Raw genomic sequence first — 57,671 nt, forward strand, 5'->3', positions numbered from 1 at the left:
TCTTTAGCAGTACGCCGATTCAAGTGGGTGGGGTGGCGATGCCCGGTACGCCTGCAGCGCCAGTCTTTCCAAACCCTGTCGAACCGCTGGTGGCTATAGCGTTACGCCCGCAAGCGCAAGCCCTGAAGATCGCAGCTCAATCGGCCCAGCCGATTTGCGCCATCTGCGAAAAAGCACAGGACCCTCAAACATGAGCCGCGCTTACTTGCTGCTCGACAGCTGCCAGATCGAGAACCTGAATGCGCGATTGTTTGAGCGCGCACCCGGAGCAGCGCCACACGCTTTGTATCTGATGACGCAGTACGCAGAGCTGGCCGCTTATGGGCCAGTGTTAATAGCTGTTGAAACCGGCAGTCCTTTGGTGCAGGCCTTTGTTCAACAATGGCAGTACAGCGCAGGTATCTGGATTGAGTCCGACGCCGACGAAGCGCAGTTGGTAGCGCACTTGCGCAGTTTGATTCATGCCCGTTTGGAAGGTGGTGTGTGCGTTTTATTTCGATATTACGATCCGCGCATTACCCGCCTGTGGTTGCAGCACTTACCGGCTGGTGAGCGTGATCGGCTGATGGGTCCGATGAACCTGATTCGTTTGCCCGACGGTGTTTTACAGCGTGAAGGCGCAGCATTTCCCGGCGTCTGTTATACGCATACCCCGTGGCTGACACTGTATGTGCAGCAGGTTCAGCGTCTGTCTGAGGCGGCTCGCGAAGCCGTTCTTGTAGGTGTGATTGAGCAGTGTCAGCAGTATTTTCCCGCGTGTATGCAGGGGTTGGATGCGACCGGGCAAAGACTGTGGGCGACCCGATGCTGCTGCAACGCCGAACGTCAAGGCTACAGCGCAATGGATGAAGTGATGCGTTGGGTGAGTCTGTACGCCCACTTTGGCGAAAGCTTTCCTGACGGGTTTGGCCACGGGCGATATCGCGAGATCCTGTCGGCCCGTGAGCAATTGCCAAAAGAACGCTTAGATAACCTGCTGACCGAGTTAAAACGCCAGATTGCCTTGGGAGAGGTCACCTCATGAGTCCTGAGCAGCGGCTGAAAAAACTGGCACAGCTGGAGGCGGCTGACCGGTCTGCCAGCGGCCAGGCACATATCGATATCAACAGTGTCGGCGGGCAATGCCCCGTGCATCAGCCCTTTATTTTTGTGTTGCCCGTGCGTTATGCGTGCAGTGAACAGGCGGCCACTCACCCCGCCAGTCAGCCGGGCATTACGCCAGACAGTCATCCCTTGGCCGCGCGCCTGTTACGCGAAGGGTTTGTGTATGTGTGGCAGGGCCCTCAAGGCTTGCAGCGCTATGCCGTGGCAATCAATGGCAGGCTGCGAGCACAGCCGTTGCACGCCGATGACACGCGGGTTGAGCGGGGTAACCTGTGTGGCGTGGCCGTCAGTAAGCACACGCCGGTCTGCATGCTCTACACCGAATACCCGCTCAATCCAGCGGCTTGCCAACAGCTTTTGGATCCGCAGGTACGCGCCAGACGCATGCGTCAATTTGATATGCGACGGCTAGCCGATGAACTACAGGCTGCGCATTGCGTCCCGCTGCGGGACGCCGATCAGCTTATGGGCGAGTTGCTGCCCCAGACCTATGCGCAGGCGGTGACCCTGGATCATCTGCACAACGGTCAGACGCATCGAGCGCAAGAGCAGCTGTTGGCTCAACGACTGTTTGAAAATCGCTCCGATGACGATATTCAGCACAACATCACGGCCTTGACCCAAGCACAGCGCTGGAACCATGAGCGCATCCAGGTCGCTGCCCGTCACCCTGACATTCGGGCAGAAGGCACGGTGCCCGGTGAGTGGAGTGCCGCGCCTTGGTCCCCTTTCAAGGTGCGTGAACTGCTGGAAGGCACTCACCAGCAAGCTCAAGGTTTATATGCCGTACTGGCGTGCCTGGATGATGACCTTGGGGTGTTGCGCGATATCAATCACGAACAGGAACACGTCGAAAGCCGCCACGAACAATGGCAGCAAGACCATCAGTTGCGTCTGAGTATTGGCGGGTTTGTGCGCAGCCTGATCACTGAAGATGGCGCTGAAATCGCGGGCCAGCTGAGCTATCGCTATCGTGAATACGCCATCGAGTTGACCCCGGAGCAAGGGGAGCTAATGCTCAAGGTCGATCATGAACTTGAAACCCTGTTTCGCGAAGAAGCGCGACTCAATCAACAACGTGGTCGGCTTTACTCGTATTCGGTGGCGAGTACAAAACTGGCGCAAGTGCGTGCCGACATACAGCGTACCGTGGCGCCCGTGCGTGAGTTTATCCCGGCCGAGCTACATACCGAGGTCGAAGCCGTGGTGCGTGACTATCGCGCATCAAAAGTGGCCAACCGTGAAAACCACTTCGTCAGCGAAAAGGTTGCGCAGTACATCGACTTACCCGCGATGAACGAGTGGCTCGACCTACTCGGGCCATTGGGCGCGCCGATACTCGCCAACCTGGCCCAATTGGCCCGTGAAACTGACGGCGTGTGGAACACCCTGATCAAACGCTCCGGCGCAGCCTTACTGTTACTCAGCGGCGAACCGGGTGCGCCTTTGAGTGGCGCGTGGCTGAACATCATGATCGCCGCGCGCATGGGCAGTCAGACCGGCTTGCGCTTTGTCAGCGAAGGAGGGCGTCAGGTGTTGCAATTGGTTGGCAAGGCGGCCGAAGACCTCACCCAGTGGGCGCAGGTGACGGGCAAAGCCATTGGCACCGGGCGCGTGGCCAACATCGTCAACTCACCTGCGGTGCAAAAAAGTGGCGGTGTAATTGCACTGGCGGCACTGCTGCTCAACAGCTGGAACGCGGGCCGCTACCTGAGCGATGCACGGGTGCTGGAAGGGATGGATGAGCAGCGTCAACACGACACGGCATCGGCAACGTTATATGCAACAGCAGCGTTGGTGGCGGTGATTGATGTGCAGGTGAGGAAGGGGTTTTGGGGAGGGAGCGGGGTTGATGGCGTCTCGGCAAAAATCGGGAACCAATCTTTTACTGCATCGGTTTTGACATTGTTTGGAGGCGCTTTGGGGTTTATCTCGTTGTTAGCCTCACTCAAGGAGTACAGAAGCCTTCAGCTTCAATTAGATGATATGCAACATCATCTGGACCCATGGTTGCAATTGCGTCAGGCAGTTGTAAAGGGTCAGGTTATAGCGTTTGGTGCTCAAGCGCTTCTTGGGCTTGTATACACATTCAAAAGTATTGCTGCAGATTATGGTGTGGTAGTGGCAAATGCTAACTACTTGAGATGGATCGGGCCCGTTAATCTATTGCTTGCTGTATTGGGTGTGTTGTATTTGATTGCCTGGTTTATGAAACAGACACCGTTGCAGAATTTTCTCGATTATTGCTGCTGGTCAAAATTAAGAGCCAAGGATTTGTCGGCCATTGCGTTTGATCGTCAAGCAGAAGAGCTGAGTCGGTTGTACCAGATACTATTTGCCCCCCGTCTTAGTTTTAACGGAGAGGCGCGTAAGGAGCCTGCGAATAATCGAATGGGTTTTGTCATTGTGCCTAGGGTGTATTCCTTGACGATCGACTTGCCAGGCGCTGATCCGTCAAATACGTATTTTGATATTTCTATTGTTGGCGATCCTGTTGATATACCTGTGTATCGAAAGTTAGTAAGCACTAATGACTCTGGTAAACCTGTAGTGCCCCCAAGACCCATGCAAGATATTGGCAGGCACTGGATTCAAGCAAGTTCTTGCCAGTGGATACCTTATCAGGAAGGCCAGGGTCTGCGCCTGTCAGGGCCGTTTAACGCCATACCTGATCTTTTTGGCTCCTCCCCCCAAAAAGTTTGGGTACGTGTGTGCTATCACTCATCAATTACCTCTTTACTGAATACGCGAAAATATAATGGGGGGGATCAAGGGCAGGTTTATATCTACACCCCCGACACGGGTTTAATCTCAGGGCGTGAAGAATCGACACCAGAACTTGATAAGGCAATACGCTTATCTTTGAGCGCTGAGCAGAATAGTCAGTATCTACAGCCTGTGAGTACGCGATCATGAATTATCCGCCAGCAGGGACTGTCCATAAAAAAACATTCCATCAAAATGATTATCTGGCACCCCTTGCAATACCCACGGGTGAAATGGCTCAAGATGTACTTGGTAGTGTGTGGCGTAAGAATGATATTTATATCGATGTTGGCGTGTTTGCAATAAGTAATGCGGTGATGGTGTTATGGTTGAATGTGTTGTTATGTATTTTAATTTCATATTTGATTGATGATTGGGATGTGCTCCTGTGGGTAGGTGTGATCTTTATATATCCCGTGTACCTGCTGATAAATGCATTAAGGAGGCCTACTCCGTTACCTGCCCGCTTCAATCGCCAACGTCGAGAAGTTTGCGTGCCCGTCAATGAGCATGACTATTGGATAGTCCCATGGGAAACCGTCATAGCCCAAGCCACGGAGCATCAATCCTTCAGTCAGGCCGGTAAATATTCTATTGGCGGTGGATTAGTTGTCGGATTTAAAAATCCAGATCCTCACGCAGAAGACGAACTCAAATATTGCAGCTTTACGTTTGCCTGCGGCAGCGTTACGGCCTCCAGGCGGGTCTGGGAATGTATGCGCAGTTACATGGAGATCGGACCCGAGGCGATCGAAGATTTTCGTGAAAAAAGTCATCACCCTAAAGGTGTGCTGGCGACCTACTGGGATCAACTGTTGGAGTCTGCACAGCGCAAAGGCTGGCCGATGGCGTTGCTGTGGGAAGGCTTCTTCGGGTTATTTATTTTCAATATCTTGCTGATCATTGCTTTGGAGCGATGGAAGTTAAACCCGCCACCTGATTTGACCTATCCCGACATCATTGAATGGTCGAAACCATTACCCCCACAGCAATGGGCCAAACGTTCGCCTGAGCTTGAAGCCGCGATAGCTCAGCGCGAAGCGGAGCTGGCAGCGCAGAAGAACCTGTAGCCGCTGACGAGTAATGCGAGGCTGCGTCCGGGCGCGCAGCGCTCGCTCAATCCTTCAATGCGGTGCTTGAGATGCACCGCAATCATCGGGTTTATGATCACTTCGCAATCGAACGTTGCCGTAGGCCACGGTTACACAACCTCGGCAATTTTCCGGGGAGCAATCAGGCCGTTTCGCTCGGATCGTGAGGTTTACGTACGGCCCGCACCACGGGGCGCAGCAATTCAGTCGGCGGGGTTTCGCAACTGATTTTGCGGCCCAGCTTGGTTTCGATTGCGGGCAATTGGTACGAGTCGTCTTCACCGGCAAAGCTGATGGACACGCCGTCAGCGCCCGCGCGGCCTGTGCGGCCAATGCGGTGCACGTAATCGTCCGGAACCTCCGGCAGGGTGAAGTTGATCACATGGCTGATGCCGTCGATGTGAATCCCGCGCCCGGCCACGTCGGTGGCAACCAAGACGCGGACTTTTCCTTCGCGGAAGTTTTCCAGGGTCTTGATGCGTTTGTGTTGCGGTACATCGCCCGACAGTTGTGCGGCGTTTATACCGTCGCGTACCAGGCGTTCTTCGATGCGGCGCACTTCGTCTTTACGGTTGGCAAAAACGATGACCCGCTCCCAGCCGTTGTCGTTGACCAGGTTGAACAACAATTTGTATTTGTCAGCACCGGCCACGGCGTAGACATGTTGCTCGACACGGTCGCTGGCGACGTTTTCGGCTTCGATTTCAACAATGGCCGGGTCGGTGGTCCATTGTTTGGCAAGGTTCATCACGTCTTCGGTGAAGGTCGCGGAAAACAGCAGCGTCTGGCGTTCGGCTTTCGGTGGTGTCTGGCGAATGATCTGACGTACTTGCGGGATGAAACCCATGTCCAGCATGCGGTCAGCTTCGTCGAGCACCATCACTTCGACCATGTCCAGGTGCACTTCACCGCGCTGGTTGAAGTCCAGGAGGCGGCCCGGTGTGGCCACCAGAATGTCGCAATGGCGGGCTTCGAGTTGCTTGAGTTGCTTGTCGAAGTCCATCCCGCCAACGAAGGTCATGACGTTGAGGTCGGTGTATTTGGTCAGGTCGGCGGCGTCTTTGGCGATTTGCACCACCAGCTCGCGGGTCGGCGCGATGATCAGTGCACGCGGCTCGCCCATGTAACGCTCTTTGGGCGGCGGGGTTTGCGTCAGTTGGCTGATGATCGAGATCAGGAACGCCGCCGTTTTGCCGGTGCCGGTTTGTGCGCGACCAATCGCGTCACGGCCGCTCAGGGTGTAACCCAATACGCCTGCCTGAATCGGCGTGCAGTACGGGAAACCCAAATCTTGAATAGCGTGCATCAGTTCAGGTGCGAGCTTGAAGTCGTGGAAACGGGTTTTGCCTTCTTGCGGCTCAACCACGAAGTCTTCGAGTTTCCAGGGAATGACCGGTGGCTTGGGTGCCGCCTCGCGTCGCGGTTTGGCGACTTTTGGTTTTTCGCTGCGCGCGGGGTGCTCAACAGGCTGGGCGTCGGGTGTGTTCACCGAGGCTTGAGCGGGAGCAGGGTGGCCAGGCTGTTGCGCGTCGGTTCGCGGGCTGGGACTGCTGGAAGGGGGTGTGCAAGCTGGCGCGAGCGGCTCAGCCTCGCTTTTACCGAATATTTTTTTGAGTGCTTTGAGCACGGTCATCTCATCAGTTGGTTAAGGAGTGTACGCCGGGCAGTGTAATGCAAGTCGCGTGCTCGGCGTAGTGAACGACTGGATGTTTCGGATTTAACTCAGGCGGGCTACGAGCCAGCGACCGATGTCACGGATCTCTTCGGGTAACACTTCGTGCCCCATTGGGTATTCCTGCCATGTAACGGTGACGCCACGTGTTTTCAGATGTTCATACGCCGTACGCCCCATGGAGTTTTGGACTACATCATCGTACTGCCCGTGCAGGCACAAGGCCGGAATACGTTGCTGGCTGGCGGACAGTTCCAGTTCATCACTGAAGGTCGGTGCATAAGTAGAGAGGGCAATTACGCCACCCAATGCGCCTTGCCATTTCAGATAGGCGGTGTGAAACACCACCGCACCGCCTTGAGAGAAGCCCGCCAGAACAATGCGGTTGGCATCAATGCCCGAGGCTTTCTGCGCTTCGATCAAACCGATCACGGTATCGGCGGACTCATTGAGCTCATCTTCACTGATCGAGCGGGCGGGACTCATGGCCTTGATGTCGTACCAGCTGGGCATGGCATAACCGCCATTGATCGTGACTGGACGTGTGGGTGCCTGGGGCAAAACAAAGCGTGTGCTCAGCAACTGTTCTTGCAACGCCTCAGCCACTGGCAAGAAGTCATAACGGTCAGCGCCTAACCCGTGAAGCCAGATAACACAGGCGTCTGCGGGCTTTTGCGGCTCGATTGTCAAAGGTGTGTGCATGGCTGCTCCATCGTTGTGCGTGCGCGCAGTTCGGGTGCGCGGCAACGGTGCGTGATCGTTTAACGTTTGACGAAAATGTGTACTGCTTGAACGTTTTTTCTGAAATGGGAGGGCGAAATCACTGAGGCCGCCAGTGTGGTACGCGCTTTGCTATGTGGTCAGGGCGCTTGTGCGTTCCCTCCGGCGGTAACACTAACAGGCAACTGCCGGCGGGGGGATAGCAAAAAACCTGAGGGTGAAGTTAGACAAGGAATTCAACAGCTCACGTGAGCGCTTCAGTTTGACGGTTTGTGCGATGCATCCATCGCCCAAGACTTAAGCCGCTTGACCTCATAAAAAGCCAACACGGGTCAACAGCGCCTCACAAGGGGGCGGCGGGTCTTGTTCAAACACAACAAAAGCAGCACTGGAGGTTTGAATGAAGCAGTTGAAATCCACCTTGGCCCTGGCCACCGCAGCGGTAGTACTGAGCGTCAGTGGTTTTGCTCATGCAGGGGCGACGCTGGACAGCGTCAAGAAGAAAGGCTTTGTGCAATGTGGCGTGAGCGATGGCTTGCCCGGCTTTTCGGTACCGGATGCCTCGGGCAAGATTTTGGGGATTGATGCGGATGTGTGCCGTGCGGTGGCTGCTGCGGTGTTTGGGGATGCCACCAAAGTCAAATTCAGCCAGTTGAACGCCAAGGAGCGTTTCACCGCCTTGCAATCGGGTGAAGTGGATGTGCTTTCGCGTAACACCACCTGGACCAGTTCCCGTGATGCCGGGATGGGCATGGTGTTTGCCGGTGTGACGTATTACGACGGCGTCGGCTTTTTGGTGAACAACAAACTGGGGGTAAAAAGTGCCAAAGAGCTGGATGGCGCAACCATCTGCATTCAGGCAGGTACTACCACCGAGCTGAACGTTTCGGACTACTTCCGCGCCAATAACCTCAAATACACGCCGATCACTTTCGATACCTCAGATGAAAGCGCCAAGTCGCTGGAAAGCGGGCGTTGTGACGTGCTGACCTCTGACAAATCACAGCTTTACGCCCAACGCAGCAAGCTGGCCAGCCCGAACGATTACGTGGTGTTGCCCGAAACCATTTCCAAAGAACCGCTGGGTCCTGTGGTGCGCAAGGGTGATGAGGACTGGTTCAGTATTGTGAAATGGACCCTGTTCGCCATGCTCAACGCTGAAGAAGCGGGCGTAACCTCGAAAAATGTCAAAGAAGAAGCCAAATCGACCAAGAACCCGGACGTTGCCCGCTTGCTGGGTGCTGATGGTGAATACGGCAAAGACTTGAAGCTGCCCAAAGACTGGGTGGTGCAGATCGTCAGCCAGGTCGGCAACTACGGCGAAGTCTTCGAGAAAAACCTCGGCAAGAGCACTCCGCTGGCCATTGACCGCGGGCTGAATGCCCTGTGGAACAACGGCGGCATCCAATACGCACCGCCTGTGCGCTGATAGCCCTGTCACCCGGCAGGCCAACTGCCGGGTGATGTTGTTTTGATCCATTTTTGTTGGGGCACTTCATGCAGACAAAAGTCAGCGCACCCAAGCCGAGGCTCAGTCTCAGCGATCCACGTGTGCGTGCGTGGTTATTTCAGATCATCACCGTTGGGTTGGTGGTCTTCATGGGCTGGTACTTGTTCAACAACACCCAGACCAACTTACAGCACCGGGGGATTACCTCGGGCTTTGACTTTCTGGAACGCAGTGCCGGGTTTGGCATTGCGCAACATTTGATTGATTACACCGAGTCCGACAGTTACGCCCGGGTCTTTGTGATCGGCCTGCTCAACACCTTGCTGGTGTCGGTGATTGGCGTGGTGCTGGCAACGATTCTGGGTTTCATCATCGGTATCGCGCGTTTGTCGCCGAACTGGATGATCAACAAGCTGGCAACCGTGTACGTTGAAGTGTTTCGCAACATTCCGCCGTTGCTGCAAATCCTGTTCTGGTACTTCGCGGTCTTTTTGACCATGCCGTTGCCGCGCAATAGCCACCATTTTGCCGACATGTTCTACATGAGCAGCCGTGGGCTGAATATGCCGGCCGCGATTGGCACCGAGGCGTTCTGGCCGTTTGTGGCCAGCGTGGTGCTGGCGGTGATCGCGGTGGTGTGGATGGTGCGATGGGCTAACCAGCGCTTCGAAAACACCGGCGTGCCGTTTCATAAGTTCTGGGTCGGGTTGGCGCTACTGCTGGTGATACCAGGATTGTGTGTGCTGATGGTTGGCATTCCTGTGCACTGGGAAATGCCGCAGCTCAAGGGCTTTAACTTTGTCGGCGGTTGGGTACTGATTCCCGAGTTGCTGGCGCTGACCATTGCCTTGACGGTGTACACCGCTGCTTTTATCGCCGAGATCGTGCGTTCGGGGATCAAATCGGTCAGTCATGGCCAGACCGAAGCGGCACGTTCATTGGGCCTCAGACCTGGGCCGACGTTGCGTAAAGTGATCATTGCGCAAGCACTGCGCGTGATCATTCCGCCGCTGACCAGCCAATACCTCAATCTGGTGAAAAACTCGTCGCTGGCGGCGGGCATCGGCTACCCGGAAATGGTCTCGCTGTTTGCCGGTACGGTGCTGAACCAGACCGGGCAAGCGATTGAGGTCATCGCCATCACCATGAGCGTTTACCTGGCAATCAGCATCAGCATTTCGCTGCTCATGAATGTGTACAACACGCGCATCGCGCTGATTGAACGGTGAGGACGCGCTTATGACCACTCATGTTTTTAAACCCGACATGCCGCCGCCGGGCAATCGCATCGGCATCGTGGCTTGGGCACGGGCCAACCTGTTTTCCAGTTGGCTTAATACGCTACTGACGTTGTTCGCCTTTTATCTGATTTGGCTGATCGTGCCCCCGCTACTGAGCTGGACGGTCTTTGACGCCAATTGGGTCGGGACGACGCGTGCCGATTGCACCAAAGACGGCGCGTGCTGGGTGTTTATCCAGCAGCGATTCGGCCAGTTCATGTACGGCTATTACCCGCAGGCGTTGCGCTGGCGCGTAGATGTGACGGTGTGGCTGGCCGTGATCGGTGCCGCACCGCTGTTTATCTCGCGTTTCAAACACAAGGCAGTGTACGGGCTGAGCTTTTTGGTGGTGTACCCGGTTTTGGCCTACAGCCTGCTGCATGGCGGCTATTGGGGGCTGAGCAACGTGGCCACCAGTCAGTGGGGCGGGTTGATGCTGACCTTGGTGATTGCCACGGTGGGTATCGCGGGCGCATTGCCGTTGGGCATTTTGCTGGCGCTGGGGCGACGTTCGGACATGCCGGCCATTCGCGTGGTGTGCGTGACCTTTATCGAGTTCTGGCGCGGGGTGCCGCTGATCACGGTGTTGTTCATGTCTTCGGTGATGCTGCCGCTGTTTCTGCCAGAGGGCATGAACTTCGACAAGCTGCTGCGGGCGTTGATCGGGGTCATTTTGTTCCAGTCGGCGTATGTGGCCGAAGTGGTGCGCGGCGGGTTGCAGGCCATCCCCAAAGGCCAGTACGAAGCGGCCGATGCGATGGGGCTGGGCTACTGGCGCAGCATGGGGCTGGTGATCTTGCCGCAAGCCTTGAAGCTGGTGATCCCCGGCATCGTTAACACCTTTATTGCCCTGTTCAAAGACACAAGCCTGGTGATCATCATCGGCCTGTTCGACTTGCTCAACAGCGTCAAACAAGCGGCCGCCGACCCCAACTGGTTGGGCATGGCGACCGAAGGTTATGTGTTTGCGGCGTTGGTGTTCTGGATTTTCTGTTTTGGTATGTCCCGCTACTCCATGCATTTGGAGCGCAAGCTGGACACGGGCCACAAGCGTTAGGAGTTGTGTGACATGAGTGAAGCCATCAAAAAAACGGCCAGCGCTGAAGGCATTATTCAGATGCTGGGTGTGAACAAGTGGTACGGCCAGTTCCACGTGCTCAAAGATATCAACCTCAACGTGCAACCGGGTGAGCGGATTGTATTGTGCGGCCCGTCTGGCTCGGGCAAATCCACCACGATTCGCTGCCTCAATCGCCTTGAAGAGCATCAGCAGGGGCGCATTGTGGTAGACGGTGTCGAGCTGACCAACGACCTCAAGCAGATCGAAACCGTGCGTCGGGAAGTGGGCATGGTGTTTCAGCACTTCAACTTGTTCCCGCACCTGACCATTTTGCAAAACTGCACCCTGGCGCCGATGTGGGTACGCAAAATGCCCAAGCGACAGGCCGAAGAAATCGCCATGCATTACCTGGAGCGAGTGCGTATCCCCGAGCAGGCGCACAAGTATCCGGGGCAGTTGTCAGGAGGTCAGCAACAACGGGTGGCGATTGCCAGGGCGCTGTGTATGAAGCCCAAGATCATGCTGTTCGACGAACCGACCTCAGCGCTTGACCCGGAAATGGTCAAGGAAGTGCTCGATACCATGATTGGCTTGGCCGAGGACGGCATGACGATGCTCTGCGTGACCCACGAAATGGGCTTTGCCCGCACGGTGGCGAATCGGGTGATCTTCATGGACAAAGGTGAAATCGTTGAGCAGGCAGCGCCGAACGACTTCTTCGACAACCCGCAAAACGACCGGACCAAACTGTTTTTGAACCAAATCCTGCATTAATCCAACCCCTCTGCGTAGGCGTTGGTGCGGGCTGCGGGCTTTTGATCGGGTAAATCGGTTATAAAGCTCGCAGCTGGCGCCCGTTACTGCGTATATGTGGATTGCCCCCTACGCCGTCGTCTGGCTAAGATGTCCGAAAATTCACCCTGTGATTGGATGAAAGGGCGGAACACGTGACAGACGAATCCCCCTGATAAAGCATGCTCGGGTTGACCCCGCCCGCGTTTTATCGGCGCTGCATACTTCCCCGCACCTTGCGCACCGTCTTCAGCCTATTGCGTAAACCCTTGCTACACATCCGTGTCGCCCATCGATGCTTGACCTGCGCATCGATCACTGGAAGGCCGCGGAACAACAAGACCCACAACGGGCGATGGCGCTGTGCCGGACGTTGATCAATGAACCCTGAACCGGAGAAGGCCATGACCCGTCCCCCGTCCCCTGTTAACGACAGCGTTGATCCTGTGCGTCATCTGGATGAGCTGGATGAACTGCTGATTGACGCCGAGGCGGACGATGAAGCCGTTCAGCAAATGCCGCCTGTGATGGTGCGTGCGTGGTTATTGCTGTTGGGCATGGTGCTGGTGGCCTTGAACCTGCGCCCGGCGTTGTCGAGCATGGCGCCGTTGTTGGGCGAAGTGTCCGAGTACTTGGGGTTGTCAGCCGCCCAGGCGGGCTTGCTGACGACCTTGCCGGTGCTGTGTCTGGGGTTGTTTGCGCCGCTGGCACCGATTCTGGCCCGCCGTTTTGGCACCGAACGCGTGGTGCTGGGCATTTTACTGGTGCTGGGCGCGGGCATCGTATTGCGCAGTTATCTGGGGGAGACCGGGCTGTTTGCCGGCAGCATTTTGGCCGGTGCCAGCATTGGCGTTATTGGCGTGTTGCTGCCAGGCATCATCAAGCGCGATTTTGCCGGGCATGCCGGCACCATGACCGGTGTCTACACCATGGCCTTGTGCCTGGGCGCTGCGTTAGCCGCCGGGGCAACCGTGCCGTTGAGCCATTACTTCGATGACAGTTGGCAATTGGGCTTGGGCTTTTGGGCCGTGCCCGCCGTCATTGCAGCGATTTTCTGGTTACCGCAGGCCGGTAAACGCAATGGCGCCCACAACGTCGCCTATCGGGTGCGCGGTTTGTTGCGTGATCCGCTGGCCTGGCAAGTCACGTTGTACATGGGCCTGCAATCGTCGTTGTCGTACATCGTGTTTGGCTGGCTGCCTTCGATCCTCATCGGGCGTGGCCTGACGCCGACTCAAGCGGGGCTGGTGATGTCGGGCTCGGTAATCGTGCAATTGGTTACGGCGCTGACCGCGCCCTGGCTGGCCACGCGGGGCAAGGATCAGCGCTTGGCCATTGTGCTGGTGATGAGCATGACGTTGGCAGGGTTGTTCGGCTGCCTGTATGCACCGCTGGACGGCTTATGGGGTTGGGCGATTGTGCTGGGGTTGGGGCAGGGTGGCACCTTCAGTCTGGCGCTGACCCTTATCGTGCTGCGCTCACGGGACGCACATGTGGCCGCCAACCTGTCAGGCATGGCGCAAGGCATCGGTTATACCGTGGCGTCCATGGGGCCGTTTGCGGTGGGTTTGGTCCATGAGCTGACAGGTGGCTGGAACGCGGTCGGCTGGATTTTTGCCGTGGTGGGCATCGGAGCCATCATTGCCGGGTTGGGCGCCGGGCGTGCGAAGTACGTGAATGTCGTCAGCGAGAAGGTCTGAGACCGTAGTGTTTCTGCTCATTGCAGATTATCGTGCTCAGATTCCAGCCCCGCACGGACCCTGCCATGAGCCAAGCCAATCACGCGTTGATTACCCGCTTCTACCAAGCCTTCCAGCAGCTTGACGCGCAAGCGATGGCGGCGTGTTACACCGATGACGTGCTGTTCAGTGATCCGGTGTTTGGTCAGTTGCGTGGCCAGGACGCGGTTGACATGTGGCGCATGCTCACCTCGCGAGCCAAGGATTTTACGTTGACCTTCGATCAGGTGCAGGCCGACGCGCAGCGCGGCAGTGCACATTGGGTGGCCACTTACGTGTTCAGCCAGACCGGGGCAATTGTGGTGAACGACATTCAGGCGCGCTTCGTGTTTCGTGACGGCAAAATATGCGAACACCATGACCACTTCGACGTGTGGCGTTGGTCGCGTCAGGCGCTGGGTACTAAAGGTGTGCTGCTGGGCTGGACGCCGCTGGTGAAAAACGCAATCCGGGCGCGAGCGGAAAAAGGTCTCAAGGCCTTTCAGGCGCGTGGCTAAGGATTGAAACAGTGACTGCGCCCGTTTTGACGAAACCCTGGTTTGTGTACTTGGTGCGGGCGGCTAACGGCGCGCTGTATTGCGGTATCAGTGATGACCCGGTCAAGCGTTTTGCCAAGCATCAAACGGGCAAGGGTGCGCGTTTTTTTGCCTCCAGCCCTGCGGTGGCCTTGGTCTATATCGAGCGCTGGCCCGATAAAGGCGAAGCGCTGCGCCAGGAACGGCTGATCAAAAAATTGCGCAAAAGCGCCAAAGAGTGCTTGGTACAAAGCCAGGCGGTAGAACCCTGACGCACATCAACCTGTAGTCGCCCACGAGGCACGAGGCTGCGAGCGTGATCGAACGGCTACAGGTTGTGTGGCGATCGGCGAGACGGTTATTTCAACGCTTGCAGGATCGCGTCGGGCTTGAAGTCGCGGATCAGCGTGCCGTTCACGTCCAGTATCGGAATCCCGCGCCCGCCCAATGCTTCATAGGCTTTACGCGCAACGGGATCTTTCTCGATATCAAATTCTGAGTACGGGATGCCTTTCTGGTCGAGAAAGCGTCGTGTGGCTTTGCAGTAACCGCACCAGTCGGTGGCGTACAGCACGACGCGGGCGTTGGCCTGCGTGTGCTGTGAAACCACCCCGGAGGGGTTGAGCACGCGCTCGATCTTGCCCCAGTTCTGAAACACCACCACGACCACCAGCACAAACAGGACTTTTTTCAGGATCCCGTTAAACATTATTTGTTGCGCTTGAGCTGGTCGAGGAGCTGAGTCGGCAAGCCCTTGAGGATCAACGTACCGGCTTCTTCGTCGAATTCCACCTTGGACCCCAGCAGGTGCGCTTCAAAGCTGATCGACAGGCCCTCAGCGCGGCCAGTGAAACGGCGGAACTGGTTAAGGGTGCGTTTGTCAGCCGGGATTTCAGGCGACAGGCCGTAGTCCTTGTTGCGGATGTGATCGTAGAACGCTTTCGGGCGCTCTTCGTCGATCAGCTCCGACAGTTCGGCCAAGCCCATTGGCTCGCCGATTTTGGCCTGGCTGCTGGCGTAGTCGACCAGGGTTTTGGTTTTTTCGCGGGCGGACTCTTCCGGCAGGTCTTCGCTTTCAACGAAGTCGCTGAAGGCTTTGAGCAGGGTACGGGTTTCGCCCGGGCCGTCGACACCCTCCTGGCAACCGATGAAGTCGCGGAAGTACTCCGACACCTTCTTGCCGTTTTTGCCTTTGATGAACGAAATGTACTGCTTGGACTGCTTATTGTTCTGCCACTCGGAAATATTGATCCGGGCTGCGAGGTGCAATTGGCCCAAGTCCAGATGGCGCGAGGGGGTCACGTCCAGCTCGTCGTTCACCGCCACGCCCTCGCTGTGGTGCAGCAAGGCAATGGCCAGATAATCGGTCATGCCTTGTTGGTAGTGCGCAAACAGCACATGGCCACCGGCCGACAGGTTGGATTCCTCCATCAGCTTTTGCAGGTGCTCAACGGCGACGCGGCTGAACGCGGCGAAATCGGTGCCACCGTCCAGATACTCTTTGAGCCAGCCGCTAAACGGATGTGCGCCAGATTCAGCATGGAAAAACCCCCACGCTTTGCCTTGCTTGGCGTTATAGCTTTCGTTGAGGTCGGCGAGCATGTTCTCGATGGCCTGCGACTCGGCCAGTTCAGTGTCGCGGGCGTGGAGGACTGCGGGCGTACCGTCAGGTTTTTTCTCAATCAAGTGGACGATGCAATGACGGATCGGCATGGGCTTCTCGGCGAATAATGAGAGGGTTACGGGCAGGTCCCGCAAAAGCACCAAGTGTAACGCACCTGAGCGTCTGGGCAGCCTTTGCACCGGGGTTTAGGGGGCGAGTGTGCGGCTGAAGGTGTTTTTTTACCGTTTTAACGCGATAAAGCAGACCAAATGGGCAGGTAGAGGCGGATATTTGGCCGTCTCTGTGCTAGTTTTGCCCCGTCTTGCGCCGGGTAACGGCGCAAAGCGCGGATTCAGCATGTGTCAGGTCGAACCAAACCCCGTTTTAGCACTCTACATCCGCGATTCGTCGTGAAAGCAAACGGGCGTGCCAGACCCCAAATATCTGGCTCGATAGCTGACTTTGCACTCTGCAAACCAAATGAATTTGATAGGGAAGGAACATCTCAATGGCTATTACTAAAGACCAACTGATCGCTGATATCGCTGAAGCTATCGACGCGCCAAAAACTACCGCGCGTAACGCTCTGGACCAACTGGCTCAGATCGTTGCTGATCAATTGGAAAATGGCGGCGAAATCACTCTGCCAGGTATTGGCAAACTGAAAGTGACCGAGCGTCCTGCCCGCACTGGCCGTAACCCTTCGACTGGCGCTGCCATCGAAATCGCTGCCAAAAAAGTTATCAAGCTCGTTGTGGCCAAAGGCCTGACTGACGCTGTTAACAAGTAAGACTGCTGTAAAAAAGCCGCACCCGGGAGTGATCCCGGGCGCGGCTTTTTTGTGGGCGCTGTCCCGTCCTGAATAAGGTTTACACCTTCTGGCCTATTTTCAGGACTAGACACGCAAATCCTGTAGCCGCTGACGAGCTGCGCGAGGCTGCGTTCGAGTGCGCAGCACTCGTAAAACCTGAGGCCGCAATCTAACGGGCAGACCGCGACTTAAGGTTTTGCGACGGCTGGGCCGCCGAACGCAGCTCGTCAGCGGCTACGAGGTTTCGCGTACTCACACGATTACTTCCAGTTCTTTTCGCGCCACAGTTGCTGTTGATCTTTGTCATGGAACGTCCAGGCCACAAAGCGGCTTTGCTTGTTGCCCTGGGACATGTCCACGACCTGGCTTTCGCGTGCACCGGCCTTTTTCAGCGCGGTCTGGATTGCTGGCAGGTTGGAGGCTTTTGACACCAACACGCTGAACCACAGCACCTGACGGGCTACCTGCACGCTTTCGCGGATCAGTTGGCTGACAAAGCGCTGTTCGCCGCCTTCGCACCACAACTCGGCCGCCTGGCCACCAAAGTTCAGCACCGGCAATTTGCGTTTCGGATCGGCCTTGCCCAGTGCGCGCCATTTGCGCTCACTGCCGCGCGTGGCTTCGTCCAGCGAGGCGTGGAACGGCGGGTTGCACATGCTCAGGTCGAAGCGTTCGCTGCTGTCGAGTACATCCAGCAGGATTTTCTTCGGATCAGGTTGCAGGCGCAGGCTAATGGCTTTGTTCAGGCTGTTGGACTGTACGATTGCCTTGGCCGCTTTGACTGCGGTCGGGTCAACTTCGGTGCCCAGGAACTGCCAGCGGTATTCGCTGTGGCCGATCAACGGGTAGACGCAGTTGGCGCCCATGCCGATATCCAGCACGCGAACGTTTTGCCCACGCGGGATCTGACCATCGTTCATGGTTGCCAGCAGGTCAGCCAGAAAGTGCACGTAGTCGGCGCGACCCGGAACTGGCGGGCACAGGTAGTCAGCCGGGATGTCCCAGTGAGCAATGCCGTAAAACGCCTTGAGCAGGGCGCGGTTGAACACGCGCACAGCACTCGGGTTGGCGAAGTCGATGCTCTCTTTGCCGTACGGGTTGATGATGACGAACTCGGCAAGCTCAGGGCACACCGAAATCAGCTGCGGGAAGTCATAGCGGCCCTGATGACGGTTGCGCGGGTGCAGGCTGGGCTTGACGCGCGGCTCGACCGGTTTGGCATCGCTGGCAGCCTTGGGCTTGTGGCGTGTGGCTTTGGAGGTGCGGGGGGTAGTCATGTTCAATTCATTCCACAAAAGCAATCGCGGGCAAGCCCTAAAACCGTGTAGGAGCAAGCTTGCTCGCGATGATCTTGATGACCATCGCGAGGCAAGCTCGCTCCTACACAAGAGTAGGTCTTGCCCGCGATCAGGTGCGCAGCTTAATTACAGGCTGGAAATCCGCGCGTGCTGTTCAGCCAATTTGCTCAAGGCTTGTTCGGCCTCGGCCAATTTGGCGCGTTCCTTGTCAATGACTTCGGCCGGAGCCTTGTCTACGAAGGCTGCGTTCGACAGTTTTGCGCCTACGCGGGCCACTTCGCCGTGCAAACGCTGGATTTCCTTGTCCAGTCGCGCCAGCTCTGCATCCTTGTCGATCAGACCGGCCATTGGCACCAGCACTTCCATTTCGCCTACCAGTGCGGTGGCGGACAGAGGGGCCTCGGCGCCGTCTTGCAGTACGGTGATCGCTTCGAGTTTAGCCAGCTTTTTGAGCAGTGCATCGTTCTCGCTCAGACGGCGCTGATCTTCGGCACCGACGTTTTTGAGGTACAGCTGCAAAGGCTTGCCTGGACCGATGTTCATTTCGCCGCGGATGTTGCGGATACCGAGCATCAGGCCCTTGAGCCATTCGATATCGTCTTCGGCGCCCTGGTCGATACGCGACTCGTTCGCCACCGGCCACGGTTGCAGCATGATGGTCTTGCCTTCAACGCCGGCCAGTGGCGCGATGCGCTGCCAGATTTCTTCGGTGATGAATGGCATGAACGGGTGCGCCAGGCGCAGCGCGACTTCCAGCACGCGAACCAGCGTGCGGCGGGTGCCACGCTGACGTTCTACGGGCGCATTCTCGTCCCACAGCACAGGCTTGGACAGCTCCAGATACCAGTCGCAGTACTGGTTCCAGATGAACTCGTACAGGGCTTGCGCCGCGAGGTCGAAACGGAACTGATCAAGGTGACGGGTCACTTCGGCTTCGGTGCGCTGCAACTGCGAGATGATCCAGCGATCGGCCAGCGACAGTTCGTAGGCTTCGCCGTTTTGGCCGCAGTCTTCGCCCTTGTCCAGCACGTAGCGTGCAGCGTTCCAGATCTTGTTGCAGAAGTTGCGATAGCCTTCAACGCGGCCCATGTCGAACTTGATGTCACGACCGGTGGAGGCCAGCGAGCAGAAGGTGAAGCGCAGGGCGTCGGTGCCGTAGCTGGCAATGCCGTCGGCGAATTCGTCGCGGGTCTGCTTTTCGATCTTCTTCAGCAGTTTTGGCTGCATCAGGCCGGTGGTGCGTTTGGCCACCAGGTCTTCGAGTTCGATGCCGTCGATGATGTCCAGCGGGTCCAGCACGTTGCCCTTGGACTTGGACATCTTCTGGCCCTGACCGTCACGTACCAGGCCGTGTACATACACGGTCTTGAACGGAACTTGCGGGGTGCCGTCTTCGTTTTTCACCAAGTGCATGGTGAGCATGATCATCCGGGCAACCCAGAAGAAAATGATGTCGAAGCCGGTGACCAGCACGTCGGTGGAATGGAAGGTTTTCAGCGCTTCGGTTTTTTCCGGCCAGCCCAGGGTGGAGAACGTCCACAGGCCCGAGCTGAACCAGGTGTCGAGCACGTCGTTGTCCTGTTGCAGCGCAACGTCCGGCCCCAGATTGTGCTTGGCGCGCACTTCGGCTTCGTCGCGGCCTACGTAAACCTTGCCCGATTCGTCGTACCAGGCCGGAATGCGGTGGCCCCACCACAGCTGACGGCTGATGCACCAGTCCTGGATGTCACGCATCCACGAGAAGTACATGTTTTCGTACTGTTTAGGCACGAACGCAATGCGGCCATCTTCAACGGCGGCAATGGCCGGCTCTGCCAACGGCTTGGTCGATACGTACCACTGGTCGGTCAGCCACGGCTCGATGATGGTGCCCGAACGGTCGCCTTTCGGCACTTTCAGGGCGTGATCGTCGACGCTGACCAGCAGACCGGCTTCGTCGAAGTCGGCAACGATTTGCTTGCGCGCTTCGAAACGATCCAGGCCGGCGTACTGGGCTGGCAGGGTGCCGTCGATGGTTTCGTTGAGCGTGCCGTCGAGGTTGAACACCTGAGCGGCTGGCAACACTTTTGCGTTTTTGTCGAAGATGTTCAGCAGCGGCAGGTTGTGGCGCTTGCCGACTTCGTAGTCGTTGAAATCGTGGGCCGGGGTGATTTTCACGCAGCCGGTGCCGAATTCTGGGTCGCAGTAGTCATCGGCGATGATCGGGATACGGCGGCCGACCAGTGGCAGCTCGACGAATTTACCGATCAGGGCCTTGTAGCGTTCGTCTTCCGGGTTCACGGCGACGGCAGCGTCACCCAGCATGGTTTCGGGGCGGGTAGTCGCCACCACCAGGTAGTCCAGACCTTCAGCGGTTTTGGCACCGTCAGCCAGTGGGTAGCGCAGGTTCCACAGGAAACCTTTCTCGTCGTGGTTTTCCACTTCAAGGTCGGAAATCGCGGTGTGCAGCTTGGTGTCCCAGTTAACCAGACGCTTGCCACGGTAGATCAGGCCGTCTTCGTGCAGGCGTACGAAGGCTTCCTTCACGGCTTCGGACAGACCGTCGTCCATGGTGAAGCGCTCGCGGCTCCAGTCTACGGACGAGCCGAGGCGGCGGATCTGACGGCTGATGTTGCCACCGGACTGGTCTTTCCATTCCCAGATCTTGTCGAGGAATTTTTCGCGGCCCAGATCGTGGCGGTTCAGACCCTGGGCTTCGATTTGGCGCTCGACCAGCATTTGGGTGGCGATCCCCGCGTGGTCGGTGCCCGGCTGCCACAGCGTGTTGCGACCCTGCATGCGACGGAAACGGATCAGGGCGTCCATGATCGCGTTGTTAAAGCCGTGACCCATGTGCAGGCTGCCGGTGACGTTCGGCGGCGGAATCATGATGGTGTACGGGTCGCCCGCGCCTTGCGGGGCAAAATAGTTTTCTTCTTCCCAGGTTTTGTACCAGGAAGTTTCAATGGCGTGCGGCTGGTAGGTCTTATCCATGCGCGGCGGGACCCTATTGGCATTAATTCAGGAAAGCCGGCAAGTATAGCGGGGCGGGACGCTGAGGGCGAGGTGTGGGTTGCTTTATGTAGCCGCTGGCGCAGGCTGCGATGGAGCGCGTAGCGATGCGGATGTTTTGAAGGCCCTGCGGGCCTTATCGCAGCCTGCGCCAGCGGCTACAGGGTTTGTGTCTGCATCAGCTCTGATGTTGGGCGAGCAGGCGCTCCATGTGCGCATCAAGGCGGCGCTTGATCTCGGTTTCGATGTGCGGGGCGAAGTCGTTGATCACGTCTTGCATGATGATCTGGGCGGCGGTGCGCAGCTCTTTGTCCAGATGAACCAGCAGGGCGTCGGGGGCTTTTTCTGCTTGTGCGGCAGGCGCCATGGCCAGCGGGATTTGCACGGGCGCCGGCGCTGCGGGTGCCGGGGCGATCATGTCGTCGAGCAGCGGAATCTGAATGCCTTCCTCGCCCACCATCTCGGTCAGCAAGGGCGGTTGCAGGCCCTCGTCGCCCAGCAACTGACGAATGGACTCAAGATCATCGAGCAGGTGTGCAGCTTTTTTCGGTGAATTGGGGGTGTCCATCGTGTGCTCAGAGTCGTTGTAACTTGTGGTCTTGCAGAGGATAGCCCTGTTCACGGTAGAAGCGGAAACTCTCCCGTGCGGCCTGTCGAACGGCAGGGTCTTCGACGACCACTTCGGCCACGCGGGCGAAGCGTTTGAAGCATTCGGGGACTTTAAGGTCCAGGTTGATCATTAAGTCCTGATGGCTGGCAGGCGCGTCGGCGATGCCCATCACAATCACGCCATCGGGTTCGTCCTCAACATGGCTGTGAGGCACAAAGCTTTCGCCCTTAAAGCGCCACAGGCGTTCATCCAGCGCTTGGCGTTGGGCTGTGTCCGTGCAGTGCAGGTACACCCGATGCCCCAGGCGCCAGGCTTTGTCGGTGAGTTTGCAGGCGAAGTCCAGCCGCGCGGCGGGATCGGCGCTGGGCAGGATATAAAAGTCGACTTTGGTTTTTTCAGAGGTCATTGCGGTTCCTGAATCGGGGCTGCACCGCCCTCAAGCGGCGCAGCCTGCGATCATCAGCTTCAAGCGTTGGCGCGATCCAGCAGGTATTGCGTCAGCAACGGCACCGGGCGGCCGCTGGCGCCTTTGTCCTTGCCGCCGCTGACCCAGGCGGTGCCTGCGATGTCCAGGTGAGCCCAGTGATAGGCCTTGGCAAAGCGTGACAGGAAGCAGCCTGCAGTGATGGCACCGGCTTTGGGGCCGCCAATGTTGGCCATGTCGGCGAACGGGCTGTCCAGTTGCTCCTGATACTCGTCGAACAGCGGCAGTTGCCAGGCGCGGTCGTCGGCTTGTTTGCCGGCGTCGAGCAGTTGGTTGATCAGTTCGTCGTTGTTACCCATCAGGCCCGAAGTGTGGGCGCCCAGGGCAACCATGCACGCACCGGTCAGGGTCGCGATGTCGATCACTGCCTGCGGTTTGAAGCGCTCGGCGTAGGTCAGGGCATCGCACAGCACCAGACGGCCTTCGGCGTCAGTGTTGAGGATTTCAACGGTTTGCCCGCTCATGGTGGTCACGATGTCACCCGGACGCGCTGCGCCGCCGCTTGGCATGTTTTCAGCGCAGGCCAGAATGCACACCAGGTTGATTGGCAGTTTCAGCTCAAGGACGGCGCGCAGGGTGCCGAACACGCTGGCAGCGCCGCCCATGTCGTACTTCATTTCATCCATGCCGGCGCCCGGCTTGAGGCTGATGCCGCCGGTGTCGAAGGTGATGCCTTTGCCGACCAGCACGAACGGCTTCTCGGATTTTTTACCGCCCGAGTAGTTCATCACGATCAGGCGCGGCGGCTGGTCGCTGCCTTGGCCCACGGCGTAGAACGCGCCCATGCCAAGTTCTTTGATTTTCTTCTCGTCGAGAATCTCGACTTTCAGGCCCTTGAACGCTTTGCCCAGTTCTTTGGCCTGTTCGGCGAGGAACACCGGGTGGCAGATGTTCGGCGGCAGGTTGCCCAGATCGCGGGTGAAGGACATGCCGGCAGCAATCGCCTGCGCGTGAGTCACGGCCAGTTGGACCTCGGCCTGAGCGGCTTTGATGGTCAGCAGGGTGATTTTTTTCAGCGCGCGGGGTTCGGCTTTCTGGCTTTTGAAGCGGTCGAAGGTGTACTCGCCATCGACCAGGGTTTCGGCCAGCAGGCGGGTTTTGCTGTAGCTGTCACGGCCTTTGACCACCAGTTCGTCGAGGGCAAACACGGCGTCGCTGCCGCCCAGACCCTTGAGGACGCCCAGGGCGCCGCTGATGATTTTGCGAAACGGACGGTCGCCCAACTCTTCATCTTTACCGGTGCCCAGCAACAATACGCGCTCAGCCTTGATGTTCGCCAGGTTGTGCAGCAGCAGGCTTTGGCCGGTTTTACCCGCCAGGTCGCCGCGCTTGAGGACTGCGCTGATAGCGCCGCCGGTGAGTTCGTCGATGGCTTTGGCGGTGTGGCTGAGCTTGCGGCCTTCGCCGACGGCGACCACGAGAGTGGCCGTTTTCAACGTTTCTGGGCTAACGCTTTTTACAACCAGTTCCATGTCCGGGTCCCTGAATCAAATGGTCAACGTGCGCCCAAACCCTGGGGTTTGAGTGCTTATGGATGAAACGCTTCACCTGTCTATGCGGGCATGCGTCAAGGCGGGCAGTTTGTACCCCGTCGGTCGCGGCTGACAACCCTCGTGTGGTCTTCAATGAGTGCTTTGTAATCTTGGGTAAGCAAGCGCAGTGACAGGCGAGGGTATTCACAGGATAATGCGCCATCTTTTTAGTCCGCTGCGCTCATCTATGATGAGTGTCTGGCTGGCTGGTAATGCCGTGTGTTTGGCCGCCTTAGCCTGACGACCCTGGAGTGTCTGGTTTGATCGTCTTCCGTTATTTGTCCCGCGAAGTCCTGCTTACATTGAGCGCTGTCAGCGCTGTGCTGCTGGTCATCATCATGAGCGGTCGTTTCATCAAGTACCTGGCGCAGGCAGCTTCGGGTGCCCTGGACCCGGGTTCTTTGTTCCTGATCATGGGCTTTCGTCTGCCCGGCTTCTTGCAACTGATTCTGCCTTTGGGGCTGTTTCTGGGCATTTTGCTGGCCTATGGGCGCTTGTATCTCGAAAGTGAAATGACCGTACTGTCCGCCACCGGCATGAGCCAGCAACGTTTGCTGGGCATGACCATGGTGCCGGCCGCTTTTGTCGCCTTGCTGGTGGCATGGCTGAGCCTGAGCCTGGCGCCGCAGGGTGCCAATCAGTTCCAGTTGTTGCTCAACAAGCAAGACGCGTTGACCGAGTTCGACACCTTGGTGCCGGGCCGCTTTCAGTCATTGAGTGATGGTTCCCGGGTGACGTACACCGAAGAGCTGACCAATGACCGGACTAACCTGTCAGGCGTGTTTATCTCGCAAAAAAATCTCGGTCAGGACGCCAAAGACCGCAGTATTTCTGTGTTGGTGGCCGAAAAAGGCCGTCAGGAAGTACGCCCCGACGGCAGTCGCTGGTTGATTCTGGACAATGGCTACCGTTATGACGGCAACCCCGGTCTGGCGGACTACCGCGCCATCAAGTACGACACCTACGGCGTGCTGTTGCCCAAGCCTGATGCCAGCGATGAAGTGACGGACCGCGACGCGATCCCGACCCTTGATCTGATCGGTAACAAGGAGCCGCGCGCGATTGCCGAGTTGCAATGGCGTATTTCCTTGCCGCTGCTGGTGTTTATCGTGACCTTGATTGCCGTGCCGCTGTCGCGTGTCAACCCGCGTCAGGGCCGCTTCCTCAAGTTGCTGCCCGCCATTCTGCTTTATATGGGTTACCTGACCATTCTGATTTCGGCCCGTGGCGCGCTGGAAAAAGGCAAGCTGTCGCCGACACTGGGCCTGTGGTGGGTACACGTTCTGTTCCTGGCCATTGGCCTGTTGTTGCTGTATTGGGAGCCGCTGCGCTTGAAGCTGGCGAGTCGCCGTAGCGTGAAGGAGATGGCGCGTGGGTAAGCTAGATCGCTACATCGGTAGCAGCGTCTTTATGGCGATCCTGGCTGTGCTGGGGATTATTTTGGGTCTGGCGTCGTTGTTCGCGTTCATCGATGAGATGGGCAGCATCAGTGACAGCTATACCGTGATGGACGTTTTCAGTTTTGTGTTGCTGACGGCCCCGCGGCGCATGTACGAAATGTTGCCGATGGCCGCGTTGATTGGCTGTCTGATTGGTTTGGGTAGTCTGGCCAGCAACAGTGAGCTGACCATCATGCGGGCGGCGGGTGTGTCGATCGGCCGGATTGTATGGGCGGTGATGAAGCCCATGCTGGTGTTGATGGTCGCAGGTGTGCTGGTGGGCGAGTATGTGGCCCCGGCCACCGAGACCATGGCTCAGGCCAATCGCGCACTGGCGCAGGGCGGCGGTGATGCACAAAGCTCCAAGCACGGTCTGTGGCACCGCCAGGGTGAGGAATTCATCCACATCAACGCCGTGCAACCTAACGGCACGCTGTTTGGTGTGACCCGTTATCGCTTTGATAAAGAGCGGCACATGCAATCGTCGAGCTTCGCCAAAAAAGCGGTGTTTGATCAGGATCACTGGCAGCTTTCGGATGTCACCACCACGCTGTTTCATGACCGCAGCACCGAAGTGGTCAGTGCGCCGGTCGAGCGCTGGGATGTGGCCTTGAGCCCGCAATTGCTCAATACCGTGGTCATGGCGCCAGAATCGCTGTCGATCAGTGGTCTGTGGAGCTACATCCACTACCTCAAAGACCAGGGGCTGAACAATGGCCGCTACTGGCTGGCATTCTGGGTCAAGGTGTTGCAGCCGCTGGTTACGGCGGCACTGGTGTTGATGGCGATCTCCTTTATCTTTGGTCCGCTGCGCTCGGTGACATTGGGTCAGCGTGTGTTCACCGGTGTGCTGGTGGGCTTCACCTTTAAAATTGCGCAAGACCTGCTGGGGCCGTCCAGCCTGGTATTCGGTTTCTCGCCCTTGTTTGCGGTCCTGCTGCCCGCCGGTATCTGCGCGTTGGCGGGTATCTGGTTGCTGCGCCGGGCGGGTTGATTGCTCTTTAATGCTTGAACCAAAAGCCTCTATCTCGCGATAGGGGCTTTTTTGTCCGTGTGCATTGGCCTGTGAACGTGACGCTTGGCGCGATCATCAGGTACAATTCCCGGCTATTTTTCGGCGGGCAGTCTGCCTGCGACTTTTTTTGAGTGTTGACCCGTGAGTGATTTGAGTCATATCCGCAATTTCTCCATCATCGCCCACATTGACCATGGCAAGTCGACGCTGGCCGATCGCTTTATTCAGATGTGTGGTGGCCTGACCGCCCGTGAAATGGAGGCCCAGGTACTGGACTCCATGGACCTGGAGCGTGAGCGCGGGATCACCATCAAGGCCCACAGCGTGACGCTGTATTACACGGCCAAAGACGGTATTACCTATCAGCTGAACTTCATTGATACCCCGGGCCACGTTGACTTCACCTATGAAGTCAGCCGTTCCCTGGCGGCCTGTGAAGGTGCCTTGCTGGTGGTCGATGCGGGGCAGGGCGTTGAAGCCCAGTCCGTGGCTAACTGCTACACCGCTATCGAGCAGGGGCTTGAGGTAATGCCGGTCTTGAACAAGATCGACCTGCCGCAAGCCGACCCGGACCGGGTGAAGGAAGAAATCGAAAAAATCATTGGTATTGATGCCACTGATGCCGTGACCTGTAGCGCCAAGACCGGCCTGGGCGTGGACGAGGTGCTTGAGCGCCTGGTGCACACCATTCCTGCGCCAACCGGTAACTATGAAGATCCGCTGCAAGCGTTGATCATCGATTCCTGGTTCGATAACTACCTGGGCGTTGTGTCCCTGGTTCGCGTGCGCCACGGCCGCGTGAAAAAGGGCGACAAAATTCTGGTTAAATCCACCGGCAAGATGCACCTGGTCGACAGCGTGGGTGTGTTCAACCCCAAGCACACGGCCACCACGGATCTGAAAGCTGGCGAAGTAGGCTTCATCATTGCGGGTATCAAGGACATTCACGGCGCGCCAGTGGGCGATACCCTGACCTTGAGCTCCACCCCGGATGTCGACGTACTGCCTGGTTTCAAACGTATTCAGCCGCAGGTGTACGCTGGCCTGTTCCCGGTCAGCTCTGACGACTTCGAAGACTTCCGTGAGGCGCTGCAAAAGCTCACGTTGAACGACTCGTCGTTGCAATACACCCCGGAAAGCTCTGACGCGCTGGGCTTCGGCTTCCGTTGCGGCTTCCTCGGCATGCTGCACATGGAGATCATTCAGGAGCGCCTTGAGCGCGAGTACGACCTGGATCTGATCACCACTGCGCCGACGGTAATTTTTGAGTTGCTGCTCAAAACGGGTGAAACGATTTACGTCGATAACCCGTCCAAGCTGCCGGACGTTTCTTCGATTGAAGATATTCGCGAGCCGATCGTGCGCGCCAATATCCTTGTGCCTCAAGAGCACTTGGGCAACGTCATAACCCTGTGCATTGAAAAACGCGGTGTTCAGCACGACATGCTGTTCCTGGGTAGCCAGGTACAAGTGACCTACGACTTGCCGATGAACGAAGTGGTTCTGGACTTCTTCGACCGTCTCAAGTCCACCAGTCGCGGCTATGCTTCGCTTGATTACCACTTCAACCGCTATCAATCGGCTAATCTGGTCAAGCTTGATGTATTGATCAACGGCGAAAAAGTGGATGCCCTGGCACTTATCGTTCACCGCGACAACGCTCACTACAAAGGGCGTGCGTTGACCGAGAAGATGAAAGAGCTGATTCCGCGTCAGATGTTCGATGTGGCTATTCAGGCTGCCATTGGTGGCCAAATCATTGCGCGCTCGTCTGTTAAAGCGCTTCGTAAAAACGTACTGGCCAAATGCTACGGTGGTGACGTTAGCCGTAAGCGCAAGCTGTTGGAAAAGCAGAAAGCCGGTAAAAAACGCATGAAGCAAGTGGGTAACGTGGAAATTCCACAAGAAGCCTTCCTTGCGGTGCTCAGGTTGGATAGCTAGGTCCTATGTCACTAAATTTCCCGCTGTTGCTGGTCATTGCTGTAGCCGTCTGCGGTTTGCTGGCGCTGCTCGATCTGGTCTTCCTGGCTCCGCGCCGGCGCAAGGCCATTGCCAACTATCAAGCCAGCGTCAAGCCGGCTGATACGCAGGTGATCGAGAAGCTCAACAAAGAGCCGTTGCTGGTTGAATACGGCAAGTCGTTCTTCCCGGTGTTGTTCATCGTGCTGGTGCTGCGTTCGTTTCTGGTTGAGCCGTTCCAGATCCCGTCCGGCTCGATGAAGCCGACGCTGGATGTGGGCGACTTCATTTTGGTGAACAAGTTTTCTTACGGGATCCGCTTGCCGGTGATCGACAAGAAAATCATCGAAGTGGGTGATCCGAAGCGTGGCGATGTGATGGTGTTTCGCTACCCAAGCGATCCGACAGTCAACTACATCAAGCGTGTAGTGGGCCTGCCGGGCGACAAGATTCGCTACACCAGCGACAAAAAACTGTACGTCAATGACCAACTGGTGGCTGAACAACTGGTGGGTTCGGAGCCTGGCACGTTGGGCAGTGCCGAGCTGTACAAAGAGAAGCTGGGCGAAGTGGAGCACATGATCCGCAAGGAAATGAGCCGCTACCGCACGCCGCCCGATCATGAGTGGACGGTCCCGGCCGCGCACTACTTCATGATGGGTGACAACCGCGACAATTCGAACGACAGCCGTTACTGGGATGATCCGAACATTCCCAAAGACGAGCTGGGCATGGTCCCCGACGAGAACATTGTCGGCAAGGCCTTCGCTGTTTGGATGAGCTGGCCCGAACCGAAAACCAGCCATTTGCCGAACTTCTCGCGAGTGGGTCTGATCAAGTAGCCAAGACGGCGCTGTTAATAACAGCGCCGAATGCTTTTCAGGTGTCCGAATAAATCGGTTGCCTGACGGTTCTTACAACCGCTTTGTCGCGTCAGACAGGGCGGTCAACAGTATTCAGGATGTGGATTTGAACAAAGCGTTAAGTGTGACGGCGGCGAACAGTGTGTTCCCTGTCCATTTGCTATGCGATAAACGAGCATCACTGATCCCTAATATCGGTCCGGTGGTGACATTCGGCCACGAACTCAGCGTGGGTAAATCGTGAGTTTTTCTTTAGAGCGTTTAGAGCGTCAGCTCGGCTACACCTTCAAAGACCAGGAACTGATGATTCTGGCCCTGACTCACCGCAGCTTCGCGGGGCGCAATAACGAGCGCCTGGAGTTTCTGGGTGATGCAATTCTCAATTTTGTAGCGGGCGAGGCGTTGTTTGACCGCTTCCCGTTGGCCCGTGAAGGCCAGCTGTCGCGTCTGCGCGCACGCCTGGTAAAAGGCGAAACCCTGGCCGTGCTGGCCCGTGGTTTTGAGCTGGGCGAGTACCTGCGTTTGGGCTCGGGCGAGCTCAAGAGCGGCGGTTTCCGCCGTGAGTCGATTCTGGCAGACGCCCTCGAAGCGCTGATCGGCGCCATTTACCTGGATGCAGGCATGGACGTTGCCCGCGACCGCGTATTGGCCTGGCTGGCCAGCGAGTTCGAGACGTTGACCCTGGTCGACACCAACAAAGATCCAAAGACTCGCCTGCAAGAGTTCTTGCAGTCGCGTGCCTGTGATCTGCCGCGCTACGAAGTGGTAGATATCCAGGGCGAACCGCATTGCCGCACTTTCTTTGTGGAGTGCGAAATTGCCTTATTGAATGAAAAAAGCCGGGGTCAGGGTGTGAGTCGTCGTATTGCCGAACAGGTAGCGGCCGCAGCAGCACTGATTGCCCTTGGCGTGGAGAATGGCCATGACTGATTCAACTGCAACACGCTGTGGCTATGTCGCCATTGTTGGTCGACCAAACGTGGGTAAATCCACACTGCTGAACCACATTTTGGGTCAAAAGCTGGCGATCACCTCGCGCAAGCCGCAGACCACCCGTCACAACATGCTGGGCATTAAAACCGAAGGCGCTGTACAAGCGGTCTACGTTGATACCCCGGGCATGCACAAAGGCGGCGAAAAAGCCCTGAACCGCTACATGAACAAAACCGCTTCGGCAGCGTTGAAAGACGTCGACGTGGTGATCTTTGTGGTCGACCGCACCAAGTGGACCGACGAAGACCAGATGGTGCTGGAACGCGTGCAGTACGTGACCGGCCCGCTGATCGTCGCGTTGAACAAGACCGACCGCATTGAAGACAAAGCCGAAATGATGCCGCACCTGAGCTGGCTTCAGGAGCAACTGCCGAACGCCCAGATCATCCCGATCTCCGCTCAGCACGGCCACAACCTTGAAGCGCTTGAGCGTGTGATCGCCGGGCATTTGCCGGAAAACGAGCACTTCTTCCCGGAAGATCAGATCACTGACCGCAGCAGCCGCTTCCTCGCCGCTGAGCTGGTGCGTGAAAAAATCATGCGTCAAATGGGCGCCGAGCTGCCGTATCAGATCACCGTTGAGATCGAAGAATTCAAGCAGCAGGGCAAAACCTTGCATATCCATGCCTTGATTCTGGTTGAGCGTGACGGTCAGAAAAAAATCATCATTGGCGACAAGGGCGAGCGCATCAAGCGCATTGGCACCGAAGCGCGCAAAGATATGGAGCTGCTGTTCGACTCCAAAATCATGCTTAACCTGTGGGTGAAAGTGAAAGGCGGCTGGTCCGACGATGAACGCGCGTTGCGTTCGCTGGGCTACGGCGACCTGTAATCCCAGGCCGCGGCAGCTCCTTCCACGCGCTGGGGGAGCTGCCAAGGCATGACGCAGCCTCGCTTGCTCCTCAGCGGCTACATGCCCTGTGTCCGTGATCCTTGACCGCCAACCAGGTATCTACAGAGATTGTCTGTTGGCCCCCGAGATAGCAGGCATGTCCAGCAAAACCCCCACCCCCCAACTCGCCTATGTCCTGCACAGTCGCCCCTATCGCGAAACCAGTGCACTGGTCGACTTTATTACCCCACAAGGGCGATTGCGGGCCGTTTTGCGCAGTGCGCGCGGCAAGGCCGGCTCTCAGGCCCGACCTTTTGTTCCGCTGGAAATCGAATTTCGGGGCCGGGGCGAACTGAAAAACGTCGGGCGCATGGAAAGCGCAGGCCTTTCAACCTGGCTCAGCGGTGAGGCCTTGTTCAGTGGCCTTTACCTCAATGAGTTGCTGGTGCGCCTGCTACCGGCTGAAGACCCCCATCCCGCCGTGTTCGATCACTACGCCGCCACCTTGCTGGCGCTCGCCGAAGGACGTGCGCTTGAGCCGTTGTTGCGCGCCTTTGAATGGCGCCTGCTGGATGACCTGGGCTATGGCTTCTCACTGACTCAAGACATCCACGGTGACCCCGTCGCCGTGGACGGCATGTACCGTTTGCAAGTCGATGCTGGCCTTGAGCGCATTTATCTGGTGCAGCCGGGGTTGTTTCACGGTGTTGAACTGCACGCGATGGCGGATGCCGACTGGAGCACGCCCGGTGCCTTGTCTGCGGCCAAGCGTCTGATGCGCCAGGCCTTGGCCGTGCATTTGGCGGGCAAGCCGCTGGCCAGTCGCGAGTTGTTTCGCAAGCCCTGAATAGACCGGTATGCTGTGCGCCGAATCTGCAACTCTTCAGGAGAGCCCACCGTGACCCACAGCAATCGCATTCTTCTCGGCGTGAACATCGACCACGTAGCCACGCTGCGCCAGGCGCGCGGCACGCGTTACCCTGACCCGGTCAAGGCCGCGCTGGACGCAGAAGAGGCGGGCGCCGATGGCATCACCGTGCACCTGCGTGAAGACCGTCGTCACATCCAGGAGCGCGACGTGTTGCTGCTCAAGGACGTGCTGCAAACCCGCATGAACTTCGAGATGGGCGTGACCGAAGAGATGATGGTATTCGCCGAGCGCATTCGTCCGGCGCACATCTGCCTGGTGCCCGAAACACGTCAGGAACTGACCACAGAAGGGGGCCTGGACGTAGCGGGGCAGGAAGCACGAATCAAGGCCGCCGTGGAGCGCCTGAGCCGGATCGGCTGCGAAGTGTCCTTGTTTATCGATGCCGACGAGCGCCAGATCGAAGCTTCCCGTCGTGTGGGCGCACCGGCGATTGAACTGCACACCGGGCGTTACGCCGATGCACAGACGCCAACCGAGGTTGCTGAACAATTGACGCGTGTCGCTGATGGGGTGGCGTTTGGTTTGGCCCAGGGTCTGATCGTTAACGCCGGTCATGGTTTGCACTATCACAACGTGCAAGACGTGGCAGCGATCAAGGGCATCAACGAGTTGAACATTGGCCACGCACTGGTGGCGCACGCCCTGTTTGTGGGCTTCAAATCGGCAGTGGCCGAGATGAAAGCGCTGATTGTGGCGGCTGCCAAGGTATAAGCAGGTCTGAGTGTAGTCGCAGCCTTCGTTGCTCGGCAGCGACTACAGGGTTTGACCGGGTTTATTCAGTGCAGGGTTAAAGCTGCGGCTCTTCTTTGGGCTTGGTCTTGTCGATACCGGGGATGTGCAGTGTGCTGTCGGCGGCCTGGTCGCCTTCCAGTTGCGGCTGCGTGGCCCAGGTCAGGATGTCGTAGTAACGACGGATGTTGGCCACAAAGTGCACGGGCTCGCCGCCGCGGGCGTAGCCGTAGCGGGTTTTGCTGTACCACTGCTTCTGCGCAAGGCGCGGCAGCATTTTTTTAACGTCCAGCCACTTGTTCGGGTTCAGGCCTTCTTTTTTCGCCAGTTTGCGTGCGTCATCCAGGTGCCCGCCGCCAACGTTATACGCGGCCAGCGCAAACCAGGTTCGATCCGGCTCCTGAATGTCGTCGTCCAGCTCGCTCTTGATCAGTGCCAAATACTTCGCGCCGCCATAAATGCTTTGCTTGGCGTCCAGTCGATTGGCCACGCCCATCGCCTGTGCGGTGTTCTGGGTGAGCATCATCAGGCCGCGAACCCCGGTTTTTGAGGTGACGGTGGGTTGCCACAGGGATTCCTGATAGCCCATCGCTGCCAGCAGTCGCCAGTCCACGCCTTCTTTTTTGGCGGCCTCCTTAAAGAATTTTTCGTACTTGGGCAGGCGTTGTTGCAGGTGTTGAGCAAAGGTGTAAGCGCCCACGTAACCCAGCACATCGACGTGGCCGTAATAACGGTCTTTGAGGCGCTGCAAAGTGCCGTTCTTTTCAACCTTGTCGAGGTAGGCGTTGATCTCGTTCAGCAGGCTGTTGTCTTCACCTGCCATCACCGCCCAGCGCTGGCTGCGGGCATCCCCCAGGTCGAAGGCCACGCGCACGTTAGGAAAGTACACCTGGTTCATGGCCACTTCATTGGAGTCAACCAGTGTCAGGTCGATTTGACCTTCATCGACCATACGCAGCAGGTCGACTACTTCAACAGCGTCAGACTCTTCGTACTCAATGCCGGGGTATTGCTTTTTGAGTTCGGCGAGTTGCTCTGCGTGGGAGCTGCCTTTGAGCACCGTGATGCGCTTGCCTGCCAGATCTGCCGCAGAGGTAGGGCGTGACTGGCCGTTGCGATAGATGATCTGCGGCGTGACCTCAAGGTAGGGGTGAGAAAACTTGGCTTGTTGGAGGCGATTTTCGCTGCTGACCAGTCCGGCAGCAGCCAGCACCGGGCCGTCAGGTTGGCCGAGCTGGGTAAACAGGTCGTCCAGGTTATCGGCTGTTTCGATCTTCAGCTCCACACCCAGATCATCGGCAAAGCGTTTCACCAGCTCGTATTCAAAGCCGGTTTCGCCGTTGCGATCCTCAAAGTAGGTGGCCGGGCTGTTACGGGTGATCACCCGCAGTACCCCATCCTCCTTTACGCGCTCCAGGGTGCTGGGTTTTTCAACGCAGGCACCGAGCATCAGGAAGAGTCCGGTTGCGAGGAGCCATTTGGCGCAACGCTGGCGGAATACAGATAGAGAAAACATGGGCGCAGTATACGCAAAGCAGCGCGCGTGCCATATCACGGCAATAGGCACTCAGCCAGTTGAGAAGCCTTGAATCAGCGCGAACCCTTGTGAAATGGGCCTTTGAGGGGTGTTGAAAGATCCAAACAGACTTGGCTTGTGGTCGCTGATAGCCATAAAGAATAAGGCCCTGATCGAATAACGACGTTTGACGTGCGCAAGGTGTGCCGTTTCGGGTGCCGAGACCAAAGGTTTACGTTAGAATGCCGGGCCTCAAAGCACACCCCTCCCGAGGCTGTCCCGAAGATGTTGATCCTGCGCGGCGCTCCTGCCCTATCTGCCTTTCGCCACAACAAACTTCTCGCACAACTGAGCCAAAAGGTTCCAGCTGTCAGTGGCTTGTACGCTGAATTCGCCCACTTCGCCGATGTTACTGGTGAGTTGACCCGCGATGAGCAATTGGTACTGGCTCGTCTCCTGAAGTACGGTCCAAGTGTGCCGGTCCAAGAGCCGAGCGGCCGACTGTTCCTGGTGTTGCCGCGGTTTGGCACCATCTCCCCTTGGTCGAGCAAGGCCAGCGACATTGCCCGTAACTGTGGCCTGGCTAAAATCCAGCGCCTGGAGCGTGGCATTGCGTTCTATGTGGCAGGTCAATTCAGCGACGCTGAAGCCGAGCTGATTGGCGCGACCTTGCACGACCGCATGACGCAAATTGTGTTGGGCGATCTGGAGCAGGCGGCTGGTTTGTTCAGCCACGCCGAACCCAAGCCGCTGACCGCGATTGATGTGTTGGGTGGTGGTCGTGCTGCGCTGGAAAAAGCCAACGTCGAGCTGGGCCTTGCGCTGGCAGATGACGAAATCGACTATCTGGTCAATGCTTTCAACGGTTTGGGTCGTAACCCGCACGACATCGAACTGATGATGTTTGCCCAGGCCAACTCCGAGCATTGCCGCCACAAGATCTTCAACGCCAGTTGGGACATCGACGGCCAAAATCAGGAAAAAAGCCTGTTTGGCATGATCAAAAACACCTACGTGATGCACAGCGAAGGTGTGCTGTCGGCCTATAAAGATAACGCTTCGGTGATTGTCGGCAGCGTGGCCGGTCGTTTCTTCCCCAACCCTGACACCCGCCAATACGGCGCGGTGCAAGAGCCGGTGCACATCTTGATGAAAGTCGAGACGCACAACCACCCGACCGCTATTGCCCCGTTTCCGGGTGCGGCGACCGGTTCTGGCGGCGAAATTCGCGATGAAGGCGCAACAGGGCGTGGTGCCAAGCCCAAAGCGGGCCTGACCGGTTTTACCGTGTCCAACCTGCAAATTCCGGGCTTCGTACAGCCGTGGGAAGTGCCGTACGGCAAGCCTGAGCGCATTGTGACCGCGCTCGACATCATGATCGAAGGCCCGCTGGGCGGCGCCGCGTTCAACAACGAGTTCGGTCGTCCGGCCCTGACCGGCTACTTCCGTACCTTTGAGCAGTCCATCACCACCCCGCATGGCGACGAAGTGCGCGGTTATCACAAGCCGATCATGTTGGCGGGCGGCATGGGCAACATCCGCGCCGAGCACGTACAGAAAGCCGAGATCACGGTCGGCTCCAAGCTGATCGTGCTGGGCGGCCCGGCGATGTTGATCGGTCTGGGCGGCGGTGCCGCTTCCTCTATGGCGACGGGCGCAAGCTCGGCTGACCTGGACTTCGCTTCGGTACAGCGCGAAAACCCGGAAATGGAGCGTCGTTGCCAGGAAGTGATCGACCGTTGCTGGCAGTTGGGTGACAAAAACCCGATCAGCTTCATCCACGACGTGGGTGCAGGTGGTCTGTCCAACGCCTTCCCCGAGCTGGTAAATGACGGCGAGCGTGGTGGTCGCTTCGAACTGCGCAACATTCCAAACGACGAGCCGGGCATGGCCCCGCACGAAATCTGGAGCAACGAATCCCAGGAACGTTACGTACTGGCAGTGGGCGTAGAAGATTTCGCGCGCTTCCAGGCCATCTGCGAACGTGAGCGTTGCCCGTTTGCCGTGGTCGGTGAGGCCACGGCTGAACCGCAACTGACGGTCACCGACAGCCACTTCGGCAACAACCCGGTGGACATGCCACTGGAAGTGTTGCTGGGCAAAGCACCGCGCATGCACCGTTCGGCCGTGCGTGAAGCCGAGCTGGGCGATGATTTCGATCCTGCCACGCTGAGCATCGCCGAGTGCGTTGAGCGCGTGCTGTATCACCCGGCCGTTGCCAGCAAAAGCTTCCTGATCACCATTGGCGACCGCACCATCACCGGCCTGGTTGCTCGCGACCAAATGGTCGGCCCGTGGCAAGTGCCCGTGGCTGACGTGGCCGTGACCGCCACCAGCTTTGACGTTTACACCGGTGAAGCGATGGCGATGGGCGAGCGTACTCCGCTGGCGCTGCTGGATGCCCCGGCATCGGGCCGTATGGCCATCGGCGAAACCCTGACCAACATTGCCGCCTCGCGCATCGGCAAGCTGTCTGACATCAAAATGTCGGCCAACTGGATGTCCGCTGCGGGTCATCCCGGTGAAGACGCGCGCCTGTTCGACACTGTTAAAGCGGTCGGCATGGAGCTGTGCCCAGAGTTGGGCATCACCATTCCAGTGGGCAAAGACTCGATGTCGATGCAAACCCGCTGGAGCGAAGAGGGCGCCGACAAGAGCGTCACCTCGCCGTTGTCGCTGATCGTGACCGGCTTCGCCCCCGTGGTTGATATCCGTCAAACCCTGACCCCTGAACTGCGCATGGACAAGGGGCTGACCGATCTGATCCTGATCGATCTGGGCCGTGGCCAAAACCGTATGGGTGCCTCCATCCTGGCGCAAACCTACGGCAAGCTGGGCAAGCAGGCGCCAGACGTCGATGACGCAGAAGACCTCAAAGCCTTCTTCGCCGTGATTCAGGGGCTGAACGCGGACGGTCACTTGCTGGCCTACCACGACCGTTCCGACGGTGGTTTGATGACCAGCGTGCTGGAGATGGCTTTTGCCGGTCACTGTGGCCTGAGCTTGACGCTCGATTGCCTGACCCAAAACGCCAGCGAAATCCCGGCCATCCTGTTCAACGAAGAACTGGGTGCCGTGATTCAAGTGCGTCAGGACGCTACGGCCGAAATTCTGGCCCAGTTCAGCGTGGCAGGCCTGGGTGAGTGCGTGGCCGTGATTGGCCAGCCGTTGAACAACAGCGAAGTGACCATCAGCCTCAAAGGCGAAACCGTCTTTGAAGGTCAGCGTGGCGCGTTGCAGCGTCAGTGGGCGCAGACCAGCTACCAGATCCAGCGTCTGCGTGATAACGCCGACTGTGCGGATCAGGAATTCGACGTGTTGCTGGAAGAAGACAATCCGGGCCTGAGCGTCAAGCTGGGCTTTGACGTCAACCACAACATCAGTGCGCCGTACATCAAAAAAGGCATTCGCCCGCAAGTGGCTGTACTGCGCGAGCAGGGCGTCAACGGTCAGGTTGAAATGGCGGCGGCGTTTGACCGTGCCGGTTTCAACGCGATCGACGTGCACATGAGCGACATTCTGGCCGGCCGTGTCGACCTGAACGAGTTCAAGGGCATGGTGGCTTGCGGTGGTTTCTCTTACGGCGACGTGCTGGGTGCCGGTGAAGGCTGGGCCAAGTCGGCACTGTTCAACACCCGTGCCCGCGATGCGTTCCAGAGCTTCTTCGAGCGCTCCGACAGCTTCTCGCTGGGTGTGTGCAACGGTTGCCAGATGATGTCCAACCTGAGCGAACTGATTCCGGGCAGCGAGTTGTGGCCACACTTTGTGCGCAACCGTTCCGAGCAGTTCGAAGCGCGTGTGGCAATGGTGCAAGTGCAGGAGTCGAACTCCATCTTCCTGCAAGGCATGGCCGGTTCGCGCATGCCAATCGCTATCGCGCACGGTGAAGGCCATGCCGAGTTCGCCAGCGAAGAAGCCTTGCTGCAAGCCGACTTGTCCGGTTCGGTGGCGCTGCGTTTCGTCGACAACCACGGCAAAGTGACTGAAAACTACCCGGCCAACCCGAACGGTTCGCCGCGCGGGATTACCGGTCTGACTAGCCGTGACGGCCGTGTGACCATCATGATGCCGCACCCGGAGCGGGTATTCCGCGCCGTGCAGAACTCGTGGCGTCCCGAGGAGTGGAATGAAGATGCGCCGTGGTTGCGCATGTTCCGCAACGCTCGCGTCTGGGTGGATTAAGCGCGATGTACAAGCTCAGCTTTTTCGTGCCGCCCAGCCATGTCGATGGGGTCAAGGACGCCGTATTTGCTGCCGGTGGCGGTCGAATCGGCCAGTACGATCACTGCGCCTGGCAGACCATGGGCCAAGGCCAGTTTCGTGCGCTGGACGGCAGTCAGCCGTTTATTGGGCAAACCGGCCAGGTTGAGTATGTGGGGGAGTGGAAAGTTGAGCTGGTCGTTGCCGATGATCTGATACAAGCCGTGGTGGCTGCGCTCAAGCTCAGCCACCCGTACGAAACACCGGCGTATGAGGTGTGGCGTCTGGCTGATTTCTAGCCCTTTGCTCTACAAAAAAGCCCGCTGAACCGGTAACGGTCAGCGGGCTTTTTGCTGTCGGCGGATTCAGCTGTTAAGGGCGAATCTCAACCATCGTGCCGTCTTTGGTGAGGTTCCACACTTCGCGCATTTCGACATTTTTCATGGCGATGCAGCCATCGGTCCAGTCCAGCGTGTGGAACAGGTTTTCCGGGTTTTCTTCGGTGTCGGGCGTGCCGTGGATCATGATCATCGAGCCGGGGCTTACACCTTCACGGCGTGCGTGGGCAGCATCGCTGATGTTGGGATACGAGATGTGCATCGCAAGGTTGAACTTCTCGCTTTTTTTGCGCCAGTCGACCCAGTACAGGCCCTCTGGGGTGCGTTTGTCCCCCTCGCGGGTTTTCGGCCCTTTAGGCTGCTTGCCCAGCGAGATGCGGTAAGTCTTGATCGGCTTGCCGTCGCTGATCAGCTGCAACTGGCGCGCTGACTTGAGCACGAGGATTTTCTCCACCGGCTTGCTGCCACGGGTGAGCTGAGTCGAATGAGCCGGCTTTATGACCGCATTTTTATCGACAGGTTTGCCGTTGATCGTGACGACAACAGCGGCTTGGCACGTAACAGCGAATGACAGGCAAAGGGCGGCGAACAACCAGCGCATGGAGCGGTATCCCTAAAGGTACAAATGGGTGACGGGCGTCGTTATTGTTGTGGCTTGGCCAAACCGGCCAAAGGTGCAACGGCTTCGCTGCGCACGGGGTAAACCTGGTTCGGGCGGTCAGCGAAAAAGCATTCTAAGGTACGACTGACCGTGCGAAAAGCCAGCTCGGACCAAGGGATGTCGGCTTCATCAAACAACCGCACTTCAAGGCTCTCTTCACCGGCCGCATAGTGTGGGTTCAGCATGTGGGCACGGTAGAAAATATGCACCTGATTGATGTGCGGCACATCAATCAGGGTATAGATGCTCAGGTTGGCCACTTCGGCACAGGCTTCTTCGCGGGTTTCGCGTTGGGCCGCCTGTTCGACGGTTTCGCCATTTTCCATAAAGCCTGCGGGCAGGGTCCAATAGCCCTTGCGCGGCTCGATTGCGCGGCGGCACAGCAACACTTGCGTGCCCCAGGTCGCGACGCAACCGGCGACGATATTCGGGTTTTGATAGTGAATGACCTGGCAGTGGTCACACACATACCGCAGGCGCGAGTCACCCTGCGGGATATGCTGGCTGACGGAATGGCCACACTGGCTGCAAAAATTCATGCTGTGCTCTCTGTTGTGGCGCCTATCTTGGGGGCTGAAGCAGGGCCTGGGCAAGTGCTGCATCGCGACCTGCGACAGTGTGGGGCTTGGGTGCTCCGGGTGATTTGGTGCATGATGCCCGATAAGTGACGGATCGAGATGACCTATGCTGGACGAGCTGCTTGGCCGCGTGCGCCGCTATACCCCGCGAACGCTGGTAACAGAGCGTAGTTTCCCCGAAGCTGCGGTATTGCTGCCAGTGACCCGCAATGACAAGCCCGAACTGATTTTGACCTTGCGCGCCAGCGGGTTGTCGACCCATGGTGGCGAGGTGGCATTTCCCGGTGGTCGACGTGACCCCGAAGACCTGGACCTCGTATTCACCGCCCTGCGCGAAGCCGAAGAAGAAATCGGCCTGCCGCCGGGTTTGGTCGAAGTTATCGGCCCGCTCAGTCCCTTGATTTCCCTGCATGGCATCCGCGTCACGCCCTATGTTGGCGTGGTGCCCGATTACGTCGAATACCTGGCCAACGATGCCGAAATTGCCGCTGTGTTCAGTGTGCCGCTGGATTTCTTTCGCCAGGACCCGCGCGAGCATACCCACCGTATCGATTACCAGGGGCGCAGTTGGTACGTGCCGAGCTACCGTTTTGGCGTGTACAAGATCTGGGGCCTGACGGCAATCATGATCGTCGAGCTGATGAACCTGCTTTACGACGACGTGAATATCAACCTGCACACCCCGCCGGAACGTTTTATCAATATCTAGAGCCTTCTATAGAAAGAAGGTCACGCCTGCCTTGAGGACATTCGCATGAAATACCGTTTGGGCGACTCGTTCGTCGACACCCACCCCGACAGCTGGACCGCGCCCAATGCCACCCTGATCGGCAAGGTCCGGCTGGAAGAAGGTGCCAGTGTATGGTTCAACGCGGTGTTGCGCGGCGACAATGAGCTGATCCTGATCGGTAAAAACAGCAACGTGCAGGACGGCGCCGTGATGCACACCGACATGGGCTATCCGCTGACGCTGGGCACCGGCGTGACCATCGGTCACAACGCCATGCTGCATGGTTGCACCGTGGGCGATTACAGCCTGATCGGCATCAACGCGGTGATTCTCAACGGCGCACGCATCGGTAAGCACTGCATCATCGGCGCCAATTCGCTGATTGGTGAAGGCAAGGTCATCCCTGACGGTTCACTGGTCATGGGTTCACCAGGCAAGGTGGTCCGCGACCTGACGGATGAGCAGAAAAAACTGCTTGAAGCCAGCGCTGCGCACTATGTGCAGAACGGCCAGCGCTATGCCCGCGATCTTGAAGAACAGTCATCGTGAGCGAGCCGGAGCGCCCGGTCGCATCCCCCTGCGTCAATATCTGCGCATTGGACGAGGCGGACATATGCACCGGCTGTCAGCGCAGCGTGGCCGAAATCACCCGCTGGAGCCGCATGACCAACCCTGAACGGCGCGAAGTGCTGGCGTTGTGTAATGAGCGTGCTGCGTCCAGTGGGGTGGTGTGGCTGCTGGGCAGTACGTAATGCTTTCGTAGTCGCTGCCGCAGGCTGCGAAGGGTTGCCCCCCCGTTGACTTGACGTCTGCATGGGCCTTGTCGCAGCCTGCGGCAGCGACTACACAGTTGTGATTGACTCAAGTACCCTGTGCGCCTTATTCACAGGTGCTGCCCGTTCCCATGTTGTTTCTTATCGCTTATATCGCCAGCGTCGTACTGATCAACTACGCGTTTTCTACCGCCCCGCATCTGGACATCATCTGGTCGGCCTGGGGCGGACTGGTATTCGTGTTGCGCGACATGGTGCAAATCCGCTTTGGCCACGGCGCCATTGTGGCCATGCTCGCGGCGCTGGTGCTGTCGTATGTGACCTCAGACCCTTCAATTGCCCTGGCCAGCGCCACCGCCTTTGCGGTGTCCGAATGCATTGACTGGCTGGTGTTCAGTATCACCAAGCGCCCGCTGCAAGACCGCTTGTGGATCAGTTCGGCGCTGAGCATTCCGATTGATACCTTCATCTTCTTCGCCATGATCGACGCCTTCACCCCCGGCGTGATCCTCACCGCGATGGGTTCAAAGTTCGCCGGTGTGACCTGCGTGTGGTTGGCGATGGCCTGGCGTTTGCGCAAAGCCGCCGCTCAATAAGGTCACGCGCCCCAGATCATGTAAAATGCCGGCCTTTCTCCCCCAGCAGGCGCTGGCCTGGCGAGCGCCTTCGATGATTTGTTTCCTTGAGGACCTGAAATGACCCGTATCGGAACTCCACTGTCGCCGACCGCGACCCGCGTATTGCTGTGTGGCTGCGGCGAGCTGGGTAAAGAAGTCGTCATCGAATTGCAGCGTTTGGGTGTCGAAGTGATCGCCGTAGATCGCTACGCCAATGCACCTGCCATGCAAGTTGCGCATCGCAGTCACGTGATCAACATGCTGGATGGCGCGGCGTTGCGCGCCGTGATCGAAGCTGAAAAGCCGCACTTCATCGTGCCGGAAATCGAAGCCATCGCCACCGCCACGCTGGTTGAGCTGGAAGCCGAAGGCTTCACCGTCATCCCGACCGCGCGTGCCACGTCCTTGACCATGAACCGTGAAGGCATTCGTCGCCTGGCGGCAGAAGAGCTGGACCTGCCCACTTCGCCGTATCACTTTGCCGACACGTTCGAGGACTACAGCCGTGCTGTGCAAGACCTCGGCTTCCCGTGTGTCGTCAAACCGGTGATGAGTTCGTCGGGCAAAGGCCAAAGCCTGTTGCGCAGTGCCGATGACGTGCAAACAGCCTGGGACTACGCGCAAGAAGGCGGCCGCGCCGGTAAAGGCCGGGTCATCATCGAAGGCTTCATCGACTTCGATTACGAAATCACCTTGCTCACGGTGCGTCATGTCGGCGGCACAACGTTCTGCGCGCCGGTAGGTCATCGTCAGGAGAAGGGCGACTACCAGGAATCATGGCAGCCACAGGCCATGAGCCCGATTGCACTGGCTGAATCCGAGCGCGTGGCCAAGTCGGTGACCGAGGCGTTGGGCGGGCGCGGCCTGTTTGGGGTCGAACTGTTTATCAAGGGCGATCAAGTGTGGTTCAGCGAAGTCTCGCCGCGCCCGCATGATACGGGTTTGGTGACGTTGATTTCGCAGGACTTGTCGCAGTTTGCGCTGCATGCCCGCGCGATTCTCGGCCTGCCGATTCCCTTGATTCGTCAGTTTGGGCCATCGGCCTCGGCGGTGATTTTGGTGCAAGGGCAGTCGACCCAGACCGCCTTCGCCAACCTGGGTGCTGCTTTGAGTGAGCCGGACACGGCTTTGCGCCTATTTGGCAAACCCGAAGTCAATGGTCAGCGCCGCATGGGCGTGGCCCTGGCGCGTGACGAGTCGATTGAAGCGGCTCGCGCCAAAGCGACCCGTGCTGCCACAGCGGTCATCGTCGAGCTGTAAACAGTTGGAAGCTCCCGCAGACTGCGATCTTTTAGAGCAAAAGATCGCAGCCTGCGGGGTATTGCTTGTTACCCGACCTTGTTCAGATCAGCCTCTCTGGTTTCTTTCAAGCACAGCACGGCGATCAAGCTGAGTATCGCCGCGCCTGACACGTAGCCGCCCACCCAGCTCAAACCGCCCATGCTCACCAGTTTTTGGGCGAAGAAGGGTGCGGCTGACGCGCCGACAATGCCGCCCAGATTGTAGGCAGCCGAGGCGCCGGTATACCGCACGCGCGTTGGAAACAGCTCAGGCAGCAACGCGCCCATCGGTGCAAACGTCACGCCCATCAGAAACAGCTCGATGCACAAGAACAGCGCCACGCCCCAGGTCGTGCCGTGGGTGAGTAGCGGCTCCATCAGAAAACCGGACGCTATCGCCAGCACGCCGCCCACGATCAGCACCGGTTTGCGCCCATAACGGTCGCTGGCCCATGCCGAAAGGGGCGTTGCAGCGGCCATGAACAGCACGGCAAAGCACAGCAACCCGAGGAAGGTCTCGCGGGTATAGCCCAGCGTGGACACGCCGTAACTCAGCGAAAACACGGTTGAGATATAAAACAGCGCGTAGCACACCACCATCGAGGCGGCACCCAGCAGCATCGGTGCCCAGTAGTTGCTTAACAGTTCAACGATCGGCATTTTCACCCGTTCGTGTTGCGCCACGGCTTTGGCGAACACCGGGGTCTCTTCGAGTTTGAGCCGCACATATAAACCGACCATGACCAAGGCTGCGCTGAGCAGGAACGGAATCCGCCAGCCCCATGAGCGAAACTGTTCATCGCTGAGGGTCATTGCCAGGATCAAGAACAACCCGTTTGCCGCCAGAAAGCCAATTGAGGGCCCCAATTGCGGAAACATCCCGAACCAGGCGCGCTTGCCTTTCGGTGCGTTCTCGGTGGCCAGCAACGCTGCACCGCCCCATTCCCCGCCCAAGCCTAGGCCCTGCCCGAAACGCAGCACGCACAGCAGAATGGGTGCCCAGGCACCGATTGTGGCGTAGCCCGGCAGCACGCCAATCAGCGTGGTACACACGCCCATCAACAGCAGCGATGCCACCAGCGTGGATTTGCGCCCAATGCGGTCGCCATAGTGGCCAAACACAAAGGAGCCGAGCGGGCGGGCGAGGAAGGCAATGCCGAACGTCAGAAACGCCGACAGCATTTGCGCGGTGCCGGAGGTTTGCGGGAAGAACACCGGGCCGATGACCAGCGCTGCGGCGGTGGCATACACGTAGAAATCGTAGAACTCGATGGCCGTCCCGATAAAGCTGGCAGTGGCCACGCGGGAGGCCGAGTTAACCGGTTTATCGCACGAGGCTTCGCTGAACGTAGTGGTTGTGGTCATGTGCATATCCCTGACAGTTATGTGCCCGTGGCGTTATCTGGCGGTGAGGCAAGACAAGGCTGAGCGATTTTTTATGGTCATTGCCCTGAGGGATACCAGGGTGCAAGCGCCGCTCGGGATGGGAGCGCGCGCAGGTACAGCCAGCAGCGGCAGGCCGACGACGCTGAGTGCGGGTAGCACGCGTGTCGGCCAGGCTTGGGTAAGCGGGAGTGATTATAGGGAGCGGCGGGGGGATGGAACAAGCTGCGGGGCTGCGATCAGGCCGCAGGCTTGACGCTGTTGTGCCAGATCAGTACGCGGCTGACACGGTTTTCTTCGGTTTCCAGAATTTCCAGTCTGTAACGACCGATTTTCAGGCACACCGTGGTTTCGGGGATGGTTTCCAGTGCTTCAGTGACCAGGCCGTTCAAGGTTTTCGGGCCATCGCAAGGCAGTTGCCAGCCCAGGGTTTTGTTCAATTCGCGGATGGACGCGGCGCCATCCACTACGTAACGGCCGTCGGGCAGCGGTTCTACGTGCGGGTTGTCGGCGTTTTGCTCGTCTTCAAACTCACCGACGATCTCTTCAAGAATGTCTTCAAGGGTCACGATGCCCAGCACTTCGCCGTATTCATCCACCACGATGCCGATGCGCCGCTGCTGTTTATGAAAGTTGAGCAGCTGTAATTGCAGCGGGGTGCTTTCAGGGATGAAGTAGGGTTCGTGGCAGACGGCCAGAATCGCCTCTTTGGTCAGGCTGGCATCGGGCAGCATGTGCTGGATGTGGCGTGTATTGAGGATGGCTTCGACCTGATTGATGTCGTTATGAAACACCGGCAGTCGCGTGCGCTTGGTCTGGCGCAGTTGCTCGATCAAGTCTTCGATCGAGTCGTCCAGGTTCAGGCCCTCGACTTCGCTGCGCGGGATCAGGATGTCGTTGACCGTGATGTTGTCCAGTGCATGAATGCCCGACAGCAGCTGTGGGCGGCTGCCAGGTTGTTCATCATTCTCAGCGGGCAGGGCGTTATGCGGCGGGTGAGCGTCGCCGCGTTGTGTCACGGCCTGAGGCTTGCGCGAAACAATCCCGATACAGAATCCCAGTCCTGCAAACACCAGCGCCAAGAGGGCGAGTAATGGCCCGGGGGGCAAGCTATCCATAATCAACGCCCGTCAGATATGCAGAATGTATTCACGAACCAGCTTGCTGCCAAAGTAGGCCAGCATCAGCAGGCAGAACCCGGCAAACGTCCAGCGGATGGCTTTGTGGCCGCGCCAGCCAAGGTGATGACGGCCCCACAGCAGCACGCTGAAAACGATCCACGCCAGGCACGCCAGCAGGGTTTTATGCACCAGATGCTGGGCAAACAGGTTGCCCAAAAACAGCCAGCCCGAAATCAGTGACAGCGATAGTAATGCCCAGCCTGCCCACAAAAAGCCAAACAGCAGGCTCTCCATGGTTTGCAGCGGCGGGAAGTTCTTGATCAGGCCCTTGGGGTGTTTGTGTTTGAGCTGGTAGTTCTGCAATGACAGCAACAAGGCCTGGAACACCGCAATGGTGAACATTCCGTACGCCAGGATCGACAGCAGGATATGGGCCAGAATGCCGGGTTGTTCATTAATGACCTGTACGGTGCCCGGCGGGGCGAACTCGGACATCAGTACCGTGAGTGCCCCTAACGGATATAACAGCAGCAACAGGTTCTCGACCGGGATACGCGCACACGCAACCAGCGTCACGCTGATGACGGCAACGGCAATCAGGCTGGCCGCGCTGAAGAAGTCCAGCTCAAGCCCGGCAGGGGTCATCAAATGGGTAAACAGGCTCGCAGCGTGGGCGAGGACGGCAAGGATGCCGAGCGTCACCAACAGACGATTGTTTGCCTTCGCGCCGTGGCGCAGGCAATTGCCTTGATAGAAGGTCGCAGCGGCGTATAAGCAGGCGGCGGCGAGGCTGGGGAGCAAACTCGGTGACAAGGGGAGCATAAATCCTGTTAGGCAAGCCCGAAAGGGCTGAGTTTGGCATACAACCGCCTGAACACGAAAGGCCACATAAGCTGACGGTAAGGTGTCCGCCGCGATCAGTCTTCGCTATAATCCGCGACCTGCCCACGCCGCAGGCTCGCCGAGCATCAGTTTTACACGGGCTGGGCCGCAATAACCCCGGTCTACTTTGGGCCTGAAAGGATCGCGCATGTTTGAAAATTTAACCGACCGTCTCTCGCAGACGCTGCGCCATGTCACCGGCAAGGCCAAGCTGACCGAGGACAATATCAAAGACACCCTGCGCGAAGTGCGCATGGCGTTGCTGGAAGCCGACGTGGCTTTGCCAGTGGTCAAAGACTTCGTCAACGCGGTCAAAGAGCGCGCTGTGGGCACAGAAGTGTCGCGCAGCCTGACGCCGGGCCAGGCGTTTGTGAAGATCGTCCAGGCTGAACTCGAAAGCCTGATGGGCGCTGCCAACGAGGATTTGATCCTCAACGTCACGCCGCCTGCTGTTATTTTGATGGCCGGTTTGCAGGGTGCGGGTAAAACCACCACCGCTGGCAAGCTGGCGCGCTTCCTTAAAGAGCGCAAAAAGAAAAGCGTCATGGTGGTTTCGGTTGACGTTTACCGTCCGGCGGCGATCAAACAGCTGGAAACCCTGGCGGGTGAAGTGGGCGTTACGTTCTTTGCGTCCGACATCAGCCAAAAGCCGGTTGCGATTGCGCTGGCGGCTATTAATGAAGCCAAGCTCAAGTTCATTGATGTCGTAATTGTCGATACCGCGGGTCGCCTGCACATCGACGCCGACATGATGGCCGAGATTCAAGCGCTGCACGCCGCGGTCAAGCCGGCAGAAACCCTGTTCGTGGTTGACGCCATGACCGGTCAGGATGCCGCCAACACGGCCAAGGCCTTCGGCGACGCGCTGCCGCTGACCGGTGTGATCCTGACCAAGGTCGACGGTGATGCCCGTGGCGGTGCTGCACTGTCCGTGCGTGCAATCACGGGCAAGCCGATCAAGTTCCTCGGCATGGGCGAGAAGAGCGACGCGCTGGACCCGTTCCACCCGGACCGTATTGCGTCACGCATTTTGGGCATGGGCGATGTGCTCAGCCTTATCGAGCAGGCCGAACAGACCCTCGATAAAGACAAAGCCGACAAGCTGGCCAAAAAGCTCAAGAAAGGTAAGGGCTTCGACCTCGAAGACTTCCGCGATCAGCTGCAACAGATGAAAAACATGGGCGGCCTGGGCGGTCTCATGGACAAACTGCCGAACATGGGTGGTGTGAATCTGGCGCAAATGGGCAATGCCCAGGGCGCAGCAGAGAAACAGTTCAAACAAATGGAAGCCATCATCAACTCCATGACCCCGGCCGAGCGCCGCGACCCTGACCTGATCAGCGGTTCGCGCAAACGCCGTATTGCCATGGGCTCCGGCACGCAAGTGCAGGACATCGGTCGCTTGATCAAGCAGCACAAGCAGATGCAAAAGATGATGAAAAAGTTCTCGGCTAAAGGCGGCATGGCCAAAATGATGCGCGGCATGGGCTCGATGATGCCCGGCGGCGGCATGCCAAAAATGTAAATCACCTGCGCAAGCGCTTGCGTTTGCGCGGCTCGCAGCAATGCGAGACCCCCAGCAAACCCGCACAGTGCGGGAGCTGACCTGTCGCCATTCGTGGCGGCCTTATAGCAAATCTGGGTGTTATGCCAATAGGCGCCAGAAAAAGACATTTGCAAAAGTCCGGATATTCCTTAGAATATGCGGCCTTTCGGGCACCTATGCCCGCTGTGCATTTAGATTTGCAGCACCGACTACAGGAATGATGTTCACATGCTAACAATCCGTCTTGCCCTTGGCGGCTCCAAAAAGCGCCCGTTTTACCACTTGACCGTTACCGATAGCCGTAACCCACGTGACGGTTCCCACAAGGAACAAATTGGCTTCTTCAACCCGGTTGCCCGTGGTCAGGAAGTTCGTTTCTCCGTTAAAGAAGACCGTCTGGCTTACTGGTTGAGCGTTGGCGCAACTATGTCTGAGCGTGTTGCTCAGCTGGTTAAAGTAAATGCTAAGGCTGCGGCCTGAGCAATATGAGCGTGACGCCTGAAACTGCTGATGATTTGATCGTTATCGGCAAAATCTACTCGATTCACGGCGTACGCGGCGAAGTGAAGGTTTATTCCTTTACGGATCCAATTGATAACCTGTTGGACTACAAAAAGCTGACGCTTCGGCGCGGCAATGATGTACGACAGGCAGAGCTGGTCAGTGGCCGTTCTCACAACGGCAAGTTTCTGGTTGTAAAGCTCAAGGGTCTCGATGACCGTGACGAAGCAGGTCTTCTTCGCGAATTTGAAATCTGCGTGCCGCGTAACCTGTTTCCTGAACTGACCGACGGCGAGTACTACTGGTACCAGCTGCAGGGACTGAAAGTGACCAACCTTGAAGGGCAACTGCTCGGCAAGATTGTTGACCTGATGGAAACTGGCTCGAACGATGTCATGGAAGTCAAACCTTGCCCAGGAAGTCTGGATGATCGTGATCGCTTGTTGCCCTATACAGAGCAATGCGTGTTGAGCGTCGACCTGGCGGCTGGCGAGATGAAGGTGGATTGGGATGCGGATTTCTAAGCGTGGCTAAATTGCGCGTAGAAGTGATCAGTTTGTTTCCCGAAATGTTTTCTGCCATCAGCGACTACGGCATCACCAGTCGCGCGGTGAAACAAGGGCTGTTGCAGCTCACCTGTTGGAACCCGCGAGACTACACAACGGACCGACATCACACTGTGGACGATCGCCCATTTGGCGGTGGTCCGGGCATGGTGATGAAGATCAAGCCTCTGGAAGATGCACTGGTTCAGGCCAGAAACGCAGCCGGAGAGGCGGCGAAGGTGATTTACCTGTCGCCCCAAGGCCGTCAACTGAATCAGTCGGCGGTACGCGAACTGGCGAATGAGGAAGCATTAATCCTCATTGCAGGTCGTTATGAAGGCATTGACGAGCGTTTTATAGACGCTCATGTCGATGAAGAGTGGTCAATTGGTGACTATGTATTGTCTGGCGGCGAGCTGCCGGCGATGGTGCTGATTGATGCGGTTACACGACTGCTGCCTGGAGCTTTAGGGCATGCGGACTCCGCCGAGGAAGATTCCTTTACGGATGGTCTGCTGGATTGCCCGCACTACACCCGACCGGAGGTGTATGCGGATCAGCGTGTTCCCGACGTATTGCTTAGTGGCAATCATGCACACATCCGGCGTTGGCGTTTACAGCAGTCCCTTGGGCGGACCTATGAACGACGCGCCGATCTTCTGGAAAGCCGCTCGCTTTCTGGAGAAGAGAAGAAGCTGCTCGAGGAATACATCCTCGCGCGGGACGATAGTTAACAACGTATCGATGGTAGATCCGACGATCTACCTTAGGAGCACAGCATGACTAACAAAATCATCCTTGCACTCGAAGCAGAGCAGATGACCAAAGAGATCCCTCCTTTTGCCCCGGGCGACACCATTGTCGTTCAGGTGAAAGTGAAGGAAGGCGATCGTTCGCGTCTGCAAGCTTTCGAAGGTGTAGTGATTGCCAAGCGTAACCGTGGCGTGAACAGTGCTTTCACTGTTCGTAAAATCTCCAACGGTGTTGGCGTAGAGCGTACTTTCCAGACCTACAGCCCGCAAATCGACAGCATGGCTGTTAAGCGTCGCGGTGACGTTCGTAAAGCCAAGCTGTACTACCTGCGTGACCTGTCCGGTAAAGCAGCTCGCATCAAGGAAAAACTGGCTTAAGTCCAGCTTCCCGATGCAGAAAAAAGCAGCCTTCGGGCTGCTTTTTTGTTGCCTGAGATTTGTCAGACCTTTGTCCAGTTGTAGGTACCAAGCAAGCATGATTTCGCGTGAGCAAGAGATTCAACGCCGGACCGAGCTGTCCGTTACCCGCATCACCAAAGCTGTATTCCCTTCGACCACCAACCACCACAACACCTTGTTTGGCGGCACTGCACTGGCCTGGATGGACGAAGTGTCGTTCATTGCCGCGACCCGTTTCTGTCGGCTGCCGTTGGTGACCGTGTCCACCGATCCCATCAACTTCAATCACCCGATAGCGGCAGGTTCAATTGTGGAGCTGGTGGGCCGGGTGGTGAAAGTCGGCAACACCAGCCTCAAGGTTGAAGTTGAAGTGTATGTAGAAAGCATGAGCTGCGATGGCCGTGAATTGGCGATCCAGGGCTTGTTCAGCTTCGTGGCGATTGATGACGACAAACGCCCGGTGCCCGTGTTGCCAGGGTTTGCGCCATAACGGTGTAGCAAGCGCGGTGCACGCCTGTGGGCGCATTACGCGTCAGCCCAGGCAGATTGCCGAAGGCGACGTCCGATTGCGCAGTAATCCTAACCCGATGACCGCGGTGTCTCTGGGGCACCTGGTTGAAGGGTTTAGCGAGTGCTGCGCGCCCGGACGCAGCCTCGCTTATGCGTCAGTCGCTACTGGGTTGCCTGATCAACGCCAGTAGCGTCCAGCCAGCGCCCGGCTTCAAGTCGCTGTCAGGTGTCACCACATGCACCCAGCCGGTTTTATCGCGCGCAAACAGCAATGTGGCGCGCTCACCATGCAGCGCCTGATAGTCCTCCCACGTGAACGCGTCGGTGAGCAGTGTGCTGTAGATTTCAGCGCCCTGATTCAGGTCGCTCACCAACTGGCTGTAGGTCAGTGCCCGATCCCCAAAGGCTTGCCCGCGATGTTCATGGCTGGCGCGATGTTTGTCGGTACGACGGCTTTCCTGGTTGTTGGTCAGTGCATACAAGCGTTGTGGCCCAAATTCATGCCGAAAGCGTGTGGCAGCCAGTGTGTTGAGCTCACCCGATGGTGACAGCGCAAGCAGGTGGCCCAGGCCGACTAAATCCAGATGCGATTCGGCATGTTCCGACGCCGGGTTGCCAAAGTAAGTCGGCAGGTTGTCCATGCGTGCAGCGCGGATGTTTTCCCAGTTTGAATCCGTCAGCAGCACCCGGCTGCCCAGTTGGTGCAGCGCTTTGGCGATGAGGCGGGCAGGACCGTTGGCGCCCACGATCAAAAAGCCGCTGGGTGGCGGTTCAGCGACCTTGAGCAAGCGCGCAAGCGGTCGAGCGGTGGCACTTTGTAACACCACGGTGCCGATGATCACGGCGAAGGTCAGGGGGACCAGCAGCAGTGCGCCTTCATGCCCTGCTTCGTCCAGACGAATGGCAAAAATCGCTGAGACTGCTGCGGCCACAATACCGCGTGGTGCAATCCAGGCCAGCAAGGTGCGTTCGCGCCAGTTCAGCGTTGAGCCAAAGGTGCAAAGCAATACATTCAGTGGCCGCGCGATGAACTGAATAATCAGCAGCAAGACCAGTACCGCCGGGCCAAGGCCGATCATTGCGTTCAGGTCGAGGCGGGCGGCCAGCAATATGAACAGGCCCGAAATCAGGAAGATGCTGAGGTTTTCTTTGAAGTGCAGAATATTGCGCACATCAACCCCTTTCATGTTGGCCATCCACATGCCCATCAGCGTGACTGCCAGCAAGCCGGATTCATGCATCACCTGATTGGCCGCGATAAACACCGCCAATACCACCGCGAGTGTGGCGAGGCTATGCAGATATTCGGGCAGCCATTGCTTGCGCAATACGTGGCCAGAGACCCAGCCGCCCACGATGCCAAACACACTGCCGCATACAATCACCCCGGCAAAGGTCAATAAACTGTGGCTCAGGCCGTCACCACTGGCGCTGGCAATGATGAAGCTGTAGACCACCACCGCGAGCAATGCACCAATTGGGTCGATGACGATCCCTTCCCAGCGCAAAATATTGGCAATTGATGCTTTGGGCCGTACCACGCGTAACATCGGCACAATCACGGTCGGCCCGGTCACCAGCGTCAGGGTGCCGAACAGCAAGGCCAGCAGCCAGTCAAAACCCAGCAGCCAATGAGTGGCGAGGGTGATTACGGCCCATGTCGAGAGCGCGCCCACGGTCACCAGTCGATGCACGACGGTGCCGATTTCGCGCCACTCGGACAGGTGCAGCGTCAGGCTGCCTTCGAACAGAATCAGTGCCACTGCCAGTGATACCAAGGGCATCAGCAGCGGGCCAAACAGCTGTTGCGGATTTAGCCAACCCAATACCGGGCCGAGTAAAATCCCCGCCAGCAACAAAAACAAAATGGCGGGCAGCTTCAGCCGCCAGGCCAGCCATTGGCAGCCCAGAGCTGCGACCCCGATGCCACCGAACGTCAGCAGAATCTGTTGTTCATTCATAAAGGGTCCTTTGCGTGCCGAGTAAGTGGAGCTTTGTGTTTATGCCCAGAGCCGGCTATGAAAGACTAGCGGCCACTTTCACCGTTCACTTTTTATTTTTGCGTGGCCTTGTGGCTGTGCCTGTCGAGAACCGATGCCTGCTATAGATGACCCACTGATCGACCGCTTTCTGGATGCCTTGTGGCTGGAAAAAGGCCTGTCCGACAATACCCGTTACGCGTATCGCAGCGATTTGGCGTTATTTAATGGCTGGCTGCAGGAACGTGGCATTGAGTTGATTCATGCCGGGCGCGAGCTGATTCTCGATCACTTGGCGTGGCGCCTTGATCAGTTGTACAAACCCCGTTCAACAGCGCGATTCTTGTCAGGTGCGCGTGGCTTTTATCGCTATCTGTTGCGTGAAAAGCTGATTGCGGTTGATCCAACCTTGCAAGTCGATATGCCGCAGCTGGGAAGGCCGCTGCCCAAATCGTTGTCAGAGGCAGACGTAGAAGCCTTGCTGACCGCACCTGATTTGAGTGAGGCCATCGGCCAGCGTGACCGCGCCATGCTGGAGGTGCTTTACGCCTGTGGGCTGCGTGTGACAGAGCTGATCAGCCTGACACTGGAGCAGGTCAACTTGCGCCAGGGCGTATTGCGCGTCATGGGCAAGGGCAGCAAGGAGCGCCTGGTGCCGATGGGGGAGGAGGCCATCGTGTGGGTTGAGCGCTACATGCGCGATGCGCGGCATGAACTGTTAAATGGGCGGCCCAGCGACGTGCTGTTTCCCAGCCAGCGGGGTGAGCAAATGACGCGTCAAACGTTCTGGCACCGCATCAAGCATCAAGCCCGCGTCGCAGGCATCGACAAGTCATTGTCACCGCACACCTTGCGTCATGCTTTCGCGACCCACCTGCTCAACCACGGAGCCGACCTGCGCGTGGTGCAGATGCTGCTCGGGCACAGCGATTTATCCACCACCCAGATTTACACCCATGTGGCGCGTGCTCGCCTGCAAGACCTGCATGCTCAACATCATCCGCGAGGCTAAGTTGTTTGCCGTGCTCTTGCGTTGGTCACAGTCGGCCTTGAAAGCCATTTGTGGTAGGCTTTGCGGGTTTAGAAAACGGGCCACTGACGCCCTTTTTTGTCTCGGGGCATTCAGGTTTGGCCGTTTTGTCCGCCTTCAGGAGTTTTCATGCGCGTGACCCATATTTTTGCCGCCGCAGCCCTTGCGTTGGTCAGCACCTTTTCATTTGCCGACACCGGCGCCGAGCAAGCCATCCGTAAAAGCCTTGAAACGCTGCAACTGGATGTTCCGGTAGAAAGCATCAGTGCCAGTCCGCTGGCGGGCCTGTATGAAGTCAAGCTCAAGGGCAGCCGCGTACTGTATGCCAGCGCGGATGGCCAGTTCATCGTGCAAGGCTATATGTTCCAGCTCAAAGACGGTAAGCCGGTCAACCTGACCGAAAAAGCCGAGCGTGTAGGTGTCGCCAAGTTGATCAACGGGATTCCCGTTGCAGAAACCGTGGTGTACCCGGCCATCGGCGAAACCAAGTCGCACATCACTGTTTTTACCGATACCACCTGCCCTTATTGCCACAAACTGCATGAAGAAGTGCCTGAGCTGAACAAAATGGGCATTGAAGTGCGTTACGTTGCGTTCCCGCGTCAGGGCCTGGGTTCGGCCGGTGACCAGCAGCTGCAAGCGGTCTGGTGCTCGAAAGACAAGAAAAGCGCCATGGACAAAATGACCGACGGCAAAACAGTCGACGCTCCTAAATGCGCCAACCCGGTGGCCAAGCAATTTGCCTTGGGTCAGTCCATTGGGGTCAATGGTACGCCTGCCATCGTTTTGGCCGATGGCCAGGTCATTCCGGGCTATCAGCCGGCAGCACAGGTTGGCAAGCTGGCACTCAGTGTTAAATAATCCTGCCTCGTCACGCTAAGCCTTTGACGAGCATGGCCGGGCAGCTCCGTTGCCCAGTCATTTATAGAGAACCGTGGCAGTCCACGGTTGTATTCCACGGCCGGCCTTGAGTCGGCCGTTTTATGGGGAGTTCAGCGTGAATCCGGTCAAAGTAGGCATCTGTGGACTAGGGACCGTCGGTGGCGGCACCTTCAACGTACTTAAGCGTAACGCCGAGGAGATTGCCCGCCGTGCCGGGCGTGGTATCCAGGTTGCGCAAATTGCCCTGCGTACGCCAAACCCTCAGTGCGACATTACCGGTACCCCCATTACCCACGATGTATTCGCCGTGGCAACCAATCCTGAAATCGACATCGTCATCGAGCTGATTGGCGGTTACACCATCGCCCGCGAGCTGGTACTCAAAGCCATCGAAAACGGCAAGCACGTAGTCACGGCCAACAAGGCGCTGATTGCCGTGCACGGTAACGAGATCTTCGCCAAGGCGCAGGAAAAGGGCGTAATCGTGGCGTTTGAGGCCGCTGTAGCGGGCGGTATCCCGGTGATCAAGGCCATCCGTGAAGGGTTGTCGGCCAACCGTATCAACTGGGTAGCGGGCATCATCAACGGCACGGGTAACTTCATCCTTACCGAGATGCGTGAAAAAGGCCGCACCTTTGAAGACGTATTGGCCGAAGCACAAGCACTGGGCTATGCCGAAGCCGATCCGACTTTCGACGTTGAAGGCATCGACGCCGCGCATAAGCTGACCATTCTGGCGTCCATCGCGTTCGGTATCCCGCTGCAATTCGACAAGGCCTACACCGAAGGCATCACCAAGCTGACAACCGCTGATGTGAATTACGCCGAAGCACTGGGCTATCGCATCAAGCACCTGGGTGTTGCACGCAGCACGGCCAGCGGCATCGAATTGCGTGTTCACCCCACCCTGATCCCGGCTGATCGCCTGATCGCCAACGTCAATGGCGTAATGAATGCGGTGATGGTCAACGGTGATGCTGCCGGCTCAACCTTGTTCTACGGCGCTGGCGCTGGCATGGAACCGACCGCGTCTTCGGTCGTCGCAGACCTGGTCGACGTGGTTCGCGCCATGACCAGTGACCCTGAGAACCGCGTGCCGCACCTGGCCTTCCAGCCCGATGCACTGTCCGACCACCCGATCCTGCCGATCGAAGCCTGCGAAAGCGCTTATTACCTGCGTATTCAGGCCAAGGACCATCCAGGTGTCCTGGCGCAAGTGGCCAGCATCTTGTCCGAGCGCGGTATCAACATTGAATCGATCATGCAAAAAGAAGTCGAAGAACACGACGGTCTGGTGCCCATGATCCTGCTGACCCACCGTGTACTTGAGCAAAGCATGAACGATGCCATCACCGCGCTTGAAGCGTTGCAAGGCGTCGTCGGCCCGGTGGTCCGTATCCGCGTTGAGCATCTAAATTAATCAATAGCGGCAAGCGTCTTGTTGCGCGCCACATGTTCAAAGCCCCTGTGCTTGACGTGTGGCCGGTGGCCAAACCGCTTGCAGCTCACCTCGAAGGTTCGCCCTAATGCGCTATATCAGTACCCGCGGCCAGGCACCGGCCCTGAATTTTGAAGACGTGTTGCTGGCCGGTCTGGCCAGCGATGGCGGCTTGTACGTGCCAGAAAACCTGCCACGTTTCACTCAAGAAGAAATCGCTTCCTGGGCTGGTCTGCCTTATCACGAGCTGGCATTCCGAGTGATGCGTCCGTTTGTGACAGGCAGCATCCCGGATGCCGACTTCAAAAAAATACTGGAAGACACCTACGGCGTGTTTGCTCACGCTGCGGTTGCACCCTTGCGTCAACTCAATAGCAACGAATGGGTCATGGAGCTGTTCCACGGCCCGACCCTGGCGTTCAAAGATTTCGCCTTGCAATTGCTCGGCCGCCTGCTCGACTACGTGCTTGAAAAGCGCGCAGAGCGCGTGGTCATTGTTGGCGCGACGTCCGGCGACACCGGCTCTGCGGCGATTGAAGGCTGCAAGCACTGTGAAAACGTCGATATTTTCATCCTGCACCCCCATAACCGGGTGTCTGAAGTGCAGCGTCGTCAAATGACGACACTCTTGGGTGACAACATTCACAACATCGCCATTGAAGGTAACTTCGATGACTGTCAGGAAATGGTCAAAGCCAGTTTTGCCGATCAAGGCTTCCTGAAAGGCACGCGCCTGGTGGCGGTTAACTCGATCAACTGGGCGCGGATCATGGCCCAGATCGTTTACTACTTCCATGCAGCGTTGCAGTTGGGCGGGCCTCAGCGCTCCGTCTCGTTCTCGGTGCCTACCGGTAACTTTGGTGACATCTTCGCCGGTTACCTGGCACGCAACATGGGGTTGCCGATCAACCAGTTGATCGTTGCCACCAACCGTAACGACATCCTGCACCGCTTCATGAGCGGTAATCAGTACGCCAAAGACACCCTGCACGCGACCCTGTCCCCGTCGATGGACATCATGGTGTCCTCGAACTTCGAACGCTTGCTGTTCGATCTGCATGGGCGCAACGGTGCAGCGGTTGCAGGCTTGATGGACACCTTCAAGCACAGCGGCCACTTCAGCGTTGAAGACGACCGCTGGACCGAAGCACGCCGCCTGTTTGACTCGCTGGCCGTGGATGACGCCCAGACTTGTGAAACCATCGCCCAAGTGTTTGCTGAAACGGGCGAAGTGCTCGACCCGCACACCGCCATTGGCGTCAAGGCGGCCCGTGAATGCCGTCGCCACCTGGACACCCCGATGGTCATTTTGGGAACGGCACACCCGGTCAAGTTCCCGGATGCCGTTGAGAAAGCTGGCGTAGGAAAAGCGCTGGAACTCCCAGCTCATCTTTCTGACTTGTTTGAGAGAGAAGAGCGTTACACCGTGTTGGATAACGATCTCAAAGCGGTTCAAGCCTTTGTCAGCCAGCATGGCAACCGAGGCAAGGCGCTCTAAGCGGCGTTTTCTTACAGACTTTGAAGCCCGTCGCCTGACGGGCTTTTTAGTATCTGCGTGGCAAACTTGTTCCGTTCTCGCCCTCTTGGGCGGCTGAGTGGTCGGTCAAGGAAGCTGCAATGTTACGGTCTCTTCAGGCATTTGAATCATGGGTTTGTGCAGTGCTTTTCATCGGGTTGTTGAGCCTGGTGCCGTCGGCCAGTGCGGCCCAGGGGTTGCCCTTCAAGCTCCCG

General features: G+C 57.8%; 53 protein-coding genes and 1 pseudogene (1 of these 54 running past the window's edge). 38 read left to right on the plus strand and 16 right to left on the minus strand.

The window, feature by feature from the left end; all coding sequences use genetic code 11:
• From AP059_RS22600 to AP059_RS16855, 4 genes are all read left to right on the plus strand, one after another.
• Window positions 1–194, plus strand: a 194-nt coding sequence (locus AP059_RS22600; RefSeq protein WP_218186556.1) for a hypothetical protein, incomplete at its 5' end; no start/stop codon positions are given.
• Window positions 191–1,024 carry a DUF4123 domain-containing protein gene (locus AP059_RS16845; protein ID WP_059764366.1) on the plus strand — a complete coding sequence of 278 codons (834 nt, stop codon included), beginning with the start codon at window positions 191–193 and terminating at the stop codon, window positions 1,022–1,024. The genes AP059_RS22600 and AP059_RS16845, both read left to right, overlap by 4 nt.
• Window positions 1,021–4,020 (plus strand): toxin VasX, encoded by a 3,000-nt coding sequence (locus AP059_RS16850; protein ID WP_059764368.1) that lies wholly within the window; start codon window positions 1,021–1,023, stop codon window positions 4,018–4,020. The genes AP059_RS16845 and AP059_RS16850 overlap by 4 nt, the downstream gene beginning before the upstream one ends.
• Window positions 4,017–4,940, plus strand: coding sequence for a hypothetical protein (locus AP059_RS16855; protein ID WP_059764370.1), 924 nt, complete (start codon window positions 4,017–4,019; stop codon window positions 4,938–4,940). Before AP059_RS16850 ends, AP059_RS16855 begins: the two co-directional genes overlap by 4 nt.
• A 163-nt stretch (window positions 4,941–5,103) precedes the next feature.
• On the opposite strand, the gene rhlB is transcribed toward AP059_RS16855, so the two are convergent.
• Complete coding sequence (gene rhlB / locus AP059_RS16860; protein ID WP_059764372.1) at window positions 5,104–6,594, minus strand: ATP-dependent RNA helicase RhlB; 1,491 nt, start codon at window positions 6,592–6,594, stop codon at window positions 5,104–5,106.
• 84 nt (window positions 6,595–6,678) lie between these two features.
• The gene (locus AP059_RS16865; RefSeq protein ID WP_059764374.1) at window positions 6,679–7,335 is read right to left on the minus strand and encodes an alpha/beta hydrolase; all 657 of its coding nucleotides are present in this window, start codon (window positions 7,333–7,335) and stop codon (window positions 6,679–6,681) included.
• A gap of 418 nt (window positions 7,336–7,753) precedes the next feature.
• Between AP059_RS16865 and AP059_RS16870 the strand changes: the two genes are divergently transcribed.
• The 7 genes from AP059_RS16870 to AP059_RS16900 all read left to right on the plus strand — a co-directional run bounded on the left by AP059_RS16870 (window position 7,754) and on the right by AP059_RS16900 (window position 14,461).
• A complete protein-coding gene (locus AP059_RS16870; protein WP_059764376.1) occupies window positions 7,754–8,782 on the plus strand; it encodes an amino acid ABC transporter substrate-binding protein in 1,029 nt (342 codons plus the stop codon).
• A 68-nt stretch (window positions 8,783–8,850) separates the two neighbouring features.
• Entirely contained in the window at window positions 8,851–10,032 is a 1,182-nt protein-coding gene (locus AP059_RS16875) for an amino acid ABC transporter permease (RefSeq protein WP_059764378.1), read from the plus strand.
• A 10-nt stretch (window positions 10,033–10,042) separates the two neighbouring features.
• Window positions 10,043–11,140, plus strand: a complete 1,098-nt coding sequence (locus tag AP059_RS16880; protein ID WP_059764380.1) for an amino acid ABC transporter permease — start codon at window positions 10,043–10,045, stop codon at window positions 11,138–11,140.
• Window positions 11,141–11,152: 12 nt separating this feature from the next.
• Entirely contained in the window at window positions 11,153–11,917 is a 765-nt protein-coding gene (locus tag AP059_RS16885; protein WP_048363258.1) for an amino acid ABC transporter ATP-binding protein, read from the plus strand.
• 398 nt (window positions 11,918–12,315) lie between these two features.
• Window positions 12,316–13,635, plus strand: coding sequence for a CynX/NimT family MFS transporter (locus AP059_RS16890; protein ID WP_082706821.1), 1,320 nt, complete (start codon window positions 12,316–12,318; stop codon window positions 13,633–13,635).
• Between the two features lie 65 nt (window positions 13,636–13,700).
• The gene (locus AP059_RS16895; protein ID WP_059764384.1) at window positions 13,701–14,171 is read left to right on the plus strand and encodes a nuclear transport factor 2 family protein; all 471 of its coding nucleotides are present in this window, start codon (window positions 13,701–13,703) and stop codon (window positions 14,169–14,171) included.
• A gap of 11 nt (window positions 14,172–14,182) precedes the next feature.
• Window positions 14,183–14,461, plus strand: a complete 279-nt coding sequence (locus tag AP059_RS16900) for a GIY-YIG nuclease family protein (protein ID WP_059764386.1) — start codon at window positions 14,183–14,185, stop codon at window positions 14,459–14,461.
• A gap of 86 nt (window positions 14,462–14,547) precedes the next feature.
• On the opposite strand, the gene AP059_RS16905 is transcribed toward AP059_RS16900, so the two are convergent.
• Complete coding sequence (locus AP059_RS16905) at window positions 14,548–14,898, minus strand: glutaredoxin family protein (protein ID WP_059764388.1); 351 nt, start codon at window positions 14,896–14,898, stop codon at window positions 14,548–14,550.
• Complete coding sequence (gene yejK / locus AP059_RS16910) at window positions 14,898–15,902, minus strand: nucleoid-associated protein YejK (protein ID WP_059764390.1); 1,005 nt, start codon at window positions 15,900–15,902, stop codon at window positions 14,898–14,900. The genes AP059_RS16905 and yejK overlap by 1 nt, the downstream gene beginning before the upstream one ends.
• Before the next feature lie 398 nt (window positions 15,903–16,300).
• On the opposite strand from yejK, the gene AP059_RS16915 reads away from it, so the two are divergent.
• Window positions 16,301–16,582 (plus strand): HU family DNA-binding protein, encoded by a 282-nt coding sequence (locus AP059_RS16915; RefSeq protein ID WP_003440137.1) that lies wholly within the window; start codon window positions 16,301–16,303, stop codon window positions 16,580–16,582.
• A gap of 281 nt (window positions 16,583–16,863) precedes the next feature.
• On the opposite strand, the gene rlmF is transcribed toward AP059_RS16915, so the two are convergent.
• From rlmF to AP059_RS16940, 5 genes are all read right to left on the minus strand, one after another.
• Window positions 16,864–17,880, minus strand: a complete 1,017-nt coding sequence (gene rlmF / locus AP059_RS16920) for a 23S rRNA (adenine(1618)-N(6))-methyltransferase RlmF (protein WP_059764392.1) — start codon at window positions 17,878–17,880, stop codon at window positions 16,864–16,866.
• Between the two features lie 147 nt (window positions 17,881–18,027).
• The gene (locus AP059_RS16925) at window positions 18,028–20,874 is read right to left on the minus strand and encodes a valine--tRNA ligase (RefSeq protein WP_059764394.1); all 2,847 of its coding nucleotides are present in this window, start codon (window positions 20,872–20,874) and stop codon (window positions 18,028–18,030) included.
• Between the two features lie 196 nt (window positions 20,875–21,070).
• The gene (locus AP059_RS16930; RefSeq protein WP_059764396.1) at window positions 21,071–21,460 is read right to left on the minus strand and encodes a hypothetical protein; all 390 of its coding nucleotides are present in this window, start codon (window positions 21,458–21,460) and stop codon (window positions 21,071–21,073) included.
• Between the two features lie 7 nt (window positions 21,461–21,467).
• Window positions 21,468–21,908 carry a DNA polymerase III subunit chi gene (locus AP059_RS16935; RefSeq protein WP_048363267.1) on the minus strand — a complete coding sequence of 147 codons (441 nt, stop codon included), beginning with the start codon at window positions 21,906–21,908 and terminating at the stop codon, window positions 21,468–21,470.
• Between the two features lie 59 nt (window positions 21,909–21,967).
• Complete coding sequence (locus AP059_RS16940) at window positions 21,968–23,458, minus strand: leucyl aminopeptidase (protein ID WP_048363268.1); 1,491 nt, start codon at window positions 23,456–23,458, stop codon at window positions 21,968–21,970.
• Window positions 23,459–23,778: 320 nt separating this feature from the next.
• On the opposite strand from AP059_RS16940, the gene lptF reads away from it, so the two are divergent.
• From lptF to pdxJ, 8 genes are all read left to right on the plus strand, one after another.
• Window positions 23,779–24,897: an LPS export ABC transporter permease LptF gene (gene lptF / locus AP059_RS16945; RefSeq protein WP_048363269.1), complete on the plus strand. Its 1,119-nt coding sequence runs from the start codon at window positions 23,779–23,781 to the stop codon at window positions 24,895–24,897.
• Window positions 24,890–25,951: an LPS export ABC transporter permease LptG gene (gene lptG, locus AP059_RS16950; protein WP_048363270.1), complete on the plus strand. Its 1,062-nt coding sequence runs from the start codon at window positions 24,890–24,892 to the stop codon at window positions 25,949–25,951. The genes lptF and lptG overlap by 8 nt, the downstream gene beginning before the upstream one ends.
• A gap of 162 nt (window positions 25,952–26,113) precedes the next feature.
• Window positions 26,114–27,913 (plus strand): translation elongation factor 4, encoded by a 1,800-nt coding sequence (lepA, locus tag AP059_RS16955; RefSeq protein WP_048363271.1) that lies wholly within the window; start codon window positions 26,114–26,116, stop codon window positions 27,911–27,913.
• Between the two features lie 5 nt (window positions 27,914–27,918).
• Window positions 27,919–28,773, plus strand: a complete 855-nt coding sequence (gene lepB / locus AP059_RS16960; protein WP_048363272.1) for a signal peptidase I — start codon at window positions 27,919–27,921, stop codon at window positions 28,771–28,773.
• 261 nt (window positions 28,774–29,034) lie between these two features.
• Window positions 29,035–29,724 carry a ribonuclease III gene (gene rnc / locus AP059_RS16965; protein WP_048363273.1) on the plus strand — a complete coding sequence of 230 codons (690 nt, stop codon included), beginning with the start codon at window positions 29,035–29,037 and terminating at the stop codon, window positions 29,722–29,724.
• Window positions 29,717–30,619 carry a GTPase Era gene (gene era / locus AP059_RS16970; protein WP_048363274.1) on the plus strand — a complete coding sequence of 301 codons (903 nt, stop codon included), beginning with the start codon at window positions 29,717–29,719 and terminating at the stop codon, window positions 30,617–30,619. Before rnc ends, era begins: the two co-directional genes overlap by 8 nt.
• Window positions 30,620–30,776: 157 nt before the next feature.
• Window positions 30,777–31,466 (plus strand): DNA repair protein RecO, encoded by a 690-nt coding sequence (gene recO / locus AP059_RS16975; RefSeq protein ID WP_048363275.1) that lies wholly within the window; start codon window positions 30,777–30,779, stop codon window positions 31,464–31,466.
• A 51-nt stretch (window positions 31,467–31,517) separates the two neighbouring features.
• Window positions 31,518–32,261, plus strand: coding sequence for a pyridoxine 5'-phosphate synthase (pdxJ, locus tag AP059_RS16980; protein WP_059764398.1), 744 nt, complete (start codon window positions 31,518–31,520; stop codon window positions 32,259–32,261).
• Window positions 32,262–32,337: 76 nt separating this feature from the next.
• Here pdxJ and mltF read toward each other — a convergent pair whose 3' ends face one another.
• Window positions 32,338–33,795 carry a membrane-bound lytic murein transglycosylase MltF gene (gene mltF / locus AP059_RS16985; protein ID WP_048363277.1) on the minus strand — a complete coding sequence of 486 codons (1,458 nt, stop codon included), beginning with the start codon at window positions 33,793–33,795 and terminating at the stop codon, window positions 32,338–32,340.
• Window positions 33,796–34,080: 285 nt separating this feature from the next.
• Here mltF and purL point away from each other — a divergent pair, with 285 nt between their 5' ends.
• Together purL and AP059_RS16995 are read left to right on the plus strand one after the other, a co-directional pair.
• Window positions 34,081–37,977 (plus strand): phosphoribosylformylglycinamidine synthase, encoded by a 3,897-nt coding sequence (gene purL, locus AP059_RS16990; protein WP_059764400.1) that lies wholly within the window; start codon window positions 34,081–34,083, stop codon window positions 37,975–37,977.
• A 5-nt stretch (window positions 37,978–37,982) separates the two neighbouring features.
• Window positions 37,983–38,294 carry a Nif3-like dinuclear metal center hexameric protein gene (locus AP059_RS16995; RefSeq protein WP_048363280.1) on the plus strand — a complete coding sequence of 104 codons (312 nt, stop codon included), beginning with the start codon at window positions 37,983–37,985 and terminating at the stop codon, window positions 38,292–38,294.
• Window positions 38,295–38,367: 73 nt separating this feature from the next.
• On the opposite strand, the gene AP059_RS17000 is transcribed toward AP059_RS16995, so the two are convergent.
• Both AP059_RS17000 and AP059_RS17005 read right to left on the minus strand, forming a co-directional pair.
• Window positions 38,368–38,934, minus strand: a complete 567-nt coding sequence (locus tag AP059_RS17000) for a L,D-transpeptidase family protein (RefSeq protein WP_059764401.1) — start codon at window positions 38,932–38,934, stop codon at window positions 38,368–38,370.
• Between the two features lie 41 nt (window positions 38,935–38,975).
• Entirely contained in the window at window positions 38,976–39,533 is a 558-nt protein-coding gene (locus tag AP059_RS17005) for an NUDIX hydrolase (protein WP_059764404.1), read from the minus strand.
• Window positions 39,534–39,678: 145 nt separating this feature from the next.
• On the opposite strand from AP059_RS17005, the gene AP059_RS17010 reads away from it, so the two are divergent.
• The 5 genes from AP059_RS17010 to purT all read left to right on the plus strand — a co-directional run bounded on the left by AP059_RS17010 (window position 39,679) and on the right by purT (window position 42,952).
• Entirely contained in the window at window positions 39,679–40,281 is a 603-nt protein-coding gene (locus AP059_RS17010) for a CoA pyrophosphatase (RefSeq protein WP_059764406.1), read from the plus strand.
• A gap of 45 nt (window positions 40,282–40,326) precedes the next feature.
• Window positions 40,327–40,851 (plus strand): gamma carbonic anhydrase family protein, encoded by a 525-nt coding sequence (locus AP059_RS17015; RefSeq protein ID WP_059764408.1) that lies wholly within the window; start codon window positions 40,327–40,329, stop codon window positions 40,849–40,851.
• Window positions 40,848–41,054: a DUF1289 domain-containing protein gene (locus tag AP059_RS17020; RefSeq protein ID WP_059764410.1), complete on the plus strand. Its 207-nt coding sequence runs from the start codon at window positions 40,848–40,850 to the stop codon at window positions 41,052–41,054. The genes AP059_RS17015 and AP059_RS17020 overlap by 4 nt, the downstream gene beginning before the upstream one ends.
• A 152-nt stretch (window positions 41,055–41,206) precedes the next feature.
• Window positions 41,207–41,671, plus strand: a complete 465-nt coding sequence (locus AP059_RS17025) for a preQ0 transporter (RefSeq protein WP_059764412.1) — start codon at window positions 41,207–41,209, stop codon at window positions 41,669–41,671.
• Between the two features lie 99 nt (window positions 41,672–41,770).
• A complete protein-coding gene (gene purT, locus AP059_RS17030; protein WP_059764413.1) occupies window positions 41,771–42,952 on the plus strand; it encodes a formate-dependent phosphoribosylglycinamide formyltransferase in 1,182 nt (393 codons plus the stop codon).
• Between the two features lie 68 nt (window positions 42,953–43,020).
• Here the strand turns inward: purT and AP059_RS17035 are convergent, their stop codons facing one another.
• The 3 genes and pseudogenes from AP059_RS17035 to AP059_RS17050 form a co-directional block, all read right to left on the minus strand.
• On the minus strand, window positions 43,021–44,337 hold the full coding sequence (locus tag AP059_RS17035) for an MFS transporter (RefSeq protein ID WP_059764415.1): 1,317 nt from the start codon (window positions 44,335–44,337) through the stop codon (window positions 43,021–43,023).
• 257 nt (window positions 44,338–44,594) lie between these two features.
• Window positions 44,595–45,401: pseudogene (locus tag AP059_RS17045) on the minus strand (transporter associated domain-containing protein); the annotation flags it as partial.
• Window positions 45,402–45,485: 84 nt separating this feature from the next.
• A complete protein-coding gene (locus tag AP059_RS17050; RefSeq protein ID WP_048363291.1) occupies window positions 45,486–46,298 on the minus strand; it encodes a cytochrome C assembly family protein in 813 nt (270 codons plus the stop codon).
• A gap of 208 nt (window positions 46,299–46,506) precedes the next feature.
• Between AP059_RS17050 and ffh the strand changes: the two genes are divergently transcribed.
• From ffh to AP059_RS17080, 6 genes are all read left to right on the plus strand, one after another.
• Window positions 46,507–47,883 carry a signal recognition particle protein gene (ffh, locus tag AP059_RS17055; protein ID WP_048363292.1) on the plus strand — a complete coding sequence of 459 codons (1,377 nt, stop codon included), beginning with the start codon at window positions 46,507–46,509 and terminating at the stop codon, window positions 47,881–47,883.
• Between the two features lie 249 nt (window positions 47,884–48,132).
• Window positions 48,133–48,384: a 30S ribosomal protein S16 gene (rpsP, locus tag AP059_RS17060; RefSeq protein WP_048363293.1), complete on the plus strand. Its 252-nt coding sequence runs from the start codon at window positions 48,133–48,135 to the stop codon at window positions 48,382–48,384.
• A 5-nt stretch (window positions 48,385–48,389) separates the two neighbouring features.
• Entirely contained in the window at window positions 48,390–48,929 is a 540-nt protein-coding gene (rimM, locus tag AP059_RS17065; protein ID WP_048363294.1) for a ribosome maturation factor RimM, read from the plus strand.
• A gap of 2 nt (window positions 48,930–48,931) precedes the next feature.
• On the plus strand, window positions 48,932–49,684 hold the full coding sequence (gene trmD / locus AP059_RS17070; protein WP_048363295.1) for a tRNA (guanosine(37)-N1)-methyltransferase TrmD: 753 nt from the start codon (window positions 48,932–48,934) through the stop codon (window positions 49,682–49,684).
• A gap of 45 nt (window positions 49,685–49,729) precedes the next feature.
• Window positions 49,730–50,080 (plus strand): 50S ribosomal protein L19, encoded by a 351-nt coding sequence (gene rplS / locus AP059_RS17075; protein ID WP_003440273.1) that lies wholly within the window; start codon window positions 49,730–49,732, stop codon window positions 50,078–50,080.
• Window positions 50,081–50,177: 97 nt separating this feature from the next.
• Window positions 50,178–50,591 (plus strand): acyl-CoA thioesterase, encoded by a 414-nt coding sequence (locus AP059_RS17080; protein ID WP_059764421.1) that lies wholly within the window; start codon window positions 50,178–50,180, stop codon window positions 50,589–50,591.
• A gap of 175 nt (window positions 50,592–50,766) precedes the next feature.
• Here the strand turns inward: AP059_RS17080 and AP059_RS17085 are convergent, their stop codons facing one another.
• A complete protein-coding gene (locus AP059_RS17085) occupies window positions 50,767–52,572 on the minus strand; it encodes a cation:proton antiporter (RefSeq protein WP_059764423.1) in 1,806 nt (601 codons plus the stop codon).
• Between the two features lie 133 nt (window positions 52,573–52,705).
• On the opposite strand from AP059_RS17085, the gene xerD reads away from it, so the two are divergent.
• The 5 genes from xerD to AP059_RS17110 form a co-directional block, all read left to right on the plus strand.
• Window positions 52,706–53,602 (plus strand): site-specific tyrosine recombinase XerD, encoded by an 897-nt coding sequence (gene xerD / locus AP059_RS17090; RefSeq protein WP_059764425.1) that lies wholly within the window; start codon window positions 52,706–52,708, stop codon window positions 53,600–53,602.
• 147 nt (window positions 53,603–53,749) lie between these two features.
• Window positions 53,750–54,481 carry a thioredoxin fold domain-containing protein gene (locus AP059_RS17095; RefSeq protein WP_059764427.1) on the plus strand — a complete coding sequence of 244 codons (732 nt, stop codon included), beginning with the start codon at window positions 53,750–53,752 and terminating at the stop codon, window positions 54,479–54,481.
• Window positions 54,482–54,617: 136 nt separating this feature from the next.
• Window positions 54,618–55,922 carry a homoserine dehydrogenase gene (locus tag AP059_RS17100; RefSeq protein ID WP_059764429.1) on the plus strand — a complete coding sequence of 435 codons (1,305 nt, stop codon included), beginning with the start codon at window positions 54,618–54,620 and terminating at the stop codon, window positions 55,920–55,922.
• 106 nt (window positions 55,923–56,028) lie between these two features.
• Window positions 56,029–57,438, plus strand: a complete 1,410-nt coding sequence (thrC, locus tag AP059_RS17105; RefSeq protein ID WP_059764431.1) for a threonine synthase — start codon at window positions 56,029–56,031, stop codon at window positions 57,436–57,438.
• Between the two features lie 119 nt (window positions 57,439–57,557).
• A protein-coding gene (locus tag AP059_RS17110; RefSeq protein WP_059764433.1) for a transporter substrate-binding domain-containing protein crosses the window boundary here: on the plus strand, window positions 57,558–57,671 show its start. Its footprint extends 1,986 nt past the window's final position; only the first 114 of its 2,100 coding nucleotides appear in the window; its start codon is at window positions 57,558–57,560; the stop codon falls past the right edge of the window.

This window comes from Pseudomonas sp. TAA207 (assembly GCF_001529285.1).
Classification (GTDB): domain Bacteria; phylum Pseudomonadota; class Gammaproteobacteria; order Pseudomonadales; family Pseudomonadaceae; genus Aquipseudomonas; species Aquipseudomonas weihenstephanensis.

Bases quoted from the DNA above. Each gene is read 5' to 3' on its own strand.
- AP059_RS16915 (WP_003440137.1), top strand. From the start codon at position 16,301: ATGGCTATTACTAAAGACCAACTGATCGCTGATATCGCTGAAGCTATC.
- AP059_RS17000 (WP_059764401.1), bottom strand. From the start codon at position 38,934: ATGCGCTGGTTGTTCGCCGCCCTTTGCCTGTCATTCGCTGTTACGTGC.
- AP059_RS16875 (WP_059764378.1), top strand. From the start codon at position 8,851: ATGCAGACAAAAGTCAGCGCACCCAAGCCGAGGCTCAGTCTCAGCGAT.
- AP059_RS17025 (WP_059764412.1), top strand. From the start codon at position 41,207: ATGTTGTTTCTTATCGCTTATATCGCCAGCGTCGTACTGATCAACTAC.
- AP059_RS16890 (WP_082706821.1), top strand. From the start codon at position 12,316: ATGAACCCTGAACCGGAGAAGGCCATGACCCGTCCCCCGTCCCCTGTT.
- AP059_RS17085 (WP_059764423.1), bottom strand. From the start codon at position 52,572: ATGAATGAACAACAGATTCTGCTGACGTTCGGTGGCATCGGGGTCGCA.
- AP059_RS17005 (WP_059764404.1), bottom strand. From the start codon at position 39,533: ATGAATTTTTGCAGCCAGTGTGGCCATTCCGTCAGCCAGCATATCCCG.
- AP059_RS16870 (WP_059764376.1), top strand. From the start codon at position 7,754: ATGAAGCAGTTGAAATCCACCTTGGCCCTGGCCACCGCAGCGGTAGTA.
- ffh (WP_048363292.1), top strand. From the start codon at position 46,507: ATGTTTGAAAATTTAACCGACCGTCTCTCGCAGACGCTGCGCCATGTC.
- AP059_RS16885 (WP_048363258.1), top strand. From the start codon at position 11,153: ATGAGTGAAGCCATCAAAAAAACGGCCAGCGCTGAAGGCATTATTCAG.
- rlmF (WP_059764392.1), bottom strand. From the start codon at position 17,880: ATGACTACCCCCCGCACCTCCAAAGCCACACGCCACAAGCCCAAGGCT.
- AP059_RS16995 (WP_048363280.1), top strand. From the start codon at position 37,983: ATGTACAAGCTCAGCTTTTTCGTGCCGCCCAGCCATGTCGATGGGGTC.
- AP059_RS16850 (WP_059764368.1), top strand. From the start codon at position 1,021: ATGAGTCCTGAGCAGCGGCTGAAAAAACTGGCACAGCTGGAGGCGGCT.
- mltF (WP_048363277.1), bottom strand. From the start codon at position 33,795: ATGTTTTCTCTATCTGTATTCCGCCAGCGTTGCGCCAAATGGCTCCTC.
- AP059_RS16895 (WP_059764384.1), top strand. From the start codon at position 13,701: ATGAGCCAAGCCAATCACGCGTTGATTACCCGCTTCTACCAAGCCTTC.
- recO (WP_048363275.1), top strand. From the start codon at position 30,777: ATGTCCAGCAAAACCCCCACCCCCCAACTCGCCTATGTCCTGCACAGT.
- AP059_RS16940 (WP_048363268.1), bottom strand. From the start codon at position 23,458: ATGGAACTGGTTGTAAAAAGCGTTAGCCCAGAAACGTTGAAAACGGCC.
- rpsP (WP_048363293.1), top strand. From the start codon at position 48,133: ATGCTAACAATCCGTCTTGCCCTTGGCGGCTCCAAAAAGCGCCCGTTT.
- thrC (WP_059764431.1), top strand. From the start codon at position 56,029: ATGCGCTATATCAGTACCCGCGGCCAGGCACCGGCCCTGAATTTTGAA.
- xerD (WP_059764425.1), top strand. From the start codon at position 52,706: ATGCCTGCTATAGATGACCCACTGATCGACCGCTTTCTGGATGCCTTG.
- yejK (WP_059764390.1), bottom strand. From the start codon at position 15,902: ATGCCGATCCGTCATTGCATCGTCCACTTGATTGAGAAAAAACCTGAC.
- AP059_RS16880 (WP_059764380.1), top strand. From the start codon at position 10,043: ATGACCACTCATGTTTTTAAACCCGACATGCCGCCGCCGGGCAATCGC.
- AP059_RS16855 (WP_059764370.1), top strand. From the start codon at position 4,017: ATGAATTATCCGCCAGCAGGGACTGTCCATAAAAAAACATTCCATCAA.
- AP059_RS17080 (WP_059764421.1), top strand. From the start codon at position 50,178: ATGATTTCGCGTGAGCAAGAGATTCAACGCCGGACCGAGCTGTCCGTT.
- rimM (WP_048363294.1), top strand. From the start codon at position 48,390: ATGAGCGTGACGCCTGAAACTGCTGATGATTTGATCGTTATCGGCAAA.
- AP059_RS17010 (WP_059764406.1), top strand. From the start codon at position 39,679: ATGCTGGACGAGCTGCTTGGCCGCGTGCGCCGCTATACCCCGCGAACG.
- AP059_RS17015 (WP_059764408.1), top strand. From the start codon at position 40,327: ATGAAATACCGTTTGGGCGACTCGTTCGTCGACACCCACCCCGACAGC.
- AP059_RS16865 (WP_059764374.1), bottom strand. From the start codon at position 7,335: ATGCACACACCTTTGACAATCGAGCCGCAAAAGCCCGCAGACGCCTGT.
- AP059_RS16845 (WP_059764366.1), top strand. From the start codon at position 191: ATGAGCCGCGCTTACTTGCTGCTCGACAGCTGCCAGATCGAGAACCTG.
- AP059_RS17095 (WP_059764427.1), top strand. From the start codon at position 53,750: ATGCGCGTGACCCATATTTTTGCCGCCGCAGCCCTTGCGTTGGTCAGC.
- AP059_RS16930 (WP_059764396.1), bottom strand. From the start codon at position 21,460: ATGGACACCCCCAATTCACCGAAAAAAGCTGCACACCTGCTCGATGAT.
- rplS (WP_003440273.1), top strand. From the start codon at position 49,730: ATGACTAACAAAATCATCCTTGCACTCGAAGCAGAGCAGATGACCAAA.
- AP059_RS17050 (WP_048363291.1), bottom strand. From the start codon at position 46,298: ATGCTCCCCTTGTCACCGAGTTTGCTCCCCAGCCTCGCCGCCGCCTGC.
- era (WP_048363274.1), top strand. From the start codon at position 29,717: ATGACTGATTCAACTGCAACACGCTGTGGCTATGTCGCCATTGTTGGT.
- lepB (WP_048363272.1), top strand. From the start codon at position 27,919: ATGTCACTAAATTTCCCGCTGTTGCTGGTCATTGCTGTAGCCGTCTGC.
- purT (WP_059764413.1), top strand. From the start codon at position 41,771: ATGACCCGTATCGGAACTCCACTGTCGCCGACCGCGACCCGCGTATTG.
- purL (WP_059764400.1), top strand. From the start codon at position 34,081: ATGTTGATCCTGCGCGGCGCTCCTGCCCTATCTGCCTTTCGCCACAAC.
- AP059_RS16935 (WP_048363267.1), bottom strand. From the start codon at position 21,908: ATGACCTCTGAAAAAACCAAAGTCGACTTTTATATCCTGCCCAGCGCC.
- AP059_RS16925 (WP_059764394.1), bottom strand. From the start codon at position 20,874: ATGGATAAGACCTACCAGCCGCACGCCATTGAAACTTCCTGGTACAAA.
- rhlB (WP_059764372.1), bottom strand. From the start codon at position 6,594: ATGACCGTGCTCAAAGCACTCAAAAAAATATTCGGTAAAAGCGAGGCT.
- AP059_RS16905 (WP_059764388.1), bottom strand. From the start codon at position 14,898: ATGTTTAACGGGATCCTGAAAAAAGTCCTGTTTGTGCTGGTGGTCGTG.
- AP059_RS17035 (WP_059764415.1), bottom strand. From the start codon at position 44,337: ATGACCACAACCACTACGTTCAGCGAAGCCTCGTGCGATAAACCGGTT.